General features: G+C 63.0%; 56 protein-coding genes, 1 tRNA gene and 2 pseudogenes (2 of these 59 only partly in view). 30 read left to right on the top strand and 29 right to left on the bottom strand.

Features of this window, described 5'->3' with window-relative positions:
• A protein-coding gene (locus tag ATE70_RS15535; RefSeq protein ID WP_058538792.1) for an NRAMP family divalent metal transporter crosses the window boundary here: on the top strand, window positions 1-1306 show its 3' portion. 14 nt of this gene lie to the left of the window's left edge; only the last 1306 of its 1320 coding nucleotides appear in the window; its start codon lies beyond the left edge, outside the window; it ends in the stop codon at window positions 1304-1306.
• Here the strand turns inward: ATE70_RS15535 and ATE70_RS15530 are convergent.
• The 3 genes from ATE70_RS15530 to ATE70_RS15520 form a co-directional block, all read right to left on the bottom strand.
• Entirely contained in the window at window positions 1303-1626 is a 324-nt protein-coding gene (locus ATE70_RS15530; protein WP_058538791.1) for a response regulator transcription factor, read from the bottom strand. The two genes, ATE70_RS15535 and ATE70_RS15530, sit on opposite strands and share 4 nt — an antisense overlap.
• A 72-nt stretch (window positions 1627-1698) precedes the next feature.
• A complete protein-coding gene (locus ATE70_RS15525) occupies window positions 1699-2313 on the bottom strand; it encodes a response regulator transcription factor (protein WP_054733988.1) in 615 nt (204 codons plus the stop codon).
• Complete coding sequence (locus ATE70_RS15520; protein WP_197411475.1) at window positions 2303-4171, bottom strand: PAS domain-containing sensor histidine kinase; 1869 nt, start codon at window positions 4169-4171, stop codon at window positions 2303-2305. The genes ATE70_RS15525 and ATE70_RS15520 overlap by 11 nt, the downstream gene beginning before the upstream one ends.
• A 335-nt stretch (window positions 4172-4506) precedes the next feature.
• On the opposite strand from ATE70_RS15520, the gene ATE70_RS15515 reads away from it, so the two are divergent.
• The 8 genes from ATE70_RS15515 (at window position 4507) to ATE70_RS15480 (ending at window position 11358) form a co-directional block, all read left to right on the top strand.
• A complete protein-coding gene (locus ATE70_RS15515; RefSeq protein WP_058538790.1) occupies window positions 4507-5091 on the top strand; it encodes an NAD(P)H-dependent oxidoreductase in 585 nt (194 codons plus the stop codon).
• 48 nt (window positions 5092-5139) lie between these two features.
• On the top strand, window positions 5140-6756 hold the full coding sequence (locus ATE70_RS15510; RefSeq protein ID WP_058538789.1) for an MBL fold metallo-hydrolase: 1617 nt from the start codon (window positions 5140-5142) through the stop codon (window positions 6754-6756).
• Between the two features lie 89 nt (window positions 6757-6845).
• Entirely contained in the window at window positions 6846-7913 is a 1068-nt protein-coding gene (locus ATE70_RS15505; RefSeq protein ID WP_058538788.1) for a zinc-dependent alcohol dehydrogenase family protein, read from the top strand.
• Window positions 7910-8563 (top strand): hypothetical protein, encoded by a 654-nt coding sequence (locus ATE70_RS15500; RefSeq protein ID WP_058538787.1) that lies wholly within the window; start codon window positions 7910-7912, stop codon window positions 8561-8563. Before ATE70_RS15505 ends, ATE70_RS15500 begins: the two co-directional genes overlap by 4 nt.
• Window positions 8564-8635: 72 nt before the next feature.
• The gene (locus ATE70_RS15495) at window positions 8636-9193 is read left to right on the top strand and encodes a hypothetical protein (RefSeq protein WP_058538786.1); all 558 of its coding nucleotides are present in this window, start codon (window positions 8636-8638) and stop codon (window positions 9191-9193) included.
• Entirely contained in the window at window positions 9181-9555 is a 375-nt protein-coding gene (locus ATE70_RS15490; RefSeq protein WP_058538785.1) for an STAS/SEC14 domain-containing protein, read from the top strand. Before ATE70_RS15495 ends, ATE70_RS15490 begins: the two co-directional genes overlap by 13 nt.
• Entirely contained in the window at window positions 9552-10283 is a 732-nt protein-coding gene (locus tag ATE70_RS15485) for a VIT1/CCC1 transporter family protein (RefSeq protein WP_058538784.1), read from the top strand. Before ATE70_RS15490 ends, ATE70_RS15485 begins: the two co-directional genes overlap by 4 nt.
• A gap of 190 nt (window positions 10284-10473) precedes the next feature.
• On the top strand, window positions 10474-11358 hold the full coding sequence (locus ATE70_RS15480; RefSeq protein WP_058538783.1) for an ATP-grasp fold amidoligase family protein: 885 nt from the start codon (window positions 10474-10476) through the stop codon (window positions 11356-11358).
• Window positions 11359-11388: 30 nt separating this feature from the next.
• Here ATE70_RS15480 and ATE70_RS15475 read toward each other — a convergent pair whose 3' ends face one another.
• From ATE70_RS15475 to ATE70_RS24890, 4 genes are all read right to left on the bottom strand, one after another.
• Complete coding sequence (locus tag ATE70_RS15475; RefSeq protein WP_058538782.1) at window positions 11389-11844, bottom strand: potassium channel family protein; 456 nt, start codon at window positions 11842-11844, stop codon at window positions 11389-11391.
• Window positions 11845-11917: 73 nt separating this feature from the next.
• The gene (locus ATE70_RS15470; protein WP_058538781.1) at window positions 11918-13471 is read right to left on the bottom strand and encodes a flavin-containing monooxygenase; all 1554 of its coding nucleotides are present in this window, start codon (window positions 13469-13471) and stop codon (window positions 11918-11920) included.
• A gap of 129 nt (window positions 13472-13600) precedes the next feature.
• A complete protein-coding gene (locus tag ATE70_RS25675; protein ID WP_257720439.1) occupies window positions 13601-13729 on the bottom strand; it encodes a hypothetical protein in 129 nt (42 codons plus the stop codon).
• A 2-nt stretch (window positions 13730-13731) separates the two neighbouring features.
• Window positions 13732-13905 (bottom strand): hypothetical protein, encoded by a 174-nt coding sequence (locus tag ATE70_RS24890; RefSeq protein WP_156419645.1) that lies wholly within the window; start codon window positions 13903-13905, stop codon window positions 13732-13734.
• A gap of 206 nt (window positions 13906-14111) precedes the next feature.
• Between ATE70_RS24890 and ATE70_RS15465 the strand changes: the two genes are divergently transcribed.
• A complete protein-coding gene (locus ATE70_RS15465) occupies window positions 14112-14579 on the top strand; it encodes an NUDIX domain-containing protein (RefSeq protein WP_058538780.1) in 468 nt (155 codons plus the stop codon).
• Between the two features lie 61 nt (window positions 14580-14640).
• Here ATE70_RS15465 and ATE70_RS15460 read toward each other — a convergent pair whose 3' ends face one another.
• The 3 genes from ATE70_RS15460 to ATE70_RS15455 form a co-directional block, all read right to left on the bottom strand.
• On the bottom strand, window positions 14641-15300 hold the full coding sequence (locus tag ATE70_RS15460; RefSeq protein ID WP_058538929.1) for a BON domain-containing protein: 660 nt from the start codon (window positions 15298-15300) through the stop codon (window positions 14641-14643).
• A 213-nt stretch (window positions 15301-15513) separates the two neighbouring features.
• On the bottom strand, window positions 15514-15753 hold the full coding sequence (locus ATE70_RS24885; protein WP_156419646.1) for a hypothetical protein: 240 nt from the start codon (window positions 15751-15753) through the stop codon (window positions 15514-15516).
• 330 nt (window positions 15754-16083) lie between these two features.
• Window positions 16084-16629, bottom strand: coding sequence for a cytochrome b (locus ATE70_RS15455; RefSeq protein WP_058538779.1), 546 nt, complete (start codon window positions 16627-16629; stop codon window positions 16084-16086).
• Between the two features lie 371 nt (window positions 16630-17000).
• On the opposite strand from ATE70_RS15455, the gene ATE70_RS15450 reads away from it, so the two are divergent.
• Window positions 17001-17213: a hypothetical protein gene (locus ATE70_RS15450; protein ID WP_058538778.1), complete on the top strand. Its 213-nt coding sequence runs from the start codon at window positions 17001-17003 to the stop codon at window positions 17211-17213.
• 27 nt (window positions 17214-17240) lie between these two features.
• Here ATE70_RS15450 and ATE70_RS15445 read toward each other — a convergent pair whose 3' ends face one another.
• The 4 genes from ATE70_RS15445 to ATE70_RS15420 form a co-directional block, all read right to left on the bottom strand.
• Window positions 17241-18269, bottom strand: a complete 1029-nt coding sequence (locus tag ATE70_RS15445) for a fused MFS/spermidine synthase (RefSeq protein WP_058806197.1) — start codon at window positions 18267-18269, stop codon at window positions 17241-17243.
• A 530-nt stretch (window positions 18270-18799) separates the two neighbouring features.
• Window positions 18800-19105: an alkylphosphonate utilization protein gene (locus tag ATE70_RS15430; RefSeq protein WP_058538774.1), complete on the bottom strand. Its 306-nt coding sequence runs from the start codon at window positions 19103-19105 to the stop codon at window positions 18800-18802.
• 96 nt (window positions 19106-19201) lie between these two features.
• A complete protein-coding gene (locus ATE70_RS15425) occupies window positions 19202-20863 on the bottom strand; it encodes a SulP family inorganic anion transporter (RefSeq protein ID WP_082639594.1) in 1662 nt (553 codons plus the stop codon).
• The gene (locus ATE70_RS15420) at window positions 20860-21180 is read right to left on the bottom strand and encodes a helix-turn-helix domain-containing protein (RefSeq protein WP_058538772.1); all 321 of its coding nucleotides are present in this window, start codon (window positions 21178-21180) and stop codon (window positions 20860-20862) included. The genes ATE70_RS15425 and ATE70_RS15420 overlap by 4 nt, the downstream gene beginning before the upstream one ends.
• A gap of 149 nt (window positions 21181-21329) precedes the next feature.
• Between ATE70_RS15420 and ATE70_RS15415 the strand changes: the two genes are divergently transcribed.
• Complete coding sequence (locus tag ATE70_RS15415; protein ID WP_331458510.1) at window positions 21330-21833, top strand: DUF983 domain-containing protein; 504 nt, start codon at window positions 21330-21332, stop codon at window positions 21831-21833.
• Window positions 21834-22014: 181 nt separating this feature from the next.
• Here the strand turns inward: ATE70_RS15415 and ATE70_RS15410 are convergent, their stop codons facing one another.
• Entirely contained in the window at window positions 22015-22449 is a 435-nt protein-coding gene (locus tag ATE70_RS15410) for a hypothetical protein (protein ID WP_156419647.1), read from the bottom strand.
• A 263-nt stretch (window positions 22450-22712) separates the two neighbouring features.
• Here ATE70_RS15410 and ATE70_RS15405 point away from each other — a divergent pair, with 263 nt between their 5' ends.
• Complete coding sequence (locus tag ATE70_RS15405) at window positions 22713-22994, top strand: DUF1153 domain-containing protein (protein ID WP_058538769.1); 282 nt, start codon at window positions 22713-22715, stop codon at window positions 22992-22994.
• An 89-nt stretch (window positions 22995-23083) separates the two neighbouring features.
• On the opposite strand, the gene ATE70_RS15400 is transcribed toward ATE70_RS15405, so the two are convergent.
• Together ATE70_RS15400 and ATE70_RS25230 are read right to left on the bottom strand one after the other, a co-directional pair.
• Window positions 23084-23458: a glycine zipper 2TM domain-containing protein gene (locus tag ATE70_RS15400; protein WP_058538768.1), complete on the bottom strand. Its 375-nt coding sequence runs from the start codon at window positions 23456-23458 to the stop codon at window positions 23084-23086.
• Window positions 23459-23681: 223 nt separating this feature from the next.
• A complete protein-coding gene (locus tag ATE70_RS25230) occupies window positions 23682-23981 on the bottom strand; it encodes a hypothetical protein (protein WP_197411489.1) in 300 nt (99 codons plus the stop codon).
• Between ATE70_RS25230 and ATE70_RS15395 the strand changes: the two genes are divergently transcribed.
• The 4 genes from ATE70_RS15395 to arsH are packed head-to-tail and all read left to right on the top strand — an operon-like array spanning window position 23898 to window position 26508.
• The gene (locus tag ATE70_RS15395) at window positions 23898-24227 is read left to right on the top strand and encodes an ArsR/SmtB family transcription factor (RefSeq protein WP_058538767.1); all 330 of its coding nucleotides are present in this window, start codon (window positions 23898-23900) and stop codon (window positions 24225-24227) included. The two genes, ATE70_RS25230 and ATE70_RS15395, sit on opposite strands and share 84 nt — an antisense overlap.
• 13 nt (window positions 24228-24240) lie before the next feature.
• On the top strand, window positions 24241-24669 hold the full coding sequence (gene arsC, locus ATE70_RS15390) for an arsenate reductase (glutaredoxin) (RefSeq protein WP_058538766.1): 429 nt from the start codon (window positions 24241-24243) through the stop codon (window positions 24667-24669).
• A gap of 10 nt (window positions 24670-24679) precedes the next feature.
• Window positions 24680-25747 (top strand): ACR3 family arsenite efflux transporter, encoded by a 1068-nt coding sequence (arsB, locus tag ATE70_RS15385; RefSeq protein WP_058538928.1) that lies wholly within the window; start codon window positions 24680-24682, stop codon window positions 25745-25747.
• Window positions 25748-25752: 5 nt separating this feature from the next.
• Window positions 25753-26508, top strand: a complete 756-nt coding sequence (gene arsH, locus ATE70_RS15380; RefSeq protein WP_058538765.1) for an arsenical resistance protein ArsH — start codon at window positions 25753-25755, stop codon at window positions 26506-26508.
• Between the two features lie 87 nt (window positions 26509-26595).
• Here arsH and ATE70_RS15375 read toward each other — a convergent pair whose 3' ends face one another.
• Window positions 26596-27081 (bottom strand): arsinothricin resistance N-acetyltransferase ArsN1 family B, encoded by a 486-nt coding sequence (locus tag ATE70_RS15375; protein WP_058538764.1) that lies wholly within the window; start codon window positions 27079-27081, stop codon window positions 26596-26598.
• Window positions 27082-27307: 226 nt separating this feature from the next.
• Here ATE70_RS15375 and ATE70_RS25775 point away from each other — a divergent pair, with 226 nt between their 5' ends.
• Both ATE70_RS25775 and ATE70_RS15365 read left to right on the top strand, forming a co-directional pair.
• Window positions 27308-27610 (top strand): YdcH family protein, encoded by a 303-nt coding sequence (locus ATE70_RS25775; protein WP_331458509.1) that lies wholly within the window; start codon window positions 27308-27310, stop codon window positions 27608-27610.
• Between the two features lie 229 nt (window positions 27611-27839).
• Window positions 27840-28319 (top strand): Hsp20 family protein, encoded by a 480-nt coding sequence (locus ATE70_RS15365; protein ID WP_054727952.1) that lies wholly within the window; start codon window positions 27840-27842, stop codon window positions 28317-28319.
• Between the two features lie 95 nt (window positions 28320-28414).
• Here the strand turns inward: ATE70_RS15365 and ATE70_RS15360 are convergent, their stop codons facing one another.
• Together ATE70_RS15360 and ATE70_RS15355 are read right to left on the bottom strand one after the other, a co-directional pair.
• On the bottom strand, window positions 28415-28684 hold the full coding sequence (locus ATE70_RS15360; protein ID WP_058538763.1) for an usg protein: 270 nt from the start codon (window positions 28682-28684) through the stop codon (window positions 28415-28417).
• Window positions 28681-28908, bottom strand: coding sequence for a hypothetical protein (locus ATE70_RS15355; RefSeq protein ID WP_058538762.1), 228 nt, complete (start codon window positions 28906-28908; stop codon window positions 28681-28683). Before ATE70_RS15355 ends, ATE70_RS15360 begins: the two co-directional genes overlap by 4 nt.
• 260 nt (window positions 28909-29168) lie before the next feature.
• Here ATE70_RS15355 and groES point away from each other — a divergent pair, with 260 nt between their 5' ends.
• From groES to ATE70_RS15325, 5 genes and pseudogenes are all read left to right on the top strand, one after another.
• Window positions 29169-29483, top strand: coding sequence for a co-chaperone GroES (gene groES / locus ATE70_RS15350; RefSeq protein ID WP_058538761.1), 315 nt, complete (start codon window positions 29169-29171; stop codon window positions 29481-29483).
• Between the two features lie 46 nt (window positions 29484-29529).
• Complete coding sequence (groL, locus tag ATE70_RS15345) at window positions 29530-31149, top strand: chaperonin GroEL (RefSeq protein ID WP_058538760.1); 1620 nt, start codon at window positions 29530-29532, stop codon at window positions 31147-31149.
• Between the two features lie 689 nt (window positions 31150-31838).
• A pseudogene (gene istA, locus ATE70_RS15335) lies at window positions 31839-32981 on the top strand (IS21 family transposase); the annotation flags it as partial.
• Window positions 32982-33195: 214 nt separating this feature from the next.
• A pseudogene (locus tag ATE70_RS15330) lies at window positions 33196-34020 on the top strand (tyrosine-type recombinase/integrase); the annotation flags it as partial.
• 5 nt (window positions 34021-34025) lie between these two features.
• The gene (locus tag ATE70_RS15325) at window positions 34026-35216 is read left to right on the top strand and encodes an IS91 family transposase (RefSeq protein ID WP_058538758.1); all 1191 of its coding nucleotides are present in this window, start codon (window positions 34026-34028) and stop codon (window positions 35214-35216) included.
• Between the two features lie 228 nt (window positions 35217-35444).
• On the opposite strand, the gene ATE70_RS24880 is transcribed toward ATE70_RS15325, so the two are convergent.
• Window positions 35445-36029 (bottom strand): hypothetical protein, encoded by a 585-nt coding sequence (locus ATE70_RS24880; RefSeq protein ID WP_197411473.1) that lies wholly within the window; start codon window positions 36027-36029, stop codon window positions 35445-35447.
• Between the two features lie 417 nt (window positions 36030-36446).
• Window positions 36447-42398 carry an autotransporter domain-containing protein gene (locus ATE70_RS15320; protein WP_058538757.1) on the bottom strand — a complete coding sequence of 1984 codons (5952 nt, stop codon included), beginning with the start codon at window positions 42396-42398 and terminating at the stop codon, window positions 36447-36449.
• 352 nt (window positions 42399-42750) lie between these two features.
• On the opposite strand from ATE70_RS15320, the gene ATE70_RS15315 reads away from it, so the two are divergent.
• Window positions 42751-45000 (top strand): sensor histidine kinase, encoded by a 2250-nt coding sequence (locus ATE70_RS15315; protein WP_058538756.1) that lies wholly within the window; start codon window positions 42751-42753, stop codon window positions 44998-45000.
• Here ATE70_RS15315 and ATE70_RS15310 read toward each other — a convergent pair.
• Complete coding sequence (locus tag ATE70_RS15310; RefSeq protein ID WP_197411472.1) at window positions 44986-45582, bottom strand: response regulator transcription factor; 597 nt, start codon at window positions 45580-45582, stop codon at window positions 44986-44988. The two genes, ATE70_RS15315 and ATE70_RS15310, sit on opposite strands and share 15 nt — an antisense overlap.
• 982 nt (window positions 45583-46564) lie before the next feature.
• Here ATE70_RS15310 and ATE70_RS24325 point away from each other — a divergent pair.
• Complete coding sequence (locus tag ATE70_RS24325; RefSeq protein WP_058801222.1) at window positions 46565-46966, top strand: Hachiman antiphage defense system protein HamA; 402 nt, start codon at window positions 46565-46567, stop codon at window positions 46964-46966.
• Here ATE70_RS24325 and traA read toward each other — a convergent pair.
• Window positions 46902-49304, bottom strand: coding sequence for a Ti-type conjugative transfer relaxase TraA (traA, locus tag ATE70_RS15300; protein ID WP_082639589.1), 2403 nt, complete (start codon window positions 49302-49304; stop codon window positions 46902-46904). The genes ATE70_RS24325 and traA overlap by 65 nt on opposite strands.
• Before the next feature lie 172 nt (window positions 49305-49476).
• On the opposite strand from traA, the gene ATE70_RS15295 reads away from it, so the two are divergent.
• Both ATE70_RS15295 and ATE70_RS15290 read left to right on the top strand, forming a co-directional pair.
• Window positions 49477-49800 (top strand): conjugal transfer protein TraD, encoded by a 324-nt coding sequence (locus ATE70_RS15295; protein ID WP_058538753.1) that lies wholly within the window; start codon window positions 49477-49479, stop codon window positions 49798-49800.
• Window positions 49801-49816: 16 nt separating this feature from the next.
• Window positions 49817-50047 (top strand): conjugal transfer protein TraD, encoded by a 231-nt coding sequence (locus ATE70_RS15290; protein ID WP_058538926.1) that lies wholly within the window; start codon window positions 49817-49819, stop codon window positions 50045-50047.
• Here the strand turns inward: ATE70_RS15290 and ATE70_RS15285 are convergent.
• The 5 genes from ATE70_RS15285 to ATE70_RS15255 form a co-directional block, all read right to left on the bottom strand.
• The gene (locus tag ATE70_RS15285) at window positions 50034-50444 is read right to left on the bottom strand and encodes a lipocalin family protein (protein ID WP_058538752.1); all 411 of its coding nucleotides are present in this window, start codon (window positions 50442-50444) and stop codon (window positions 50034-50036) included. The genes ATE70_RS15290 and ATE70_RS15285 overlap by 14 nt on opposite strands.
• Window positions 50363-51154 (bottom strand): ParB/RepB/Spo0J family partition protein, encoded by a 792-nt coding sequence (locus tag ATE70_RS15280; RefSeq protein WP_058538751.1) that lies wholly within the window; start codon window positions 51152-51154, stop codon window positions 50363-50365. Before ATE70_RS15280 ends, ATE70_RS15285 begins: the two co-directional genes overlap by 82 nt.
• A gap of 481 nt (window positions 51155-51635) precedes the next feature.
• Window positions 51636-51809 (bottom strand): helix-turn-helix domain-containing protein, encoded by a 174-nt coding sequence (locus tag ATE70_RS15275; protein ID WP_058538750.1) that lies wholly within the window; start codon window positions 51807-51809, stop codon window positions 51636-51638.
• Window positions 51810-52778: 969 nt separating this feature from the next.
• A complete protein-coding gene (locus ATE70_RS24320) occupies window positions 52779-54095 on the bottom strand; it encodes a tyrosine-type recombinase/integrase (RefSeq protein ID WP_082639587.1) in 1317 nt (438 codons plus the stop codon).
• Window positions 54096-54258: 163 nt separating this feature from the next.
• Window positions 54259-54332: transfer RNA gene (locus tag ATE70_RS15255), tRNA-Cys, on the bottom strand.
• A gap of 267 nt (window positions 54333-54599) precedes the next feature.
• Here ATE70_RS15255 and ATE70_RS15250 point away from each other — a divergent pair.
• Together ATE70_RS15250 and ATE70_RS15245 are read left to right on the top strand one after the other, a co-directional pair.
• Window positions 54600-55262 carry a protein-L-isoaspartate O-methyltransferase family protein gene (locus tag ATE70_RS15250; RefSeq protein WP_058538746.1) on the top strand — a complete coding sequence of 221 codons (663 nt, stop codon included), beginning with the start codon at window positions 54600-54602 and terminating at the stop codon, window positions 55260-55262.
• A gap of 36 nt (window positions 55263-55298) precedes the next feature.
• A protein-coding gene (locus ATE70_RS15245; RefSeq protein ID WP_058538745.1) for a TolC family outer membrane protein crosses the window boundary here: on the top strand, window positions 55299-55332 show its 5' end (the start). The gene runs 1460 nt beyond the window's last position; only the first 34 of its 1494 coding nucleotides appear in the window; the start codon lies at window positions 55299-55301; its stop codon lies off the right edge, out of view.

Here is a 55332-nt window from a genome sequence, read left to right as displayed (position 1 = left end):
AGACCATAATGAAGAACTGCCGGCGCCGCCGGCGCACGTCTCGTCAAACCCGCGGACATTTCTTCGCGCGCTCGGTCCGGGCCTGATCGCCGGCGCCGCCGACGACGATCCGAGCGGAATCGGAACGCACAGCCAGATCGGCGCGGCATTCGGTTACCGGCTCTCCTGGACCTTCGTGCTGAGCTTCCCGCTGATGGTGGCGATCCAGGAAATCGCCGCCGAGATCGGGCGCGTTACGGGCGCAGGGATCGCGCGCAACCTCCGCCGGCATTATTCGCGTCCCCTGCTCTGGTCGATGGTGTCGCTGCTGCTCGTCGCGAACATCATCAATCTCGGCGCCGATCTCGGCGCGATGGGTGCGGCGCTGGCCCTGCTCGCCGGAGGCAAGGCCGGACTCTATACCTTGTTGTTCGGGATCCTCAGCATCGTCCTCGAAGTCGGCCTTAGCTATTCTCGCTACGCCGCAATCCTCAAATGGACGACGCTCACCCTCTTTACCTATGTCGCGGTGCTGTTCGTGGTGCATGTTCCATGGGGCACGGCCCTCACGGCGCTGCTGCTTCCCGACATCGAACTCAATGCAGCCTATGCCACGGCGTTCGTCGCAATCCTCGGCACGACGATCAGCCCCTATCTCTTCTTCTGGCAGGCGGGGCAGGAGATCGAGGAACAGCATCGCCATCATGCCAAGCCGCTCTGCCTGACGCCCGCGGCAGCCGATGGCGAGTTCAGGCGCATTCGTGTCGACACGCTGACGGGCATGGCGTTCAGCACGCTCATTTCGCTCGCGATCGTCTTCGCGACCGCGGCGACGCTGCATGCCGAGGGCATACGCGATATCGCCACATCGGCGCAGGCCGCCGAAGCGCTGCGTCCGCTCGCCGGGCCGTTTGCTTTCGCGATGTTCGCGCTCGGAATCATCGGCACCGGCCTTCTCGCGGTCCCGGTACTGGCCGGATCGGCCGCCTATGCCGTCACCGAGATGGCGGGAATGGCAGGCAGCCTCGACGCCAAGCCGCTTTCGGCGCGTCTCTTCTACGGATCGATCGCCGCCACTACGCTTGCCGGCGCCTCGCTCTCGGCGATCGGCATCGACCCGGCACGCGCGCTCTACTGGGCAGCGGTGGTCAATGGCGTGCTCGCCGCGCCGCTCATGCTGGTGATGATGCTGATCGCCCGCAATCCGCGCGCGATGGGCCGTCTCGTCATTTCGCGCCGCCAGAGCTGGTCGGGCTGGGCGGCAACCGCGGTAATGACGGCAGCAACCTTGCTGTTTTTCTTCTTCCTCGTGACGGGAGATATCTAGCGCGGGGCGCGGGCGTGCCGCGCGATCAGTGCGTCGATCCGGTCGCGCTGGGGCAGGATGATACCGAGGAGCCCGGCGAGCGTCGCGGCGCCGAGCTTGCGCATCAGGCGCGAGCGATGAATTTCGACGGTGCGGTGACTGATGCCGAGCTCCTGCCCGATCTGCTTGTTGGTGAGACCGCGCACGAGCCCGCCCACGACTTCGAGCTCGCGATGTGTGAGCTGTTCGATGAGAGGGGGCGAATGCCGCGACCGCGCAGCGCGGTCCGGCGCGGGGCGGCGGATCGCGGCCTGTGGGTCTTCGCGGCGGGCTGTCGTCATGCGGTCCATCCTCCGATGGACAGTCGTCTAGCGCTCGGGCATCCTGCGGTCGTTACGTAATGTCCGCAGATTTCAGGCACCGAGTCCTGCGGCGAAGGCGAGCCGCAGCGCGTCGGACAGGCTGCGGACATCGAGCTTCGCCATGAGGTTCGCGCGGTGGACTTCGACGGTACGCGGCGAGATGCCGAGGTCATAGGCGATGGTCTTGTTCGGCAGTCCCTGCGCGAGCCCTTCGAGAACCTCGCGCTCGCGCGGGGTCAGGATGCCAAGAACGACCTCGGCCTCGGCGGCGCGCGCCACCGCTCCATCGGCCGCCGCCATGCGGGCGAAAGCGGCCTCGATCGAGGCAATGAGCACCGCCTTCTCGAAGGGCTTTTCGAGGAAATCGACCGCGCCGGCCTTCATCGCTCGGACTGCGATCGAGACGTCCGCGTGCCCGGTAAGGACGATCACCGGCATGGTAACCCCGCGCTCCAGCATCGCCTGCTGGACCTCGAGCCCGTCCATTTCGGGCATGCGCACGTCGAGCAGGACACAGCCTTCGGGCACGTGCCGGATTTCCTTCAGGAACAGCGCGCCATTGGCCCAGGTCTCGACCGCATAGCCCGAGGTCTTGAGCATGAAACTCGCCGACCGCCGGATCGCCTCCTCATCGTCGACGATATGCACGAGCTTCCTATCCGACATCATTTTCCTCCGCCTTCGCGCTCACCAGTGTGAAGTGAAATTCGGTCCCGCCGCCGGTGCGCGGCTCCATCCAGATACGTCCGCCATTGGCCTCGACGATCGTCCGGCAGATCGAGAGACCGAGTCCCATGCCTTCTGCCTTGGTGCTGACGAACGCCGTAAAGAGCTGCTCGGCGACCTCCGGCGTCACGCCCGGTCCGGTATCGGCGACGATCACGCGGACAAAGCCGCGCTGGTCGGGACGGCTCGTGACGGTCAGCTGCCGCACCGGACTGTCGGCCATCGCTTCGACAGCGTTGCGAATGAGGTTGATCAGCACCTGCTGGATCTGGACCTTGTCGACGAGCACCGGCGAGGCATAGGGATCGAGGTCGAAGCGCGGCTCAACGCTCTTCTCGCGCGCGCCCATCAGTCCGAGCACCGCCGCCTCGTTGATGAGCACCGGCAGTTTCTCGATCGTCTTCTCGACCTCGCCGCGCGCCACGAAGTCGCGCAGGCGGCGAACGATATGCCCTGCGCGCAACGCTTCCTTCGCCGTATCGTCGAGCGCATCGCGGATCATCGGAATATCGTCGGGATCGGGATTGGCGAGCAGGTCGCGCACCGCTTCGACATAATTGGTGACCGCGGTAATCGGCTGGTTGAGCTCATGCGCGAGCGTCGAGGCCATCGTCCCCATCGCGCTGACGCGCGAAACATGGATCAGCTCGGACTGGAGCGATTCGAGCCGCGCCTCGGTCTGCTGGCGTTCGGTGAGGTCGCGGATGAAGCCGGTAAAGAGCGGGTGACTGTCGCTCGACGCCTCGCCGATCGACAATTCCATCGGAAAGGTCGAGCCGTCCCTGCGCTCGGCGAACACCACGCGTCCGATGCCGATGATGCGCTTTTCCCCCGTTTCGAGGAAGCGCCGGATGTAGGCATCGTGGCGCTCGCGATCGGGTGAGGGCATCAGCCGGCTGACATTGACCCCGAGCAGCTCGGCCTCCTGATACCCGAACAGCCGCTCGGCGGCCGCGCTGAAGGACACGATCGAACCTTGATCGTCGATGACGACCATCGCGTCGGGCACCGTCGAGAGGATCGACCGGAGATGGCTTTCCTGCGACCGCAGCGCCTCCTCGGCGGCGCGCCGTCCGGTGATGTCCGAGACGACCTTGGCGAAACCGCGAAGATCGCCGCCCGCGGTGCGAAGCGCCGTGATAGAGACATCGGCGAGGAACTCGGATCCATCCTTGCGGACGCGCCAGTCCTCCATCTCGAGACGTCCCTCGCGCGCCGCAACGGCAAGGTCGCCCCCAGGTTTGCCGGCGGCGACGGCGTCGGGCGGATAGAAGATCGCGGCATCCTTGCCGACAACCTCTTCCTCGCGCCAGCCCTTGAGGCGTTCGGCGCCCTTGTTCCAGATCGTCACGCGGCCTTCGGCATCGAGCAGGTAGATCGCATGCCCCTGCGCGCCGTCGATGAGCAGATTGAGTTCCTCGGCGACCAGCGCCGCCTCGGCATCGCGCCGCGCAGCGCGATGGTCGCTTTCATGCACGCGCCGCCGCATCCGCTCGAAGGCTTGCGAGAGCGCGACGATGCCGGTCGCGGTGACCAGAAACACTATGACCTCGACGAGATTATAGCTGCCGCCGTCCCGGAAGCCGGCGAAATAGAGACCAAGCCCAAGGGCTGGCGCGGTCGCAATCGATGCCGCCATCGGACCGGCATAGAAAGCGGCCGCAAGGATGGCGGGTGCGAAAAGCAGGAAGGATGCACTGCCGCCAAGCCAGGGAGTGAGCGCATAGCGGAGCAGCGCCGCAGCAGCGACAAACAGCAGCGCCAGCGCCAGGCGTATCGCAAAAGGACGTTGTATCATCGACATCGACCGCGCGGCCTCCGCCCGCGCTGCAAAGGCGCCGCCGCCCTCGCGGTGCGCCTTCCCCCGATCACCGTCCATAGCGGCTTTTGGCGGGGCGCGAAACGCCCGGCGCGTTCGCGATCCGTATTGTTCCTTAAGGGACATCCCGCTTCGCTAGGGCGGTGTGCGCCGTGCGCCCATGCGGGAATCTACGGATAGGAGGAACCCGCCCGCGATATCAAAAGCGGCACGCGGATCGTCGCGCCTCGCCCGTCCCGTCCAGCTCGGCCCGGCGCGGCGGTCCATTGCTCCCGCGCTAAAATCCGGCAGCGGCCCTTCGTTCAGGATGTCACATGCAGACCAGACGGATCACGCTCATCGACGGACATCCCGACCCCGATCCGGGACGGTTCGTCCATGCGCTGGCCGATACCTATGCGGCGGCGGCGCTGGCGGCGGGTCATGAGGTCCGCCGCATCGCGGTCGCGGAGCTCTCGTTCGATTTGCTCGAAAGTCGCGCCGAGTGGGAAGAAGGTCCGCTTCCGCCCGCGATCGCCGAGGCGCAGGACGATATTGCATGGGCCGAACATCTGGTGATTTTCTACCCGCTCTGGCTCGGAGACCTGCCCGCTCGCCTCAAGGGCTTCTTCGAACAGGTGATGCGCCCGGGCTTCGCGTTCGCGCCCAAGGCGAACGGCTTGCCCGAACAACGCCTCAAGGGCCGGACGGCCCATATCGTCGTGACGATGGGGATGCCCGCGCTTTTCTACCGCTTCTATTTCCGCGCGCACAGCCTGCGCAGCCTCGAGCGCAACATTCTGCGCTTTGTCGGCATCGCGCCGACCGAACGCAGCATCGTCGGCAATGTCGAGGGCGATCCCAAGCACCGCACCATGTGGCTCGAGACAATGGCCGAACATGGCGCGGCGGGCCGCTGAGCCGATGCAAGGTCGTCGATCCCATCCGCGAAAGAAGGGCAGCTAGTCATGGCCAATACCGAAACGCCGCTGACGATCCAATTCCATGGTGCCGCCGGAACCGTCACCGGCTCGTGCATGGAACTCACGCTCGGGCAGCACAGAATCCTGATCGATTGCGGATTATTCCAGGGATCGCGAAGCCTCGAAACACTGAACCATGGCGCGTTCGCGTTCGAGGTCGGCAAGATCGACGCCGCGCTCCTGACCCATGCCCATATCGATCATTGCGGGCTGTTACCGAAGCTCGCGAAGGAAGGCTATCACGGCTCCGTCTGGTGCACCGCGCCCACCGCAGACCTTCTCGTATATATGCTCGCCGACGCGGGGAGAATTCAGGAGAGCGACACCGCGCGCCGAAACCGCCGCTATGACCGCGCCGGCGAAGCGATGTTCGAGCCGCTCTATACCGAGGCCGATGGCCTTCGCGCCTGGCGACTCGCCGAGCCGGTCGGACTTGGGACATGGTTCGAACCCGCGCCGGGTTTCCGGGCGCGGCTGTGGAACGCCGGCCATATCCTGGGTTCGGCCTCGGTCGAACTGGAAGCCGGCGGGGTGCATCTGCTCTTTTCCGGCGACATCGGCCCCGACAACAAGGCGTTTCACGACGATCCGGCAGCGCCGGAGGGCATCGATTTCCTCATATGCGAAGCTACCTATGGCGACCGCACGCGGCCCAAACTCTCGATCGAACAGCGCCGCGCGCTACTCGAAACCGAAGTCAAAGCGGCTCTCGCGAGGGGCGGAAATCTCGTGATCCCGACCTTTGCGCTCGAACGCACGCAGGAACTGCTGCTCGATCTTGCGCGCCTTGCCGACGCGAACCGCATCCCCAATGTTCCGATCTTCGTGGACTCGCCGCTCGCGAGCCGGGCGACGAAGGTGTTCGCGGCCCATGCTTCCGAGCTCGAAGATGTCGAAGGCGCCGACATCTTCCGCCACCCCTCGATCCGCTATGTCGAGGATGTCGCCGAATCGATCCGCCTCAACAGCGTGTCGGGCGCCATCATTCTCGCTGCCTCGGGCATGTGCGAGGGCGGGCGCATCCGCCACCATCTCGAGCATAATCTTCATCGGCGCCAGTCGACGATCCTGTTCGTCGGGTTTCAGGCGCGCGGATCGCTCGGGCGGGTCATCCTCGACGGAGCCGAGCGCGTACGGATTTCTGGCAAGGACATCAATGTTCGCGCCGCCGTCCGGCGCATCGACAGCTATTCGGCACATGCCGATCGCGACGAGCTCGCGGCATGGATACGCGAACGTCACCCGATCCGTGGCGGACTTTTTCTGGGTCATGGCGAGAGCGAATCGATCGAAGCGCTGCGCACGCTCGTCCAATCCGAAACGCCCCGCCTCGCCGTCGTCGCTCCGGCGATCGGGGAGACTTTCGCGCTCGCCCCCGGCGCACCGCCCAAGCGAATCCGGACCGGACGCGTCGATATCGCCCGGCTCGCGGGTGAAGACTGGCAGAATGACTACGCCGATTTCGCCGCCAATCTGAAGCACAACCTCGCGCACATCCGCAGCGAGGAAGGGCGGCGCAAGGCGCTCGACGAGATGCGGCGGGTGCTCGCCGGCTATGAGGCGGCGCGCTCCCAGCAGAAACGGCGGCGCCGCGCGGCATAGACAAAATCCTCGCACCCGGCGGGTCCCACGCGATCGAGACCGCCAAGGCAAAGGTCCGGACGCCCCGCCACATACAAAGGAGACATCGCATGAAAGCCCTCGTCTATAACGGCCCCGGCCTGAAAGCCGTCGAGGAGCGGCCGGTGCCCCAGGTGCAGGACGCGGGCGACGCGATCGTGCGCATCACCAGGACGACCATTTGCGGCACCGACCTTCATATATTGAAAGGCGATGTCCCCAGCTGCGAACCGGGGCGCATCCTCGGGCACGAGGGCGTCGGTATCGTCGACAGCATCGGGGCGGACGTGACAGCTTTCGCGCCCGGCGATCATGTTCTGATCAGCTGCATCACGGCGTGCGGCCGCTGCGACTATTGCCGTCGGAGCATGCCATCGCATTGCACGACGGGCGGCTGGATCCTCGGCAACATCATCGACGGCACGCAGGCAGAATATGTTCGTATCCCGCATGCCGACACGAGCCTCTATGCCATCCCCGAACAGGCCGGCGCGGATGCGCTGGTCATGCTCAGCGACATCCTGCCGACGGGCTTCGAATGCGGCGTGCTCAACGGCAAGGTCGGGCCGGGATCGACCGTCGCGATCGTCGGCGCGGGTCCGATCGGCCTTGCCGCGCTGCTCACGGCGCAGCTGTTCTCGCCCGCCCGGATCATCATGATCGATCTGGACGAGGCGCGCCTCGCCATGGCGCGCCGGTTCGGCGCCACCGACACGATCAACAGCGGCACGCGCGACGCCGCGGCGGCGCTGATGGAGATGACGGATGCGCGCGGCGCCGACACGGTGATCGAGGCGGTCGGCGTTGCCGCCACCTTCGAACTCTGTCAGCTGCTTGTCGCAGCCGGGGGAACGATTGCGAATGTCGGCGTGCATGGCGCCAAGGCCGACCTGCACCTCGAACACCTCTGGTCCCGCAATATCACGATCACGACGCGATTGGTCGATACCGTCTCGACGCCGCAGCTCTTGCGGATGGTCGAGGCGAAACAATTGGATCCCGGAGAGCTTGTCACCCATCATTTTGCGATGGCCGACATGATGGACGCATATGAGGTCTTCTCGCGGGCGGCCGAGACCAAGGCACTGAAGGTCATCATCGAAGCCGACGGTCCGCGCACGGCGAGGCCCGCAGCGTGACGCAGCGCATGAAAGAGATCGCGCGGACCATCGTCGAACTGCAGGTCGAACTCGATCGCGAGATCGAATTTAGGCGAAGGGCGCTGGGCGTGCGGGTCCATGACCGGCTTGTGGAGTTCGAACGCGGCATCGTGATCGAACAGAGGAAACTCAAGACGAGCGTGCGGGCGTTTCTCGCCCGCTCCTCCTTCGGGGTCATCATCACCGCGCCCGTCATCTACTCGATGCTGCTTCCGCTGGTCCTGCTCGATATCTGGATCAGCGTCTACCAGGCCATCTGTTTTCGCGCCTACGGGATCGCCCGCGCCCAGCGACGCGACTATATCGCGTTCGACCGGGGTCGCCTCGCCTATCTCAACTGGGTCGAAGCGCTGAATTGTGCCTATTGCGCCTATGCCAATGGCGTGATCGCCTACGCCCGCGAGATCGGAAGCCGGACCGAGCAATATTGGTGCCCGATCAAGCATGCGCTCAGGATCAGCGATCCGCACCAGCGCTATTATGAGTTTCTCGAATTCGGCGATGCCGAGGGGTATCGGACGCGTCTCGCCGCGTTCCGCGAGCTGCTGGCCGCGGACGGCGACGATATCGCCGCCGGGACCCGCGCCGCGTCACCGCGACCGGAAGCGGAGGAACAGACGAGTCCGTAGAATCCCGCAATGCGGCGCTTGCGGCACGGCGTTATGCCTGCTCCCGACGCAATTTCCGCAAGGGAGACGAAAATGATTGCGACCGATGCGCCCGGCCGACCCGTGCAGAGCGGCCTCTGGAAGGAAATCTCGGTGCTCGAGATCGGGGTGGCGGTGTGCCTCCTCATCCTGTTCGTCCTCTCGCGCACCTTCCTCGAGACGATCGCCGCCATCTACATGCTGGTCGCCGCGATGCTGTTCGCCGCGCTCGTCCAAGGCCGCATGGCGGCGACCTGCAATGACCGGCTGGACCGGCGGCTATGGCTCGCAAGCGCGCTCGCCTGCCTCGTCCAGGCGATCATCCTGTTCGTCGATCCGCTGCTCGGCGGTTATCATACCGCCATGGCGATGGCGGGTATTCTCGCCGCTGGCGCGGCGGCGCGGCTGACGCTTGCCCTCGTGCGGGGCCATGCGGGCCGCGGCTGGCTCTATCTCTCGGGCGCGGTCAGCATGATGGTATCGCTCGGGATCGGATTCGCCTGGCCGTTCGCCTCGATCGTCCCCGCGGCGCAAAGTCTCGCGCTCGACCTGCTCGCCGTCGCGGCGATGCTGGCGAGCGTCACCGGAAAGGCCCCGGCATGTTCGAGATGATCAAAACGAACGACGACGTGCTCGCCGTCCGTATAGAGGGCAAGATCACCGGGGCAGAACTGGCCTCGATCATGGACCGGCTCGACGCCACGATGGCGGCGAACGAGACGGTGCATGTCTATGCAGAGACGCGGTCGATCGACGGTATCGAGATCAGCGGGCTGGGCGCTCATATCGCGCGCGCCGCGCCCCTTTTCGCAAAGCTCGACCGGTTCGGACGCGTCGCGGTCGTCGCCGACCAGTTATGGATCCGGGCCCTCACGCGGATCGAAAGCGCCCTTCTGCCGCATATCAGCTATAGGGTGTTCAAGCCCGAGGATCGCGGCGCGGCGCTGATGTGGGTCGAAGGGCGCGACGGATGACGGGCACCCTTCTGCCCGGTCCCTGGCCGTCCGCGCGCGGCGATCACCGCGAAGCCCATCTCGTATCGCGGACGGGGTGGCTGCGCGCAGCCGTGCTCGGCGCGAACGACGGGATCGTTTCGACCGCAAGTCTCATTATTGGCGTCGCGGCGTCGGGCGCCACCCGTCAATCGATCCTGGTTTCAGGGGTTGCCGGCCTCGTTGCCGGTGCCATGTCGATGGCGGCCGGCGAATATGTGTCGGTCAGTTCGCAGGCCGATACCGAGCGGGCGGACCTTGCCCGCGAAAAGAGAGAGCTGGCGAGCGACCCCGCGGCCGAACGCGACGAGCTGGCCGGCATTTATGAACGACGCGGCCTCGATCCGGAAACCGCGCGCATCGTGGTCAACCAGATGACCGCGTTCGACGCGCTCACGACGCATGCGCGCGACGAACTCCATATCACCGACATGACGGCCGCGCGCCCGGTCACCGCGGCGCTGGCGTCTGCCGCCACCTTTACCGCCGGCGCGTCGCTGCCGCTCCTCGTCGCCGCGCTGACGCCGACGACAGGGATCGTTGCACTCGAAGCCATCGGGTCGCTGCTGTTCCTCGCCGCGCTGGGATGGCTCGGCGCATTTGCAGGTGGCGCCGCGCCCGCCCGTCCGGTTGCACGCGTCATATTCTGGGGGGCGCTTGCGATGGCCATCACGGCCGGAATCGGCCGACTGGTCGGCACGGCTGTCTGACGGACATGGGCGGACCCCGCCCCGATCTTAGAACAAATGATCGGGCGAGGCAGCCTTTTCGCACCTGCGCGGTTACCTGTTTCATGATGGCCGCGGACAAACCATCGAAGCATTTGCGGCTCCGGGCCGCTTGGGCCGCTCTGCAGGCAAATGAAAATCCGGGCGCCGGTCGTTGTGGAACGGGAGCGGCATGACCGCGGCAGTCGCTACCGCGCCGACCCAACCCGGTGTCGATCGGAGGCTTCTGCCCGCCGCGCAGCGCGTCGGTCTTCTCTATGGCTGGCGCCATGGCCGCCGCATCGACTGGAACCATCCCACCCGCTTCACCGAACTTGTGCAGCTTAGAAAGCTGACCGATCGGTCGCCGCTCCAGACCCAGATGATGGACAAGATCGCGGTGAAGCGCTTGGCGGGGACGCGGCTGGGCGAGGAGTGGATCGTGCCGACGCTCTGGCAAGGCACGGACCTGCCCTGGCTGATCCCGTTCCCGGCCCCCGCGATCATCAAGTCGCGCCACGGCTGCAATCAATATAGGGTCATCACGGCCGTGCCCGACTGCGCGCGATGGCAGCAACTGCGCAGAACAGTCCGCCGCTGGCAGCGCAGACCCTACGGGCGCTGGCTCGACGAATGGGCCTATCGCGACGTTCCGCGCGGCATCCTCACCGAGCCGCTTCTTGGCGGCGCGCTCCCACTCCCGATCGACTATAAGATCTATGTGTTCGGCGGCACCGCAACGCATGTCCAGGTCCATCTCGGGCGGGGCCGCCGGCATCGATGGATCCTTCACGACCGTAGCTGGCGACAGCTCGTCAGGGCCGCGGACGAACCGCCCCCGCCACCGTCACTGCCTGCGATGCTGGAGGCGGCCGAAACGCTGGCCGGCGACATGAATTTTCTTCGCATCGACTTCTACGACATCGGGGGTCGACCCTATTTCGGGGAATATTGTCTCTATCCGGGTTCCGGTCTCGACGCCTTTGCCGCGGACTGGATAGACCTTGAACTGGGCGCGCTCTGGCTCGCGGCCATGGCTGAAAATCCGGTGTCATCCGCACCGATTGGTTATGCTTAGCAGCCACACCGCGTCAGCATCACCGCTAGGTCATCCGCCACCATGATCGGTATCCAAACTGCGTTCGAGGAGTTTCATGCGATCGACGATCGAGAAAAAGAAGGCCGTGGACCAGCCGATCAGGATGATACCGCTCGCGCCCTCGATCGCGCCGAGGATGCGGAGCCCCGGGGGCAGGACGACATCGCCATAGCCTATGGTGACATAGGTCGAGGTCGAGAAATAGAGGGCATGCTCGAAGTCTGTGAAGGCGCCCAAGAGCTGGTAGATTCCCGCCCAGATCCAGATTTCGGCCGAGTGCAGCGCGAACAGCCCGAACGTGGCGACGAGAATCGCGCCGCCGTTGAGTAGAATGACGAGATAGCGCCGCGACGCACGCCGGTAGCGGCGCAGGATCGCAAGCAATAGCGCCAGGCCGACGAGGTGCACCACGACCGTGACCCCGACGACGAGGGTTGCGAGACCGAGCTGATGGGCGAGCGTCAAGATCCGCTCCGGACGGCCGCAGTTAGGATGGCGGGCCTGTGCCCCCGGCCGGCCTTGCGGCGCGGCCGCGCCATCAGGCTGTTACTTCGGTACCGGCGCGCGCCGACATTCCCGAGCGCTCAACGTCGTAGACGAACTCCGCTCCGCGCAGGTCGATGCGCGGGAAAGCGTCCTTCTCCGCCCAATAATCCTGATTGTGGCGCCATTCGGGTTTGTCACCGCGGCGCGGCATCGCGCCCAGCCCGCGCATCAGATAGCCCGGATTGAAATTATCCTCCTCGATCCACGGCAGGATCTGCATGCCCTCATCCTCGGGCCTGAGCGCGACCTCGACCCTCCTCGCACCGATGTCGTCCATATGGTTGAGGAGGTTGCAGACAAAGTCTCCCATCATGTCGACCCTGAGGGTCCAGCTGGCGCGAAAATAGCCCATGACCCAGGCAAGGTTGGGCACGCCGGTCATCATCATCCCGCGATAGGTGATCGTCTTCGCCCAATCGACGGGTGCGCCGTCGATATCGAACGGGATCCCGCCCATCACCGACAGATTGAATCCGGTCGCGGCCACGATGATGTCGGCCTCGATCTCCTCGCCGCCGACCGTGCGGACACCCGTCGCAGTAAAATGGTCGATCGTATCGGTGACGACCGTCAGCTTTCCCTGGGTCGCCGCCTTGAAGATGTCGCCTTCGGGACAGAAGGCGAGCCGCTGCTGCCACGGGCGGTATTTCGGCGTGAAATGCGGCTCGAATTTGAAGTCGGGATCGCCCGAATAACCCCGGATCAGCGCTTTCAGATCCTCGAACACCGCGTCGGGCTCGGATTGGCACCGCCGTGTCATCAGATCCTGGTCGTGCATGATCTGTGCCCGCACGACGCGGTGGACCGTGGGCTCGTCGATTCCGACCTCGCGAAGCCGATCGGCAAGTTCGTTCCTGTTCTCGCTGCAGTAGAAATAGGTCGGCGAACGCTGGAGCATCGTCACATGCGCCGCCTTTTCGGCGAAGGCCGGCACGATGGTCGCAGCCGTCGCACCCGACCCGATGACGAGTATGCGCTTGCCCGCATAATCGATCGCCGAATCCCAGAGCTGGGCATGGATGAACTGCCCCTCATAATCCGAAAGTCCCGGCCAATCGGGGATATAGGGCTTCTCATGATCATAATAGCCCTGGCACATCCACAGGAAGCCGGCCGTGAAGGTAACCGGCGCGCCATCCGACGCGCGCACCGCCTCTATCGTCCAGTGATTGGTGGCGCTCGACCAGTGGCAGGCGGTAATGCGATGACCATAGTGGATATGGACCCCGATCTCGTTCTCCTCGATCACCTCGCCCATATATTTGAGGATTTCGGCGCCGCTGGCGATCGGCGCGCCGACCCAGGGCTTGAAGCGATAGCCGAAGGTGTAGAGGTCCGAGTCCGATCGCACGCCGGGATATCTGTGCGTGTCCCATGTCCCGCCGAACGTCGGTTTCGCCTCGAGGATCGCGTAACTCTTCCCCGGGCACCCCTGCTGGAGATGATAGGCCGAGCCGATGCCCGAGATGCCGGCACCAACGATCAACACGTCGACATGGACTGGACGGGGCTGGCTCGCGCCCCCTCGACGACTAGTTTCCGCCATCGACAGCTCCCTTCACTTCTATCTTTGGAAAGGCATGAACACCGCATCGGCAAAGGTCATTGACCTTGGTCAACCAGGCCGTCGCCTCATCTGCTCTGGGATTTGCCGCACCCGCGTGGGCGGCGCCGGTCAGAGCCGGAAGAGAAAGAACCAGACCGAACCCAGAATGACGAAAGCGAAATAGACGAGCCACAGTCCGAGCGAAGCCGCGTGCTCGCGGTCACGCTCAATCGGATCCTCGGGGTTCGATGGCGCCACTTTCAGGACCCCTTGCGTGCAAATCTGCGCGCCGCGAGGAGGCCAGCGGTAAGAATGGGGACCAGCGCCGCCGCCGCGCGAAGCTTGGGCGATCGCGAAACGCGGCCGATCTTCTTGCGCATCCGGCGCGGCACGCCGAGTTTCGCAAGCGACTTGTCGACATCGGGCATATCCATATTGGCCTCCTTCACCTTAAGCGTGGTCAGAGATTGAGCGAAAGCGTGAGACCGCGAAATACGTAGATTCCGCACGTGGCCCGGCCGCGAAGGCGCGTTACATTTCAGCCGCACCATCGCGGCGGAATCAGAAGCCTCGCGGGCCGAACCGCTCGCTGCGATGATCGGGAGACACGACCGATGCCGACGAACAGCTGCGGCTGCCAATGATGGCGCGAAGCGCCGGGATACTGCTTTATCGTCTGAAGGGCGGGAGCGCGGAAGTCTTGCTCGTCCATCCCGGCGGACCCTATTGGCGTGGGCGCGACCGCGCCGCCTGGCAGATACCGAAGGGAGAAATTGCGGCGGGTGAAAACGCAGAGGCTGCCGCCTTGCGCGAAGCTCAGGAAGAGCTTGGCATACCGCTGCAAGCTACGCTTGTTCCGCTGGGCCAGCTCCGGCAGGCTGGCGGAAAGATCGTCGAAGGCTTCGCACTCGAGCAGGATCTCGATGCTACCGCGGTCGTGAGCAATCGCTTCGAGATCGAGTGGCCACCGCGCAGCGGCCTGTACCAATCGTTTCCCGAAATCGACGCGGCACGATGGTTCTCGGTTGCGGAGGCAGAAGCCATGATGCTTCCAAGCCAGCAGCCGTTCCTTGACCGGCTCGCCGATTATCTGGCCCTTCGACACTGACGCAAAAGCGGCCGCCCGGCTTCGAGGGCGGCCGCAAAGCGTATTTTCGGGATCGCTCCGCTCAAAGGACGATCGTGATATTATCCTCGACCCGGGTGACCCCCGGCGCCGACCATGCGGCCCTCTCGGCGACCCCGCGCTCGGCCCATGCCCTGACCTTGCCGCCGAGCTTCACAATTCCCCCTTCGGTGGTCACGGTCACCGCGGCGGCGTCGAGATCGGCCTGACGTTTGAAGGCCGAAACGATCCGCTCCTTCACGTCGGCGGGCGCCGGGTGCTGCTTGACCTCGATCAGGTTGCTCACGCCCGCGACGCCGGTAACGCGGCTGGCGGCCCGGAAGGCTTCCTTGCGTTGATAGTCCCAGTCGACCATGCCGCCGAGCGTCACCCAGCCCCGCTCGACCTTGACCTGAACCCTGTCGTTCGGGATCGACACCGTCCAGGCCATCATATCGAGCAGGCGCCTGGCGATTTCATGATCGGCCATCTTGGGCTCGGATGCGAAATGAACCTTGATCTCTTCGGCGATCGCCCGGACGCCGGCAACGCGCCGCGTCGCCTTCTCGGCGGCAATCTTCTCGGGATAGGTTTTCACATAGCCCGAGAGAGTGACGACGCCATCGGTTACGGCGACGCCGATGTCGGCATGATCGATGCTGGGCTCCCATTCGAGCTCGTCCATCACGTCGCGCTGCAACTGCCCGTCTGTCTTCTTCAACATCATCTGTCTCCTCTTCGTCCGAAGGTCGCAACCCGCCAAAGGCCGGCAGGACCCGATGGTTCGGTTCGGAAATCTTCGCCTACCTCGCGCACCGCCCCAATTCGGAAACATCCGTAAGGGTAACGCCTGCCCGATGGCGACGGACGTCGGCTAAATGTGGGTCGGCCTATAGGCTCCGGTCAGAGAAGCGGACTCTTGCTCCCGCTTTCGATCTCAGCCCCTGACCGAAAGCGTGATGGCCGCTCGCGCCGAACAATGGCGTAGAGACATCGCCGGCACGGCGATGCTATCGAAGACTCCATGATCCGGTACGATAGAAGCTTTCGAAGAGTGGCATTCTGCCTCGCCGGGCCGGCGGGATTTGTCGATGCCATCGGGTTTCTCGGGTCGGGCGGGCGCCTCGATCACGATCTTCCACCGCGACGGAGAGGTCCGTATCAGCGTCACCTTCATGACCGGCATCTTGGCCAAACTCGGCCATAGGTTTGCGGTGCGGCATTGGGCGGTAGCCCGACTGCCTGGAATCCATACCTGCTGCTTTGGCTAGCCCTCGTCGGCGGAGGCATTTTCGGCTCGGCCAGCCATGCTTGGTCTCCCGACGCAAGATCGGGTTCGCCGCCGCCTTCGCTCTCGCCCTCGTTCCCGTAAGGCAAGGATTGACCGCCACCTTGTCGCCCTGAGCTGACCGGCTGCGGTCAGTCCGCTTTTTGGCACGGATCGCAAAAAGCGGACGTACGCCGCTGACCCAGATGGGATGGCAGGAAACGACCGGGTCGCGGACATTCAAATCCGAGCATAGCGCATCCGAAAGAGAAGACTGTCTTTTAGAACATAGTGGCGAAACAATGCTGCTGCTGCGTGGAAACCGATTAGCCAATATCCGATTGTGCCGCCTAGGCCGTGGAGGTCTTCGACCTCTTCCGCCAGTGCATGGTTTGGGGCCGCCAAGGGCGGCAGCTCCAAACCGAAGAAGGGAATGGGTTTGCCCTCAGCGCTGAGGATGAGCCAGCCGGCGATCGGCATTCCGATCATCAGAAGATATAGAGCAAAGTGAGTGGCGTTTGCGATCAGTTTCCGCCAGCCCGGCCCTTCCAAAGGCGCTGGTGCCGGCCATATGAGCCGCGCCATGATCCTGAGCCAGACGAGTCCGAAGACGGATAGTCCAAGCATGAAGTGCCAGTTCTTGAGCGCTTCACGGGACACACTGCCTTTTGGCCAGAATTCCCGTAGCTCGATAGCGGCGTAGACCGCAGCGATGACCAGCACCGTAAGCCAGTGGAGGATTATCGATGGCCGACTGTAAGAATCGGATTTTTTCTCAATCGTCATGGCGGCGCTCCTGCGATCACATTGCCCTGTATGAATTCTCGCTACATTGATCTGCATCAATCCGCGCGGATCGCTATGCGGCAAGCTTTTTACCCCGTTTGGGCCAACCCCTGACCTGACACCGGTCAAGGCCCCGCTACAATATGACCTGGCCGCAAAGGGACCGTCCGCTCTTGAACCGCTTTGCGGCCAGGCGGCTTTTGGAACACTGTGCACAGAAGCAGCCCTGACGGCCCGATCAAGGTTTCTCCGCCACCCCGTGAGGAAGCGCTGGCCAACTTCTGTGGGTCCACGCAACGACCACCGCCGTCCATAGGCTGCCACTTTCTTCGTGCTGTCTCCGCTACTATGACGGACCCATGCCACGCCGAATGACGATAGCCGGACAGATCGAACAATTGATAGGGAACCTCGGTGGCTCGCCCATCTGCGACGACTGCGTCACCGATCGGCTGAACCTGTCGGTTCGAAGCCAGGCCAATGTCGTAACCCGCGAACTCGGCCAGCGCGAGGAATATACCCGCGCCAAGACCTTATGCGGGCAATGCGGCGTGCTCAAGACGGCCATTCAGATCAGAATATAGGGGTCGATTGTCGGCAGATGCTCAATTTCAGCCGGCCGACCATAGCGAGGCGATCGACAGCGACTGCGCTTCCTGAAAGTCGCTATCGAAACTGTCGCCAAGCCTTTCATCGCGCGATTTGATGCTGTTCGATATTTCGTTCGCCAAAAGCAAAAAGGATATCGGATGGATGTGATCGAGATCGCCGGCGGTCTGCAATAGCGCGGCAGGATCCGAAGGGAGTCGCCCATCCCTGAATGCGAAGATGATCCGGTTCATCCCTATCTTCATGGGAAGATCGATCGTACATTCGAAATGCTCTCTTATGCGAGCCAGGATAGAACCGTGCTTCCAGTAATCATCGCACAGGTTGACGACGAGAATGCCGCCAGGCTTCAACCGCGAATGGCAATCACGATAGAAACTTGAAGAACAGAGCTGCGCAGGCTGTCCGTCCTTGTCGAAGCCATCGACAAGCAAGACATCGCAGCTTCGTGTATCCCGCCTCACGAATTCCGCGCCATCATCCCAGACGATCTCAAAACGCTCGCTCTCGGGCGGCATGAAGAATTGCTCCCGGACCGCGATGACGTCGGGGTCGATCTCGACCGCGACGATCGAGGTGTCCGGAAGATATCGGTGGCAGTATTTTGCCAGCGATCCGCCGCCGAGCCCGATGATCTCGATGGTCACCGGAGAGGGATGGAACAGGAGGAACCCCATCATCCGGCGCGTATAATCGAGGATCAACATGTCCGGATCCTCGATACTCATCGCGCTTTGTACGAAAGCCCAGTTTGCGAGGAGGCTCCTTATATTGCCCAGCTCGAAGACGAGCGGGGCGGCCAGTTCGACCGGCTCCATCGGAGACGCGTGGTAATGTTCGGTCCCGTATCGTTCAAAATAACGCTGTTCGCGGTCGATATCGTCGAGATGATCGAGAAAGCGATCGAGTTCGGATTCCGCTTGATCGATGCTCCGGCAATCCGCCCCTGTTTCGAGTTCGCAAGCGAACTCGACCTTGAAATCTTCCGCGGACCTATCTGTCATGGTCGCGGCGCTCGTTCTGCCGATCATGCGACCGTCCGCCCGCAATGGTGACGCCGATAAACAGGGCGAGAAGCAAGACGGAGACGAGAATGATCAGGAATATCGTCATGCGCACTTCCCGCAAGGATGTGTCGATTGTTCGAAGGGCAGGCTGCTGGCGACTTCGGAGCGCCAAACGAACCCCGTCCGGGTCATGATCGCCGTGGCCGGGATCATTGGCTTTGCCGCTGCTCGAACTGCAGTGCCTTCTGGTACATCTCGCGCCATGCAACGGCCGCACGAAGGGCCCGGTCCCGTACATTCGGAAGCGACGCCTCGTTTGCTTCCGTCTGACACGCCTGCATGCGAGCCAGATAGAAGCGGCTGTTCCGTGCGGTCGGTTTGGGGCTTTGGGGAATCATGTCGCAAGTTCCGCTTCTCGGGATTGTGGTGGAACGTCATCGCGAAGCCCGGTCGATCCGCCCCGGCAGGGCGGCGGAACGTTGCGGCTCCACCGATCGGTCCGGCGACGAGCCACGCGCCGCTGCCGCCACGACAAGGCTTCGCAAGCCGGAAACCTAGCGCTTGCGCACGAACTCGGCGCGCAGGACGAGCCCCCTGATGCTCTCGTGACGGCAATCGATCTCCTGCGGATCGCCCGTCAGGCGGATCGACTTGATGACGGTCCCCACCTTGAGCGCCTTGCCGGCGCCCTTGACCTCGAGATCCTTGATCAGTGCGACGCTGTCGCCATCCTCGAGCAGGTTCCCGACCGCGTCGCGAACCTCGACCTGCGAGGCTGCGGCCTTGCGTTCCGCAAGCTCCGACGCCGGCATCCACTCGCCGCTTTCCTCGTCATAGACATAGTCGTCACTGTCACTCATTTCATTCTCCAGACTTGGTCAGAATTGGGTTTTCCCGGCCGCCGGCCGATCGAGAAACGGCGCGTGCGAATGGCCTGCCGCTCACAGGGGCAGTTGTCATTTCGCACCCGCGAGATCGATCGCGAGCGCCTGCGCGCCCGCATAATCGGCCGCATAGGCGATGCGACCCGCCGCTTCGCCAAGACCGATCCGCCCGAGCATTGCCCGCGGCTGGGGCTGCACCCCCGAGACGATCACCTGCGCGCCCGCCAGCCGGGCCTGTTGGACAAATTCCTCAAGCGCCTGCGCGCCGCTCGCATCAAGGAGCGGCACGAGCCGCATCCGCAAGATGATGACGCGCGGCGACTGCCCGACGCGGCGCAGAGTGTCGAGCAGCTCGCCCGCGACGCCGAAAAAGAAGGGACCGGCAATCCGGAACACCTCGACCCCGGGCGGCAGGTCATCGCGCTGGTCGAGATCTTCGGCATCGAGTTCAGCGTCGCGGCGGCCGCTCCGGTCGACCTCGACGGCTTCGGCCATGCGCGCCATGAACAGCAGCGACGCGAGCGTCACCCCGACCGCGATCGCCACCGTCAGATCGACGAGGACCGTCAGTCCGAAGGTGATGAGCAGCACCGCCCGGTCGCTGTTCGGCATCCGCAGCAGCGCGAGAAAGCGTTGATACTCGCTCATGCCCCAGGCGACCATGAACAGGATCGCGGCGAGCGCCGCCATCGGCACATAGGCCATGAGGTCCGTGCCGAAGAGGATGAACACGAGCAGGAAAGCCGCGTGCATCATGCCCGCGACGGGCGTCTTCGCACCCGACCGGATATTGGTCGCGGTACGGGCGATCGCTCCGGTGGCCGGGAGGCCGCCGAACAGCGCCGAACCGAGGTTGGCGACGCCCTGCCCGATCAGCTCCTGGTTCGAGCGATGCCGCGTCCCCGCCATGCCGTCGGCGACGACTGCGGACAGCAGCGCCTCGATCCCGGCAAGAAAGGCGATCGTGAAGGCCGACGGCAGAACGGCATTGATCTTGACGAGCGAGATGTCGGGAAACGACGGTACCGGGAGCCCTGCCGGTATATCGGGAAAGCGCGATCCGATCGTGTCGACCGGCAGATTCAAAAGTGCCACCGCGAGCGAACTCACCACCACCGCGATCAGGAAGCCCGGCAGGCGCGGCGCGAATTTGCGAAGCGCGACGATGATCGCCAGCGCGCCCGCGCCGACGCCGATCGCGGCCCAGTTCGCGCTGGACAGCGCCCCCAGATAAGCCTGCCACTTGGGGAGGAAATCGGCGGGCACCTCGTCGATGGCGAGGCCGAAGAAATCCTTGACCTGACTCGAGGCGATGATGACCGCGATCCCGGCGGTGAAGCCGGTCACCACCGGATGCGGGATATATTTGATCATCTGGCCGAAACGGAGCAGGCCCGCCGCGATGAGGATGAGCCCGGCGAGCAAGGTCGCGATCAACAGGCCGTCATAGCCGTGGCTCGCGATGACGTTGAAGATCACGACGACGAAGGCGCCCGTCGGCCCGCCCACCTGCACGCGCGATCCGCCGAGCGCCGAGATCAGGAAACCCGCGACGACGGCTGTGATCAGCCCCTTGTCGGGCGACGCCCCGCTCGCGATGCCGAGTGCCATCGCGAGCGGCAACGCAACGATGGCAACAGTCAGGCCCGCGATCGCATCGGCGCGAAATGCGGCAACGGAATAACCCTCGCGAAAGACCGTGAGGAGTTTCGGCGTATAGGCCTCGGCCTTCACCGGATTGCGGGCCGGCTCGGAAATTTAGCGGACAGAAGCGCGCGGCCGGGCGCCCTGGGATCGGCGTCCGCGGGCTCGCGAAGCCGCACGCCGCGCCCGGATCCGACACTCGATGAATATTCGCCGAGCAGTTCGATGCCGGCGCTTTCCAGCGCCGTAATCACCTTCACCAGCGTATCGACGACACCGCGGACCTGGCCGTTCGACGCCTCCATGCGCTGGATCGTCGGAAGCGAGAGACCCGCGAGTTCGGCAAGCTCGCGCTGGTCGATCCCGAGGAGCGCGCGCGCCGCGCGCATCTGCTGCGATGTGATCATATCGACTCCAATGATGTTTCATACATCATTTATCAATCTTAACATTATGGATCGATGCTGTATATATACATCATGCTCGCTGCTATATCGAATATGCTTGCTTTGGCGGGAGCCGCTCGCTGCGCCCACCTTCGCGCAGGAGGCGGCTGATGCCCGATTTCATGCAAACGCCTCTGGATCGCTCTTATCGTGCGGACAACGCCCGAAAATTACCGATCTCCGCCAATCACGGGAATCCTAAGACGGAAAGCGCGGAGCTTCCTGCCTCGGCCTGGAAAGCGATGCTCCGCGGCGCGCGCGGTCGCTGTCCCCGCTGCAACGAAGCGAAGCTATTTCATCGCTTTCTCAAACCCGTCCTTATTTGCTCCGCGTGCGCGCAAGACTGGACGCATCAGCAAGCCGACGATTTCCCGGCTTATATCGCGATCCTCCTGACGGGGCATATTATGGCGCCGATCATCATTGCACTCGTTCAGGACACGAAGCTGTCGCTCATCGCATTGGCCGCGATAATCGTGACCGCCATGCTCGTTTTGATGATCGGGTTCCTTCAACCCGCCAAGGGCGCGATAATCGCATTGCAGTGGTGGTTCGGCATGCACGGATTCACCAAGGAACGACGCGCTCCGGAAAATACCGGTCGCGACAAATGAAGGTTATCGGTGGGCCTGCCCCGATCATGGCCCATCAAGCGGGATTTGGAACCCCTGCGCGGCCTCCGAACCGCGACAGCGCGGCTAGTGGCTGATAGCGGACGGGCTGCTATCACATCGTATTTGGCCCAAGCGGTCCCTGATTTTGTTGCTGGAAATTATCGCTCCGCTCGTTGGTCGGTCACTTTCGATATTGCCATTGATACTCGGGAATATTGCCCTTGCGAAGAAAAGCGGCGGTCCAGAAATTGATCTTCAATCCGGGCTTGCCGTCGTAGGCCGCCGACTGCATGAAAGCGTGACCAGGGCACGCCATCGTGTCTGACCGCGAGGTGTCGATCAATTCTAGGCATTGGCCGACGAACCGCGCCGACTTGGGTCCGGTCGATTCCACGCCCGTGATGCGAGCGATGACGGTTCCAACGGGAGCCGCGATCTTCTTGAGGTAGGGATCGGCGGTGTCGTTCTCCACGATCGTTACCACGCCATTTGCCACGGACAACTTGATCTTGTGGTCGACGCCATACCATTCGCCGTCGATCGCCTTCAGCGGATTGGCGGGCAGGTCCGGCACCGTCTGAGCCTGAGCCGGCGATGCCACCAGCGCCATCGCCATAAAAATATTCGCATTTCGCATAAGTTTCCCCCTCTTAATGGAAAAATGCTGCAGCATTCCGCCCGGCCTGGCAATAGCGGCAATCGTTGAGAGGACCGCAGGCGGCTCGCCCTCCCGCACATAAATTGGCCCGTCGCGTCCCATAAGCGACGAACGGTTGGGCGCATCCCATGCCCCTCCGCAACCTTTTGTTAACCTCGAAACCGCATCTTTGCCGCGGGGGGCACTCATACGGCAGCAGCCGAGCGAATGGAGAGTTCGCAGTGCTCGAATTTACGACGAGGCCGACATCGGTCGCCGGGCCGGTGGGGCCGCTGACAATCGACGATCTGCCTTCATCGACGGCAGGCTATTGGGTGGCGCGCCGCAAGGCGGAGTTGCTTGCCGCGATCGATGGCGGACTGATCGGGCTTGCCGACGCCTGTGCAAGATACCGCCTCAGCGGCGAAGAACTGGAATCGTGGCGCCGCACCATCGACCGGGCGGGCATAGCCGGGCTGCGCGCGACAAAGTTGGGGCGCCTGCGCGATCAGACTGTCGAATAGATTTTTCGTCACCGCCCGCACCCCCACTGCGTGCGGTGTCCAAGGGGACGGCGCGAGCAGACTGGTCCCTCTCGCGCCGTCCTTTCACATCAGCGGCATTTCAGTTCACCGCGATCGATAGCCCGCCCGAGCAGCCCGCCGCCGGCCGCGCCGATGATCGTGCCGACCGTACGGTCACGCCCTCCATCGAGTTCGCGCCCGACGAGCGCACCGACGGCGGCGCCAATGATCAATCCGGTCGTGCCATTCTCGCGGCGGCAGTGGTAGCGGCCGTCCTTGCTCCGCCAAATACGGTCGTTGTGCGAAATGCGGCGAGGCTCGTAATAGCGCCCATATCCGTCATAAAGACCACGATCCTTGGCGCGCTTGCCGTGCGCCGGCGCCCAGGGCGGCGGATCCGCGAGCGCCGGGCCGGCGGGAACGGCGAGTGCAGCGAGGACCGCAGCAGCGATATATTTTTTCATGACCCGTCTCCTTCAATCATGGACCGGACGTAGCGGCGCGCAGCCGAACCCCCGCTGAACAACCCGCCATGGCTCGGCCGATTGCATACCGAACGGGTCCTATTTGAACCAACCTGCGGTCGACGTCCTATGCGCTCCAGGGCAGCCTTTTTGGCGCAGCGGTACAATTATTACCCGGCCCGCGACATTATCTGCGCCGTGCGACCCAGGAGACCTCGTCCTTTCAGGAAACCGAGATCTTCATCTGACGCCCGCACGGTTTCGGTCGCGCGGGCGTCTTTTTTGGCGCCCAAAGATTGGCGATTTGAAGATCAAAGTGGCCGGTTGGATACTGTCCGCTATTAGCCAACGAGTGGGGTAATAGCGGACACTCGGCTAAATTCATCGGATATTTCCGATAGGAATTGACGAGCGTCAACGCATCGGATAATTCCGATGTATGAATATCGATTCCGCGCTTCCCGCTCTCGCCGCTCTCGCCCATCCGACACGTCTCGAAGCCTTCCGCTTTCTTGTCCGGCATGAGCCGGAGGGTCTATCGACCGGTGAACTTGTTGACGCGTCGGGTCTCACGCAGAGCACCTTCTCGACGCATCTCGCTGTGCTCGCGAAAGCCGGTCTCGTAAAATCCGAGAAACTCGGGCGGCAGCAGATCCAGCGAGCCGATATCGATACGCTCCGAGAACTGATGCTCTTCCTTGCGAAGGACTGTTGCCAAAGCCGCCCCGAGCTGTGCGAACCGCTTCTGGCCGAACTCACCTGCTGCTGAAGGAACCGGCGTAGTGACCGACATCATCATCTACCACAATCCCGACTGCGGCACGTCGCGCAACACGCTCGCGCTGATCCGGAATTCCGGGATCGAGCCGCATGTCGTCGAATATCTGAAAACGCCGCCGGCTCGTGCACTGCTCGAACAACTGATCGACCGGGCGGGAATCAAGCCACGCGAATTGCTCCGCGAGAAGGGCACGCCTTATGCAGACCTCGGCCTCGGAAACGAAAGCCTGAGCGATGACATCCTGTTCGATGCGATGATGGAGCATCCCGTCCTCATCAACCGCCCGCTCGTCGTGTCGCCGCTCGGGGTCAGGCTCTGCCGCCCGTCTGAAGCCGTGCTCGACATCCTGCCCGCACAGCAGCTCGGCGCCTTCGCCAAGGAAGATGGCGAACGGGTCGTCGATGCCGCTGGCAATCGCGTCCAGGGATGAGGCCGGCATCATGACGACTGCCGCCAACCGCGAACGCCTGTCGTTCCTCGACCGCTATCTGACGCTCTGGATTTTTCTTGCCATGGGCCTCGGCGTGTTGCTCGGGTCGGCCTTCAAGGGGCTGCCCACCGCGATCGGTGCCATGTCCGTCGGGACGACGAACATCCCGATCGCAATCGGCCTCATTCTGGTGATGTATCCGCCTCTGGCGCGCGTGCGCTACGATGAGCTGCCGCGGGTATTCGAGGACAAGCGGGTCCTCGCGATTTCGCTGATCCAGAACTGGATCATCGGCCCGGCGTTGATGTTCGCGCTCGCGGTCATCTTCCTCTCGGACAAGCCCGAATATATGACAGGCCTGATCCTGATCGGCCTCGCGCGCTGCATCGCAATGGTGATCGTCTGGAACCAGCTCGCGAAGGGCGACAATCAATATGTCGCAGCGCTCGTCGCGTTCAACTCGATCTTCCAGATCCTTTTCTTCAGCGTCTACGCCTGGTTCTTCCTCACTGTCCTGCCGCCGCTCTTCGGCATCGAGGGCAGCGTGATCGATGTGAGCTTCTGGACTATCGCCGAAGCGGTCCTCATCTATCTCGGCATTCCCTGCATTGCCGGCTACCTCACCCGCAAGTTTCTCACCAGCGCCAAGGGCGAGGACTGGTACGAGACGCGTTTCCTACCGAAGATCGCGCCACTCACACTCATTGCCTTACTTTTCACCATCGTCGCGATGTTCAGTCTCAAGGGCGGTGAGATTCTGACTATCCCCGGCGACGCCGTGCGGATCGCGATCCCGCTCACTATCTACTTCGTCGTCCAATTCCTCATCAGCTTCTGGATAGGCAAGCTCATCGAGGCGGACTATCCGCGCACCACCGCGGTCGCCTTCACCGCCGCAGGCAATAATTTCGAGCTCGCCATCGCGGTGGCCATCGCGGCCTTCGGGCTCGCTTCGCCGGTCGCCTTCGCCGCCGTGATCGGGCCGCTCGTCGAGGTTCCCGTCCTCATTCTCCTTGTCGGCGTCGCTTTCCGCCTCGGACGCCGCTGGTTTCCCTCGACCGTTCCTTCACAAGCCTGAGTATCATGACAGAACAGACCCATAATCGCCTGCGCACGCTTACCGATCCCGACCATCTGCCGGCGCTCAGCCCCGAATATCTCCGCGCGCAACCCGCCCTCGGCCTCGGCCCGCTCGATCCGGCGCCGCGCATCCTCCTCCTCTACGGGTCTTTACGCGAACGCTCCTATTCGCGCCTCGTCGTGGAAGAGACGGCGCGCCTGCTTCAGCTTTTCGGCTGCGAGACGCGCATCTTCGACCCGTCCGATCTCCCGCTTCCCGATCAGATCGCCGACGACGACCACCCCGCGGTCGAGGAACTCAGACAGCATTCGATCTGGTCCGAAGGCCAGGTCTGGTGCAGCCCCGAACGCCATGGCCAGATCACCGGCATCATGAAGGCGCAGGTCGACCATCTCCCCCTCGCCTACAAGGGCCTTCGCCCGACGCAGGGCCGCACGCTGGCCGTGATGCAGGTGTCGGCAGGATCGCAATCGTTCAACAGCGTCAACACGCTGCGCGTCCTTGGCCGCTGGATGCGGATGATCACCATTCCCAACCAGTCGAGCGTCGCGAAGGCCTATCAGGAGTTCGACGAGGCCGGCCGGATGCTGCCCTCGAGCTACTACGACCGTATCGTCGACGTCGCAGAGGAGTTGGTGCGCTTCACCGTCCTGACACGCGGTCATGCGGACCAGCTCGTCGACCGCTATTCCGAGCGCAAGGACCGCAAGAAACCGACTGCCACGCCGGCTGAACTAGCCCGGTTGCCGGGGCGCTGAAGAGCCATCGGGACCAGTTTCCGCCCATTGCCCACACTTCGATATGAGTAAAATCGCTTCAGCGATGCCTTGGCACTTCTACATCGCTCACAGCAGTCGTTGCCACCAACCGACGTCGTGCCAAGCATCGAATTTTCGCCCGACCTCACGGTAAATGCCCACCGGCTCGAAGCCCATGGTTTCGTGCAGCCCGACGCTTGCTTCGTTTGGGAGTGCGATGCCAGCAAAAGCCGCGTGATAGCCCAAGCTTGCCGCGTCAGCCAGCAGGCGCGAGTATAGACTTCGCGCTACACCGCGCCGTTGCGCGCCAGGCGCCACATAGACTGCTACATCGACAGATGTCCGGTAGGCCGCGCGCGCCCTATGTTCGCTGGCGTAGGCATAACCGACGACCCGCCCATCCACTTCGGCTACCAGATAGGGATAGCGCGGCAGAATAGCGGCGATGCGCCTTTCAATCTCCATAATATCAGGCGGGACTTCCTCGAACGAGATGGTGGTGGCAGTTACATAGGGTGCGTAAATTACCTGAACCGCTGGCGCGTCCCCCATCGTTATTTGACGCACATGCATGTTTGCACCACCTCCGAAGCAGAATTTAATCAGACTGGCCCGCCACGTCCCGGCAATCAAGGCACTGCGTCCACTTAAGCCTGTGAGGAGCGCGGAGGCTGCCTGTACGGAAGCCGCCCACTCCGGCCATTCGCCGCAGATCTGGGTCCCATGCAGGATTGGACGATAGCGGCCATTGCCTATCCGATACCGGACAAAAGCCCGTCGTTCTCATTACAGGCGGCGTATGCGCCGATTTGAGCGAACGACCTATTCCAACCCATTGAAATCAGGGATGGCCCTTTCTTATATCCCCGCCGCAGCGGACCGGCTGCAACATCCTCAACTTGGCATGGAGAAGAAGATGTCCAGCAAACATATCGAATACTTCCGGCGCGAGCATGCCCGCCTCGAAGCCGAAATCGATCGGGAAGCGCGGCAGCGCGGACCCGACGAGGTCCTGATCGCGCGGCTCAAGAAGCTGAAGCTGGCGGTCAAGGACCAGATCGCCACCTGGAGCAACGACATCGGCGGGAGCCGCGTTGCCTGACCACCCGCGGAGCCGCACACTGCGGCTCCGCACCTTCCGGTGCGATGGCGCTCTTGCACCTCTGCGACGAACTGCAATCCGCCGTCGGCGACATGTCTTGAAACAGCAAATTCGCTTCCTAATTTCCTTCCAGATGCCGGATTGACCGGGTCTGCAGGACATGGAGAGCGCCGGCTCTGTGTACCGGCGCATCTCATGCCCGAATTGCTTCAATCAGGAGGATTTGGAAATGAGAACCGATTTTGACTTCACCCCTTACCGCCGCTCGACGGTGGGTTTCGATCATCTTTTCGACCTGCTCGAGAAGGGGCAGCGCAGCGAGACGTCCGACGGCTATCCGGCCTTCGACATCGTGCGCGAGGCCGACGACCGCTTCCGCATCACGCTCGCTGTCCCGGGCTTCAAGCCCGACGAGATCGAGATCGTGGCGCAGCAGAACCAGCTGGCCGTTACGGGCAAACCCGCGGAAGAAGATGCGAAGAGCACCTATCTTCATCGCGGCATCGCGCGCCGGGCGTTCGAACGGCGCTTCCAGCTCGCCGACTATATCGAGGTCGGTAGCGCGAGCTTTACCGACGGCCTGCTCACGATCGAACTCAACCGGGTCATTCCCGAGGCGATGAAGCCGCGCAAGATCGAGATCGGCAGCGGCGATGCCGAACCGCGCCGGATCGGATCGTCGAAAGAAAAGGCGCTTGAGAGCGCCTGATGTCTTGCGGGGCCGCTGTACAGCAGCGGCCCCGCTTTCCTGAAGAATAGCAGTGGAAATACAGCTAACCAGCCGGAGACGCTCAAGTCGCTCCGTCAATCAAGCGAGCGAATGATGTCCGCCACGCGCCACTCGGCGGGCCCGACCAGCGCATCATGCGCGATCCGCACCGAGTGGAGCGCGGCTTCGATCTGGCGCCTCCACATGGCAAGAAAATCGAACAGCACCGGGAAGTCCGGCGGCAGATCATAGTCCTGCCAGACGAAGAGCTGGAGCAGCGAGGGATGATCGGGCCGGTAATAATGGATCTCGGCGGTTGTCAGCCCATAGCCGTCCAGCTGCGCGATCAGCGCCCGGTCGGTCATGGCGCGCGCGCCTCGCCGCCGTCGAGCGACCGGAGCGCCGCGAGCACATCGTCGACCGGCACCGCGCGGCGCGCGCCGGGCGGCTTTCGGAGCGCGGGCTTGTTGCGGACCGCCGAGTGGTCCGATGCCCAGGATGCCAGAAGTGCGCGCTTGACCTCGGGCTCGAGGCTCGGGTGACGCGCCACGTCGAAGGGGTGAAGAAAACGGGAAAATGGCTCGGACATGATCGTGCCTCCTTCCTTGTAGCCTTTCCTTTCCTGTCGTGCGGCAGGCTGCCGCGACCAGAGATTTTGGAAAGGAAGCGAGTCGAGTCAAGAGGTGTCAGCCCCTTGATAAGGGGGATTTGTTTTGCGCTGGCGCGAATGCGAAAAAATTTTCGTCGACCCTCTTGAAGCAAAAAATTCCGCTTCCTAGCTCATCGGCGCCGCGCGTCCCGGACAGGCGCGCCGGCTTATCATATCGCTATGCAACATGGAGGTTATGCATGCATTTCCGTCCCTTGCACGACCGTGTGGTCGTCCGCCGCATCGAAGCCGAGGAGAAGACCTCGGGCGGCATCATCATCCCCGACACCGCCAAGGAAAAGCCGCAGGAAGGCGAAGTCGTCGCCGTCGGTCCGGGCGCCCGCGCCGAGGACGGCACCATCGCCGCGCTCGACGTTAAGGCCGGCGACCGGATCCTGTTCGGCAAATGGTCGGGAACCGAGGTCCGCATCGACGGCGAGGAACTGCTCATCATGAAGGAGAGCGACATCCTCGGCGTGATCGAGCAGGCCGAGGCGCTCAAGCAGGCGGCCTGATGCCGCACTCATCACCAACTGAAAGGACAGCAAGAAGGAGGTCAAAATGGCTGCCAAGGAAGTGAAATTTGCGTCGGACGCGCGTGATCGCATGCTGCGCGGCGTGGATACGCTTGCGAATGCAGTGAAGGTCACGCTGGGCCCGAAGGGCCGCAACGTCGTGATCGACAAAAGCTTTGGCGCACCGCGCATCACCAAGGACGGCGTCACCGTCGCCAAGGAAATCGAGCTTGCCGACAAGTTCGAGAATATGGGCGCGCAGATGCTGCGCGAGGTCGCGTCGAAGCAGAACGACAAGGCCGGCGACGGCACCACCACCGCGACCGTGCTCGCACAGGCGATTGTCCGCGAAGGCTCGAAGGCGGTCGCCGCCGGCATGAACCCGATGGACGTCAAGCGCGGCATCGATCTTGCCGTGAACACGGTCGTCGAGGATCTCAAGGCGCACGCCAAGTCGGTCGAGGCGAACAGCGAGATCGCGCAGGTCGCGACCATCTCGGCCAACGGCGACGAAGAGGTCGGCCGAATCCTCGCCGAGGCGATGGAGAAGGTCGGCAATGAGGGCGTGATCACCGTCGAGGAAGCGAAGAGCCTCGCGACCGAGCTCGAAACGGTCGAAGGCATGCAGTTCGACCGCGGCTACCTCAGCCCCTATTTCATCACCAACGCCGAGAAGTTGAAGGTCGAACTCGACGATCCGTACATTCTCATCCACGAGAAGAAGCTCTCGAACCTGCAGGCGATGCTGCCGCTCCTCGAGAGCGTCGTCCAGTCGGGTCGGCCGCTGCTCATCATCGCCGAGGATGTGGAGGGCGACGCGCTCGCGACGCTCGTCGTCAATCGCCTGCGCGGCGGACTCAAGGTCGCGGCCGTCAAGGCACCGGGCTTCGGCGACCGCCGCAAGGCGATGCTCGAGGATATCGCGGTGCTCACCGGCGGCAATGTCGTCAGCGAGGAGCTGGGCATCAAGCTCGAGAGCGTCACGATCAACATGCTCGGACGCGCCAAGAAGGTCGTCATCGACAAGGATAATACGACGATCGTCGACGGCGTCGGTTCTAAGTCCGACATCGACGGCCGTATCGCGCAGATCCGGCAGCAGATCGAGACGACGACCAGCGATTATGACCGCGAGAAGCTGCAGGAGCGGCTCGCCAAGCTCGCGGGCGGCGTCGCGGTGATCCGTGTCGGCGGCGCGACCGAGGTCGAGGTCAAGGAGAAGAAGGACCGCGTCGACGACGCGCTCCACGCGACACGCGCGGCGGTCGAGGAAGGCATCCTGCCCGGCGGCGGCATCGCGCTGCTGCGCTCGCTGAAGGCGCTCGAAGGCCTTAAGGCCGCAAACGACGACCAGCAGTCGGGCATCGACATCGTCCGCCGCGCACTCCGCGCCCCGGCGCGCCAGATCGCCGACAATGCCGGCGAGGACGGCGCCTGGATCGTCGGCAAGCTCCTCGAAAGCGAAGAGTATAGCTGGGGCTTCAACGCCGCCACCGGCGAGTATCAGGACCTCGTCAAGGCCGGCGTGATCGATCCCGCCAAGGTCGTACGCACCGCGCTGCAGGATGCCGCGTCGGTCGCCTCGCTCCTGATCACCACCGAAGCGCTCGTCGCCGAGCTGCCGAAGGAAGAGAAGGCCGCGCCGATGCCGGCGATGGACTTCTGACGAGATAGGGCGGCGGGCGACCGCCGCCCTATCCCCTTCATGTTCGCAACCAAGGAGAATGCGGAGGGAACTGTCATGCCCTTTTACGGCAGTCAAAACGTTCGCGGCTGCTCAGCCCAACTGAAGCTACGACACGGAAACGAGGCCAAGCAGCTCGTGGCAAGGCAACTCGAGTGGGCTCGTGAACGCGGCAACGGTCAGGAAATCGCTTATTGGGCCGCGGTCCTTGAAGACCTTGCGAGCATGCCGTCTTAGCGTTCCATAGGCACGACGGATGATAAAGTTATCACCGCCGCGCCACGGCGCAGAACCCGTCTTGGCCGATGCACGAACCGCTCCGCGGATTGGTGCTAGCTTCGATGTAAAGCGGCCCAGCGATCGCCGCACCTGATTGAACGCGGGCTGCCGCAGGCAGACCCTTTCGGCTCCTTTACCTGAGGAGTCGAACGATGAACGAGCTTATCCAGATTGGCCCGATCAGCCCGCCGCGCCAGCGCCTGATCGACGACATGACCATGCGCCGCTTCTCGAAGGAGACGCTGTCAGTGGGCGTGTAATTCTCCGCAAAAGTGGGCTTTGAAAATTCCCCGATTGTTGGACCTGGTTCCCCAATGAGCCGGGGTTAACCCCGGCTCATTGGGGAACGCCAAAATCGGCGCGAGAAGGTCTCCTGATGGGAGGCGGCGCCGATGATCCGACTTGGAGAAGCGATGATGATATTGGAGTTGCATCGGCAGGGGCTGTCGGTGACGGCGATTGCCCGCCGGACGGGCCGCGATCCCAAGACCGTTCGCAAATATATCGAGCGCGGCGTGGAAGCGCCGGCCTATGGTCCGCGAAAGATCGGACGGCCGTGCAAGATCGCGCCTTACATGGAGTTCCTGCGCGAGCGCATCATGACGTTCCCGGACCTGACGGCGTCGCGCCTGACCCGCGAGATCAGGGAAATGGGCTACTCGGGCGCCTACACGGCGGTGAAGCGTTACCTGGCGGCGATCCGTCCCGATCACGATCCCAAGCCTTACGAGGTCCGCTTTGAAACCAGGGCGGGCGTACAGGGCCAGGTCGACTTCGCGCGCTTCGTCGTCGAATTTACCGATGATCCTGGCATGGCGCGCATTGTCTGGCTGTTCAGCATGGTGCTGGGCTACTCGCGCTTCCTCTTCGCTCGCTTTGTGCTGCACCAGGATCTCCAGACGCTGCTGCGTTGCCATATGCAGGCGTTCGAGGCGATGGACGGCGTACCGATCGAAATCCTCTACGACCGGATGAAGACGGCGGTCACGGGTGAGGACGATCAGGGCCACATCGTTTACAACAGCTCGCTGCTGGCGCTGGCGAAGCACTATCGCTTCCAGCCGAGGGCGTGTCGACCCTATCGTGCGAAGACGAAAGGGAAAGTCGAGCGGCCGTTCCGTTATATCCGCGAGGACTTCTTCCTGGGACGCTCCTTCCGCAACATGGAGGACCTCAATGCCCAGCTTATCGTCTGGCTCGACACGGTCGCCAACGTGCGGGTCCATGGCACGACCCAGCGCGTGGTCACCGAAGCCTTTGCCGAAGAGCAGGGCGAGCTGCAGCGCCTGCCTGAGCACCGCTTCAATGCGGTCCTGAAGCTCGAGAGGCGGGTGACCCATGACGGCTTCGTATCGGTTGGCGGCAACTTCTATAGCGTGCCCGACCGGGCGCGCCGGATCGTCGAGATCGAGCAACTGCCGGACCTGATCCGTATCATCGACCGGGGCATCGTTGTTGCCGAGCACTCCGTGCTCGAAGGGCGCCGGCAATATCGTATCGATCGGCGCCATCGCACCGGACGGCCGCATCCAGATCGAGGGATCCAGCTATCGCATGCGAGAGCACGCCGCTCTCGTGCCCGAAAACCTGCGCAGCGCCGCCTCGTTCAATCCGCCAGCGCCGAAGCGCCGCGGCCGACCACCAATGAAAGGAAATCAAGATCCCGAGCACGGCTGATCACCGCCCCCCCAACCACCGACATCGGGAATTTTAACTGCCCACATCTGCGGAAACTTCAGGGCCCATTGACAGACGCAGCGTAATTATCTGCGCGACGTCGGGCGGTTCGCGACCTGGCTCGGGCGCTCGCCGCACACCGCGAGCGCCGAGGATGTCCGGCAGTTCCAGATCGAGCAGCAACAAGCGGGCGTCCCGGCGCCGACCATGAACAGCATCGTGGGTGCTCTGAGGTTCTTCTTCACGCACACGCTCGACCGCCCCGACCTCGCGCGCAAGCTCGTCCGCACCAGGCAGGTGCGCAAGATCCCAGTCGTGCTGACGATGGCCGAGGTGAAGCGCCTGCTCGATGCGACCCGCACCCTCAAGCACCAGGCGGCGCTGTCGGTCGCCTATGGCGCAGGCTTGCGCGTCGCCGAGGTATCGGCGCTGAAGGTCACCGATATCGACAGCAAGCGGATGCTGCTGCGGATCGAGCGCGGCAAAGGCGGCCGCTACCGCAACGCCATGCTGCCCGAAGGCCTACTCCTGCTGCTGCGCGACTGGTGGCGCGCGGGGCGGCAACAGGGCATCCTCGTTCCCGACGGATGGCTCTTCCCCGGACAGAGCGCCGCAGTGCCGATCAGCACCCGCCAGCTCTACCGCGTCGTCGTCGAAGCCGCTGAAGCAGCAGACATCGACAAGCGCGTCGGACCGCACACCCTGCGCCACAGCTTTGCCACCCACCTGCTCGAGGACGGCGTCGATATCCGCGTCATCCAGGCGCTGCTCGGTCACGCCAAGCTAAACACCACCGCCTTCTATACCCAGGTTGCCACCAAGACTGTCCGCTCGATCGTCAGTCCGCTCGACAGGCTCGCGCTCGCATCGCCGAGTGAGGAGGCACCCGACGGCTGAGGCCGATGCGCGCCTCACTCGAGGTCGCCGACATCTTCCGTGCCGCTGGGCCAACCTACCGCGCCGCCCAAGCCGGGCATCTGAGCCTGCATCAGCTCAAGGTCATGTCGGCGATCGAGCATTGCCGCACCGCCGCGCTCGGCGGTCATATCGAGGCCTGCGCCGACTGCGGGCACTGGCGGATCGCCTATAACAGCTGCCGCAACCGGCACTGCCCAAGGTGCCAGGGCGCCGCTGCGCGCAGCTGGCTCGAAGCGCGCGAGGCCGACCTGCTCCCGGTCGGCTATTTCCACGTCGTGTTCACCCTGCCTGCCGAGGTCGCCGCGATCGCCTTCCACAACAAGGCGATGGTCTATGATCTGCTGTTCAAGGCCGCGGCCGATACGATGCTGACCATCGCCGCCGACCCCAGGCACCTCGGCGCCCGGATCGGCATCACCGCCGTCCTCCACACCTGGGGCTCGGCGCTCACCCATCATCCGCACATCCACATGATCGTGCCCGGCGGCGGCATCTCCCGCGATGGAACGCGCTGGATATCGGCGCGCGCCGCCTTCCTGCTCCCGGTCCGCGTACTCGGCGCGCTCTTCCGCCGCCTGTTCCTCACCCGGCTGCGCGCGCTGCACGATGCCGGCAAGCTCGCCTTCTTTGGCAGCCTCGCGCCTCTCGCCGAACGACACGCGTTCCTGCGGCACCTCTCACCCGTCAGGAAGAAGCGCTGGGTGGTCTATGCCAAGCCGCCGTTCGCTGGTCCCGAGGCGGTGCTCGCTTACCTCGCGCGCTACACCCACCGGGTCGCCATATCGCACAGCCGCCTCCTCCGGTTCGACGAGGAAGGCGTCACCTTCCGCTACAAGGACTACCGCAAGGCCGGCCCCGGACGGCAGCAGGTCATGACCCTCGCCGCTGACGAGTTCATCCGCCGCTTCCTCCTCCACGCCCTGCCGCGCGGGTTCCACCGCATCCGCCACTATGGCCTCCTCGCCAGCGCAAGGCGCAAGGACCATCTCGAACACGCCCGCCGCCTGCTCGATGTCGCACCTCCGCCGACCGTCGAGCCAGCCGACGATGCAGGGCCCCAGCCGACCTGCCCGTGCTGCGGCGGTACCATGATCATCATCGAAGTGTTCGAGCGCCGCTACCAGTCCCGCGCGCCGCCACCGCCATCCCTCGCACCCGGGACACCTGCGCCGTGACCCGGCACGGCCCGTCGCCTTCCTCGTCCAGGGCAGACCCGCGCCTGGAAGCGGACCCGCTCGCGACGGCGCTGCCCAAAAGCAGACGTCGCACCACCAAAATCGGTCCGTCCGCTTTTTGGCGTCCGCTTTTGCGATCTAAATCCAGACGGTCCGCTATCGCGCACGTCCGCTTTTGGGTAACACGGGGCTATCCCACCATCGCCGCAAAACAGCTTTCCCCATAGCTCACACCATATGACCACCGCGGTTCGGGCACCGAAGACTTTCTGACGCCTGGCGGCGTCCGAAACTCTCAACGTTAGGAGACTGACCGCTTCTGGGCGCCAAATGGGAATAGCGGACTTTCGCGACGTGACGAATATCGATGACGGGGATCCGCGCCATCACGCGGTCGATGTCCTTCGTCGCTTTCCGAACATGCGGACGATATGCCGCGTGGCGATCGGCGATGTGATTGACTGCTGCAAACGCAGTTTCTTCCGTTCCGAACCGGAGATGCCAATCAATCAGGTCGACGGCACGCAAAGGCCCTCCGCAAGCTTGGGCGCCTTCCTTAAAACTGAGAGGGACTGGTGTCGCTTTGATGGCTTTGATTTCGGCTGGCGTGCCGTTCCAAACGCGAAGAACAGGAAGGCATACGCAAATCCGCCGAAGCATCAGCGCTGGTTCGGACGCGTTCAGGCGCAGCCCCGCTCGCGCCAAGGCCGGCCCGATCGTAGAGACAGACACGAGCGTGTTCGGCAACCTTGGCTGCAATCCCTCGCCAGCCCGGATCTTCGGCAGGCGCTGTTCCCATCCCGGCATCGACAACGACGGTGGGCGCGCCGGACCCGAGGCATGTCAGTTGGATAGAGCGCCCACCTATGTCGAAGCGGCCGTCTGCTGAGCTGCCGCCCGATCCTTCTGCGTTGGCGATGGTAGCAGTCGTCAGAACGAACGACAGGACAAGCAAAGAGCGCATCAAAATCTCCAAATCGGCGAGGCGACCAAACGCGGCGGCAACTTACAGACGGTCGCTGGACGTCATTTGGATGCGAAACGCAGCGGAGTGCAATCGCCTTTTGGCCGATTGGAGACTGACCGCTTTCAGGAGAGAATTTGCGAAAGAAGCCGTTCGCAAATTGCTCCCAGCGGCACGACCATATGATGCAGAAAGAAATGAGGCCGAGGTGACCAAAGTCGCCTCGACCTCATACCGAGCGTTTCGCCCTTCCGACGGGTCGCTAATCAGAAGGCGATGCGCGCAGTTACCCTTGCACCATGGGAGTTGCGGTCCGATGCCAGCGTGCCGGTGTAAGCAGCGCCGAGATGAAACGAGCCCGTGGTATATTCAAATCCGGCTTCGACTTCGGCTGAGTTCTTCGGGATAGCCGTGCCAAGGATGCCGAACGTAGGTCCTCCGGCCGTGAACCGAGATGCAATCGGTGCGGCGCGGTCGTTGAACGCTCGGTTCCAGGCAGCCGACACATAAGGCTGGAAGCCTGGCTGACCGGCGTTTAATTGCGCACGCCCGCCAAGACTGACGAAGGTGGTCTTCTGATCGCCCTTCGCGACGGTCAGTGCCGCGTCGCCGCCGGTTTCAGCGAAAGCATCGCTGCCGGTATCGACATGCGCCAGTCGGGCAAAGGGTGTGATCGCCGTATTGCCCGTGACAATGTCGTAACCGATCTCGCCAAAGATCTGCAGCGTGTCAGCGTCCCGCTTCGACGAAAGCGTTTGAGCCAGCGGCGCGCCGTTGATCGCGCGGGTCGTATCGATGTCGTGCCAGGCATAGCTGACACCGATGGTGCCGCGCAGACCGCCTTCCGCGCCATAAGTGGCATGGGCCGCGATATATTTGCTTTCCACGTTTGCATGGTCATTGCGCCCGCCGAAGCGGAAGTCCGACCCGCCGATACCTGCCGAAAGCGCTGCAGCGAAGCCGCTACCGCCAAAACCGACGCCCGCGACCAGACCCTTGTGATCGGTGTCCATCGCGAAATTCCCGCGCGCCGCGTCAAATTCTCCCCAGCCGCCAAAGGCCGAGCCCCAAACGAACGCACCGCCCTCTTCGGGAGCCTTCATGCCAATCAAGGCATTACGCAGATGACGACTGTCGTCGGTCAGGCCGCTGATCGTGCTAGCCAGAATTTCGCCCGACAGGTCGCCGAAGCTCGCCTGTGCGGTCGCCGCATTCTGGACCAGCACCGCTTCGTACAGCGGATTGTCGACGCCAAGTGCCTGAACCGCGGCCGCCACGCTCGCTTGGTTAAAGCCCACCGCGATATCGGCGAAATCGATATCGTTGCGATAGAGCGACAGCGTCACCGAGTTGGTGCTGTAGCGCAGAAGCGGATCGAGGAAGGCGAGGTCGGTCGTCACCGAACCGAACGTCCCTGTGATTCCCGCACCGCCTGTCAGAATTACATAGTCGGTGCGCGGGTTATAGTTGCCGTCCTCGGCCAAGACCGCCACGCTCGCCGTGCTGGCGATCGTCACAGCACCCGTCGCATCGAGGCGATCTGCGGCGCCCGCTGCGTTAACCTCGACTTCGTAGACCGAGCCTGCAGCGAAGGCGAGGTCGCCATTCACGGTCAGCTGGCCGATCGAGTTGCCCGGCGCAATCGTCCCGCCGCTGGCGACTGTCGTCGATCCCACGGCGCCATTGCCGCCGAGCGTTCCGCCGCTGTTGACGGTCACCGGCGAGGCGATCGAACCGTTTACCGCGAGCGTGCCGCCGTTGACCGATGTCGGGCCCGTATAGCTGCTGTTTCCGGTGAGGTTGAGCGTGCCGGCGCCCTCTTTCACCAGGCTGCCCGTGCCCGAGATATCGCCGCCGAAAGCAGTATTGCCAGATTGATCGACGGTGAGCTGGCTGTCGCCGATCACGACGCTCGACCCCGCATCGCCTTCGAGACCGCCGATCGTCTGGTCCTTGCCCGTGATGTCGAGCGTGCCGCCTTCGCCTAGGTCGAATTCGGTACCCGGATCGATCGTGCCACCGATCCGCACCGAGCCGCCAAGGATGTTCGTCACCCCCTGGAAGGCATAGTCACCCATGAAGGTCAGCGCGCCGTCACCCATCTTGTCGAGGGTGCCGCTGCCCGAGAAGGCGCCGAGAAAATCATAATTGTCGGAACGATTGAAAACGAAGCGCCCGTCGTTGACGATATTGCCCGCGAAGCTGCCCTCGGTTCCGCCGGCGCCCAGCTCGAAGAAGCCGGTCCCTTCCGTCTTCACGTCACCCTGAAGCAGCCCGGTCAGGACGAGGCCGCCATTGGAAATGACCGTTCCGCCAGTGTGCGCGATGTTGGCGGTGTCTACGGTAAACACGGCGTCGCCGATGAGCTGCAACTGCCCCGTCCCGTCGATGGTCAGGTCGGCCAGATCGGACACGACATCGTCGGTACCGAAGTTCAAGACGAGCAGGCCGTCAGTCCGAACCGAAGGGGTCAGGATCGGCGACGAAGTATCGCCCGCGCCCAGATCAATTTCATTGACCTGCAGCGACGCACCGCTGGCGATCGAAACGCTATCGAATGCGCCGACCACGCCTGTGGTCGACCAATAGCCTGCCGCAACGTCGAGTGTCTCAAACCCGGTCGCTTCGGTAAGCTGCTGCGCCTCGGTCAGTTCAAGGACGTCCCCATCGAGCGTCAGGCTGTCGTTGCCGCCCCCTGCGTCAACGGCGCCGGACATTACGCTACCGGTTCGCAAAGTGACACGATCGTCGAAACTGCCGAGCTGGACAGCGATCCCGCCTGAACCGGTGATCGTCCCTGCGTTGTCGAGGATGATCGCACCGCTGTCATCGCCCCATACGCCCCGACCGCCGCCCGTGATTGCGCCGGTGTTAACGAGCATTGCGGTCCCGAAATTACCGAGGATGACGCCGTCGGTTGCACCAGAGATCGAGCCGCTATTGTTTACTTCGGCACTATCGAGCAAGCCCGCGACCGCAGCGCCAAAGGTCCCGCTTCCGGTGATCGTGCCGCTATTGCTGATCGTGCCGGTCTGCGCGATATCTTGCGAGACCTGCAGCCCTTCGACGACAGCGCCCGATGTTGCGCCAGTGATCGTTCCGCTATTGGTGATCGTTGCGGTATCGGTGACGAGGACGACCGCGCCATAGCCGTTGGAGCCCGTGATCGTCCCCGTATTGGTGAGCATGCCGTCAAAGCCCGTTTCCTGGACAAGCCCTGCCCCGCGCTGGATAAGAACGCCGCCCGGCCCCTCACCGGTGACCTTGCCGGCGTTGTCGACCGCGCCGCCGGCCGACAGGATGATCCCGAACCGCGTACCGCTGATGTCGCCGGTGGAACTGTTCGCAACGGTTCCGACATAGTTCGCCAGCGCCTGACCGTCATAGGGATAGATCGAGATGCCATCGGCCAGCGCGCTGCCCTCGCCGCGGATAATGCCGCTGTTGCTCACGCTGCCGCCGCCAATCAGACGCACGCCATCGTTCGATTCGCCTCGGATCGTGCCGCTGTTCGTCACCTGCGTGCCGACCGCGATGCCGACGATATCGCCGATCGCCTCGTCGAACTGATAGGCGGTCGTGATGCCGGCGCCCGCACCTGTGATCGTCCCGCTGTTGGTCACGCTCGACGACGCGGTGGTGATCGTGATGCCGGCGTCGGGCGCGGCGTCGAACCCGTCGTAACTGCCCTCGCCGCGGATCACACCGGCGTTGTTCACGGCAAGTGTGCCCGTCGCGAAGGAATAGATGCCCGACGTGCCGCCGGTGATCGTGCCCCCCTCGGCATTGGTGATCGTTACGTCCGCACGCGATCCCTGCGAGACGCCGGCGCCAAAATCGCTGCCGATCGTGCCGCTGTTCTCGAGCGTCGCGCTGGACATGTCGCTGCCGAAGCCAACCCCATAGCCGTCGCCGCCACTGCCGCCGAGATTGCCAGTGCCGCGAATGTCGCCTGTGTTCACGACCTTGGCGGTCAATCCACTGCGATCCTCGCTTGGATCTGTATTGAGGGCAGTCCCCTGGACATAGACGCCGGCATTAACGCCCTCGATTTCCCCGGCGTTCACGACCTCGCCACCGCCCGACAGGATGATTGCGAACCGCTGGCCCTCGATGCGGCCATTCTCATCGTTGGTGACGTGGGCCGAATAATCTTCGTTCGACTGGTCGACATGCGCAAACATCGAGATGCCATCCGTGCCCTGCGCACCTGCATTGACACCCACGATAAAGCCGCTGTTGATCACGCTCCCGCCGCCGGCGAGGCGAATGCCGTCGTTATTGAGACCGATGATCTCGCCATTGTTGGTAATCGAGGTATTGATTGCGCGGCCCGTCCCATCCGCCATCGGCGTGGTGACGATCCCATATTGGCCGCCGATGATCCGACCGCTGTTGACGATCACCGCGTCCGCCGTCGTAATGACAATCGCATCCTGGGCGGCAGCGCTTATCAACCCCGCATTATTGAGAGCCAGCGAGCCTTCGTTGGAACGGATCGCGGTCCCATTGGCGACGATCTCGCCGTCGTCATGGTTGTTGATGGTGAGGGCGCCCGTCGACTGACCGATGATGGCGGCCGCTTGGCCGCTGATCAGACCCTCGTTTTCGATCACGGCACTGCTGAGCGCGCCTCCGGCAAGGACTCCCAGGAAACCCTGAACGGTGCCGCTGTTGTTGAGCGTGCCGATGCGACCAGTCTGGTCTGCGGTCGCGCCAAGGATGACGCCGAACGGGCTGACATTGGGATTGGCGGGATTGAAGGTCCCGGTGCTGCGAATGGTCCCTTCATTATCGATGGTCCCGCCACCCTGGACGACCACGCCGAACATTTGGCCTTCGATCAAGCCGCCCGGAGCATTGGTCACCGAGCCGATACCGGTGACATCAGTCGCGACAGACTGGGCGAATTCGGAAATGGCGACACCGGTGCCCGACCCGTTATTGCCGTTCAGTCCGCGGATCACGCCGCTGTTGACCACCGATCCGCCGCCCGCGAGCGAAACGCCGCTGCCTGCGCGGCCTTCGATCGTGCCCGAATTCGTGACCGCAGTGTTGCGCGCGCGCGCCTGCGTCCCCTCGGCATTCTGAAACACGGTGGTCGTAATGCCCGACAGAGCGCCGACAATGCCCTGGCTATTGTTGATCACGGCGTCGGCGGTCGTGATGTTGATCGCATTCTGACCGGCGCTGAAGATGAAGCCCTTATTATCGACGGTCAGCGTGCCGCCGTTCGACGCGATCGCCGTCGCATTTGCAAGGATTTCGCCATTCTCTAAATTATTGACGGTCAGGTTGCCGGTGGACTGGCCGATGATGGCGATTGCGGTCGCACTGATCATTCCATCGTTGTTGATCGTCGCGCTTTCCAGCGCACCGCCAGCCAGAACCCCGAGAAACCCCGAGATGTTGCCGGTGTTCACCACCGTCGCGGCGCGGCCGGTCTGTTCGGTGGTTGCACCGAGAATGAGCCCGAACGGGCTGACGTTCGGGGTCGCAGGGTTCGGATTACCGGTGCTGCGGATCGTGCCCATATTGGTAACAGTGCCGCCGCCCTGCAGCACCGCGCCGAACATTTGGCCCTCGATCACGCCGCCGTCATTGTTCGTGATCGATCCCACGCCGGTGATATTGCTGGCAGCCGCGCCGGGGAATTCCGAGATCGATACGCCGGTGCCGTTGATCATGCTCCCGGGCGCCCCGCTGGTCCCCGAGATCGTGCCACCGTTGGTGACGGTACCGCCGCCGACAAGGGCGACGCCCGATCCTCCCTCGCCGCGGATCACACCGCTGTTCGAAACCTGCGTGTTCGCAGCGAGCGGCTGCGGGGGCAGATCATCGCCATTTGCGTCTTCGCTGAAAAAATAGGAGGTGACGACGCCGTTCGCTGCGCCGCTGATCTGGCCCGCGTTGGTGACGATCGAATTCGGCTGCGCAATCACGATGCCGCCGCTCGGCCGACTGTCGATGCCGCCGACGTCGATGCCGTTGCCGCGAATGACACCGGCGTTGCCGACAGTGACCGGACCATTGTCGGCGTAAATGCCGATGAGATCCCCCTCGACGGTCTCGCCATCATCAACCTCGATTTCGAGCCGCTCGGGCTGGTCGTTATGAACGCCGAACGCATTTTGGGCGGCGGCGGGCGCCAGATGGCCGATTGCAAGGCCGACAATCGCACTGGTGGCGAGCAGGCGAGATTTCGAGATTCGTGACATATTCCGGAGTCCCCCATTGACGTTGCAGGCGAGGCAAGGGACTTGCCGGAGAACGTTTTGCGCTCTCCGGCTCATCCGCCCCGCCTCGAAATTTTGCGCCCCCAGCCGCTCGGGCAAAAACACCCATCGGCTTTGCGTGCGATGACTAGTGGCGGGGACGGCGGCGCGTCTACCCAATGTTATTTAGGGTGAATTTGCGACGGACCGTTGCCGCGGTGCTTGCACCGAGGTGTCTGGCCGTTACGGGTGACAGATCACCGGGGGGTGGGTTGAACTTGTCTTGGGCGAACCTGTGCGTGCGCCCGTTGGACGCAGATAAGCGTTCGGTCCCCGCCCGGCGGCGGGGGTGATAATGAAGATCTTATACGCGATCCTTGGGTTCTTTTGCCTGCTGGCCGCTCAACCGGCGCGCGCAAACTCCGACAAATTGCCGCTGCTCGATCTCAGGGCTGGAGAAGATGCACCCGCACTCGCCTCGTTTGTTCGGTTCGCGAAGCGCCCCGGCGTCGCAAGGACGCCGCAACTGGAAGCGATTCTCGGCGGTCCGCTGCAGCATATAAAGGGATCGACGATCCACTTCGGCCCACCGGGCACCCGGACCGTCGTTCTCCTGAAAGTTCGCAATGCAAGCGACGCGCAGGGAAGCTGGATTCTGACCACCGGCCGCGGCTCGCTCAAACATTTCCGGCTTTATGAAGCTGAAGGTCGCGCGCTCGCGCTGGTCGTCGATGCTACCGATCCGCAGGTCGCCCGCGAAAATCTCGGGACCTACCAGGCGTTCAGCTCCGAGCTTGTGCTTGCACCGCGGCAGGAAAAGCTGGTCGTCATCGAATTTGTTTCCGAAAATTCGACCTATATGCCGCTCCGCATCGAAACCTATGGGACCTTCTTCAAGGATCGGCGAGCCAATATTTCAATGGTGTCGGGCGTTGTCGTCGGCGCGCTGACGCTGCTGCTCCTCAATTTCCTGTTCTTCTCGATCACGGGCTTCAAGGAATTTCTCTGGCTGGCCGTCGCGGAAGCTTTTTTTGCGCTCAACACGGTCCATTCCGAGGGCTACATCACCATATTCTTCCTGTACGACAAGCCGCTGACCGGTGTCGCCATCGAAGATTTCTTCAAATGCGGATTTGCGGCCGCGATGGCCCAGTTTTGCCGAAGTTTCGTGAAGACTGCGGACAACTTCCCCAAGAGCGACCTCACCCTAAAGGCGCTCATCCTGTTCGCCGTCGCCGTCATGCTGGTCCAGCCCGGCCTATCCCTCTACCCCGCCGACGTTCGCTTTTTTCTCCACCTGTCCGGATGGATCGTCGCGGTCGGGGTGGCGTTATTCCTGCCTTTCGTGGGCTATGCGGCCATGAAGCAGCTTGGCTCCCAGCTCTGGCCCCTCTTCGTAGGCTGGGCCAGCCTCGCGCTGTTCATTTTCTATGCCGCGATCGCGTCGATGGGCTTCTTCACCTGGCTACCGATCAACTGGCACCTCTCCGGGCCTGTCGGGCTCTTTGAATCAGTCATGGTAACATTGGCGCTCGGACTGAACCTCAAGAAGATCCAACGGGAAAAGCTCGTCGCCGACGCCAATTATGCCCAGTCGCTTGGTGAACGCCTCGAGATCAGCGAACGGGCAAAGCGGCTTGCTGAAGAAAAGGCCTATGCGCTCGAAACCGTGCACAGCCAGAACGCGCTGCTTCACGCGTCCGGCCACGACAGCCGGCAGGTCATCCTTGCACTCAATAGTGCGGTTGCGGTTCTGAAGCGTCGGGGAAAGCCGGGCGACGATCCGGCGCTGATCGGGATGCTCCAAAGCTCCGCCAACTATCTGAACGAAATCGTGACGACCACCATTTCCGGCGCCAACATCGCCGCGGGCGATGCTCAATTCGTCGCACTCGGGGCCTTTCGCGGCCAGGCGTTGATCGAGCCGCTGACGATGATGTTCAAGACGCCCTTCGCAAACAAAAAGCTGACACTGAAGGTCAGCGTCGCGGACGACGTCATGATCATTTCGGACAAACCGCTCCTGATGCGCGCGCTCGCAAATCTGCTGAGCAATTGCTATCAATATACGCAGACTGGCGGCGCCCACATCGCCCTCGTGCTCGACGAGGGCCGTGCCATGATAAGCATCACCGACACCGGAAGCGGAATGCCTGCAGACATCATGGCCGCCTTGAACAGCGGAGGCAGGGCGCGCGTTCGAGGAAATGAAACGACAGAGGGAACCGGCTCCGGTTTCGGATCGGCGAAACGCATCGTCGAAATGCTTCGGGGAACCCTCAAAATCTTTTCGTCGACCAGCCACGGCACGGAGATCCGGATAACCCTCCCCGCAGCTTCCGTTGTCGTTACGCCGATCTCAACGGACGAATTGCAAGCGGGCTTGCCCGAATGGACGGTTCTCGACTTCGATCAACGCAGGGATTTCGAGTTGGAATTGGCTTCATCCGGCAGCGAACCAAAACCTGTCCTCGCCGTGACCTATGATGACAGCACAGTCACGCGCGGGCGGCTCGGCCAGCTTGTCACGATGGTGGCGATCAAACCCGTTTGCCGCGAACTGACGCACCATCCCCTTCTGTTGGCTGCGTCAAAGAAGGTTTAGCTCATTCGCGCGCTCGACGATCCTGCGGTTATGCGGGACGTCGAGTTTACGCCGCAGTTCGGCAATATGGAAAGATACGGTCGGGGGCGCGATCGCAAGACGATAAGCGATCTCCTTGTTTGTCTCACCCTGTGCCAGATAGTGGAGGATGGCCATCTGCCGCGAGGACAGCGCAACGGGGGATTGCTGAAACTTGCCGAGCGCTTCTTCGATATGCGGCGAAATATAGACCTCGCCCGCCAGCGCTGCGTCGCAGGCGGCGACAATGTGATCGAGCGGGTCCGATTTGCTCACGACAGCACGCGCGCCCAGTTTGAGCGCCGAATGAATCTCGGCAAGGTTCGTTTCACCAGTCAGGATGATAACCGTCATGTCGCGCGACCCGACGATCTCGGCGAGAACATTTATACCCCGCACGTCGGGCAAGTTGAGATCGAGGATAACCAAGTCGATCGGTTGCGACTGTACGAAAGCATTGACCATCGCGCCGCAATCGAGCGCGTCGACAACGACGAAGCGATCGAGCGAACCAAAAAGGAACCGCAGACCGCTTTGGGTGATACGGTGATCGTCGACGATCAAGACATTATGCTGCACCGTCATGCCCCACTCTCTCCTCCCCAGATGCTTCTCCGCAGATTATTCACCTGCCGCAACCCGAAATAATGCGGGGTGGTTGGGGGTCGGACTCCGGGCGCGAAAAAGGGTCGCGCTTCACATTACGGCCAAGCGCTCTTTCTGGGCGATACCGGAACCGGTACTGGCCGATTTCGGACTGACCGGTTTCACTCAGAAGTCTGCAAGAGCGGACTTTCGCAATTATGCTCTGGCTTCCTCTAACGAAATTTGTGCGCGCTAATTGAAGCGCGTGGGACGATCGTCCGATGTCCACCTGTAATCATTTCTCACCGGCTGCTATGATTGCTAGCCGGCTGGGAAAGGCATTCAGCCTTGACTTCATTGTTAAATCGTGTGGATTATTACGTAATACCTCCGCGCGCTAAAGCATAGGCAAAAGTTGCGCGTAGGGTTGGTGTTAAACAAGAAAAGGAGAGCACTCATGGCACTTAAGCCAGGACCCAAGCCGATAGCAAAATCAACAGGGAAACCCGATCAGCGTCGCCGTGACAACAAAACCACACCAGGTAACACACCGTCCCTCAAACCCAGCAAATCTAGCAAGCCCCCAAAAAAGAAATGAAAGAGCCACCGATCGCCGTGCATGGGGTTGACCGGTTTCGCTGAAACTGGTCATTCTTGGTCAGCGAATACGGGGCCGACGATGACCGCGGATGGGCCGAAGGCGGACTTGCGGCTCTTAGGTAAATCTTACGAAGGGCTGCCATCTGTGCGGGCTCTCTAGTATCCGCAATTTGAGAGCCAACGGTTGGCCAGAGCAGCCTGTAGGCCTAAACAGCTATTCTGCGCTCGACGATCTGTTTTACGCGCTGGTGGCGATATTGCGGTGACACAATAGTTTGCCTGATACGCGTTTCTGTAATTCGACCACAGTGGCGCGACAAGGCGGTTGGCATTGCGTACACAGGTAATCCCGGGGGGCTTTGTGGCACTTTTTGAGAAATGGTGCGACCGGACGGTCGACGCAAACGGACGGCGGTCTTACTGGACGCTCGTCGAGAAGGCAGATGGTCGCGACAAGGTTCGCGACAGCCTGATCGAAACTGTTCGCTCCCATTATGATCGGCTCGAACATATCGCCGCCGATGTGGAGCGGCTGGGATACAAGGCTGCCGCCAAGATCCTGAATGCCGAACTGCCCCAGGGCAAGAAGGGACGTTCGGGCGATCTGGGCGAAATCGTCGCAACCGAGCTGGTTGAAGAGATGGTTGATCTTCGCGTTCCCGTGCGGCGCCTGCGCTACAAGGACGGCCGCGAAATGGCTAGCGCTCGACAGCCCTGTCGAGAGAGCCCCGCTCCGATCCCGCATCGAGCGCCCGGGCACTGACGCGAAGCTTGCGCGGTGCCGCATCGCGCTTCTGTTCGGGACCTTTGCCCAGAGCCTCGGCGGACACGCTGCGTTTGAGCTTGAGCCCGGCGAACATCGAGCGTTTCGGCTCAGCGGCCTTCGCCGATTCCTGCCCCCGATAATCGCTCGCCATATCCTTGCCGCGCTCGCGGGACGCGGCGCGCACAAGCTGATTCTGGTTCGCAAAATCGTCGCGACCATAATATAGATCGACCTGCTCGCGATGCCTGGACAGCGCGACGTAAGTCGAATGGCTGTCTACCCCCTGCGTCGCGAGTACCTGCACCCGGTCGACGGTCATACCCTGCGCCTTATGGATCGTCGCCGCGTAGCCATGATCGATATGAGCATAGTCCTTGACGTCGAACGCAACGCTGCGGCCATCATCGAGCATTACCGCCATGCGCATCGGACTCGCGCTCTGCACGGTACCGAGCGAACCGTTCTTGACCCCAAGGTCGTGCTCGTTCTTCAGGAACATGATGCGGTCACCCGCCGCAAAGCTCCGCTCGCCCCGCTCGACCGCGAGCGCGACGTCATTGCCAAGCGCTCCGCCGGCCTTCAGCCGCACGCGAACCGCCTCGTTGAGCTCTCGCACCTCGTCATTCGTGTGGGTGAGAATGATGCGGCTCGCATCCTGATGCGCCTGCCGGTCACGATCCCAAGCCTCGACGAGCTTACTACGCGCCGCTTCGCGGGTATCGGCAGTATGGACGAAGCCGGCGTCCGCGTAGCGCCCGATCGCTTCGCCCGTCCGCCCTGTAGCGAGCTCGCGGGTCGCCTCGCGCTGCCAGTCTTCCTGCTGGCGGCGGATGTCCATGATCTCGATGGCGCCATGACGCTCGGCCGTTGCGCGGAACGCCGCGCCAGCTTCGATCGCCTGCAACTGCTGTGGATCGCCGACGAGCACGACCTTCGCACCTTGGCGCTCGGCTTCCGACACGACGCGTTCGAGCTGGCGTGTGCCGACCATCCCCGCCTCGTCGATCACAAGGATGTGTTTGTCGGTCAGCCGCTCGCGATCGTTCGCCCATTGATGTTCAAGGCTCGCCAAGGTTCGCGAGCCGATCCCCGAGCCATGTTCGAGGTTTTCCGCAGCGATACCCGACAGCGCCGCGCCCTGCACTTGGTAGCCCGCTGCTTCCCATGCCTCTCGGGCCACGCCAAGCATCGCGCTCTTGCCGGTTCCGGCATAACCGATGACATTGCTGATCCCGCGTGCAACGGTGACATGGTCCAGCGCGCCGCGCTGCTCGGCGGACAGGTCGAGGCCACGCTCGGCCGCAAGCGTCAGCGCCCGTTCGCGATGGCGCTCGACAACAGCATGATTGCGGCGCGCGTCGAGGGTGGCGGTCGCGCGTTCGAGCCGCTGCTCGGTCTCGATCATCGACCGCGACGTGAAACGGCTTTCGCCGCGCCCGTCCTCACCCAGCGCGACCAGATCGGGCGACGATTTGACCGCCGCCATCACCGCATCGAACTGATCCTTGCCGTCGCTGTGGCGATGCACGAACATCGCGAGGTCGCGGTTGGTGAAAGTTGCCTGTCGGTGCGTGATCGCGTCGAGCGCTATGCCCGGATCCGCGATGATCTTGTCGCCGTTCGACCGGGCGATCTCGATATGCTCGACGAGCCTGTCGGCCTCAAGTCCGTCGGCCGCCATGCGCGAGGCTGCGGGACCGATCTTGTGCTGCGGCTCGAGTTCGATCCCCTGCGCTTCCAAGGTGCGGTGATCGACGCGCGCGTCGATGTCGAGCGCGGCCAGACGCTCGTTCACATGATCCGCCCACGCCTCGCGCCAGTGGGTCAGCAGTTCGGTGCGATTCCAGTCGCGGACCTTGCCGCCGAACTCGGCGATGCCATCCTCGTCGATCCGGATCTCGCGCATCGTCAACATGACATGCGCGTGAGGCCGCGCCAGCCCATCGGCGCCGATATCCCAATGGACATTGAGGTCGGCGATCATGCCGCGGTCGACGAACTCGCGTTGGACAAAGTCGCGGGCAAGCTCGATCCCCTGTCCTTCGGTCATCTCGCGCGGGATCGCAAACTCGATTTCGCGAGCGAGCTGCGCATCCTTGCGAAGCTCGGCCGCCTCGACATCGTTCCAGAGCCGTTCCCGCTCGCGCCACTGCTCGTCAGCGCCCTCGGGCAGCAGCACCTCGCTGTGGACGACACCCGCTTTGTTCGAGAAATCATGGCTGCGACCGAGCCGCTCGTCGTGCAGCCGGTCGGCCGAACGATAGGCCGCGGCAGCGACAGCACTGCTGCCGGCGGCGCGGGAAATGACTTTTGCCGAGAAATGATAGATCGCCATGAAGGCTATCCATTTAGGGCAAAACGAGCACGTCGGCACGACGTATAAGCGCGCCCTCACACGATTTCATCGCGCTCGGGATCACAGCTTCTCACAAGATTTCAGCTACTTGAATGACGTTGAGACACGGCATAGCTGGTTCGTCCGCCCCACTTAAACGGAAGGACAGACGATGCGTAAACCGCGTGATTTCGACGCCGAACTCCAGGCGCTCACCGACAAGGCAAGGGCGCTCAAGACGAAGAAGCAAGGCCAGCTCGGCGAACTGGTTATAGCAACGGGCGCCGACGCGCTATCGATCGAGCAGCTGGCCGGTGCGCTGATTGATGCCGTCGGCGCGGACGCTGCGCGGAAGGAGGCGTGGCGCAAGAGCGGCGCCGCCTTCTTTCGCGGCGACGGCGCCCGCGCTCGCAAGGGCGTTGGCCGCGACGCGAATGGCGCATCGCCGGACGGTGCAGGCCCGCAACCGCCTTCAGGCGAAGCGGGCGCGGCATGATACGCGCGAGTGGCAGGTGAAGCGCCGCGAGCGCACGCGCCAACTGATCGAGCTGGGCGGCCTCGTCGCCAAGGCCGATCTTGTCGAGCTTACCGGTGACGATCGCGCCGTGATCCTCGGGTTGCTTGTCGAAGCCGCCGCAACGCTTCGCGGCGAAGCGCGCGAACAGCAATTGCTGCTATGGCGCCGCCGGGGGCGGCGCGCGTTCGCGGCGGCTTCCCTCGACAAGGCGATCAGTGCCGGGTGAAGTGGATCATCGACCAATTATAGCCAAGCGCGCGAACGCGCGCTTCGAGCTCGATCAGAAGCGCCGCGCCAGGCTTGGCGTTGCGCGTGAGAACCCAAAGGTAGCGCCCCGACGGCTCGCCGACGATCGACCACTCATAATCGTCGCCATGGTCGAGAACCCAGTAGTTGCCGTAGAAAGGACCAAAGAAGGACACCTTCAGCTTGGCGCTCGTCGCCTTGTCCTCGATCCTCGCCTTGCCGACCGATTTGCGCAATTTGCCATTAGGGCCACGCTTGCGGCCCTGGTTGACGACACGAACACTGCCGTCCCGGTTCAGCGAATAATCCGCGGTGACCGCCTCGAGGCCCTGCTCGAACGACGCGTCGTAGCGATATTGCTCATACCAGCGCCCCATATAGCGATTGAGGTCGACCGCCTTCGCGGGGTCGGGGACCGAGTAGCCGCCTTCGCTTCCCCAGTATCGAACAACGCGTGTTTCACCGCGATGGCGGTGCCGCCGAACAGCCATGCTTTGAGCTGATGACCAGTCGGGCAATAAGCGCCCTCGTCGTCGAACAGCGCCAACCATGATTTCTGCTGGCTCTTTGAAGCGAGGGTCAGATGCCGAACGGTGCCCGCATCGATCTCGCCGCCGCGATAGAGATTGCGGATGCGTGGCAGGAGATTTCCGAGCGCGAGGATGCGCTTCACCGCGCGCGGCTCGAACCCGAAGCTGTCCGCGACCTCCTCGACCGAACGCCCCGCCTTGACCAGCGCGACGAACGCTTCCCACTGGCTGACCTCGTCGGGCTGCACGCGTGCGAGATTTTCGAGCATCGACGCTTCCAGCGCATCGGCATCGTCGCCTTCGTCGAGAATGGCACAAGGAATGGGCCGAACCGCCCCGCCCTCACGCGCGACCGCGCCGACGGCGGTAAAGCGCCGACGCCCCGCGACGATCTCGAAATGGCCTTTCGAACAATTGGGCCGAACGAGCAGCGGAACCAGCACCCCGCGCGCGCGGATGCTCGGCATAAGATCTGCGACGTCGGGGTCTTTCCCCTTCCCGCGCATGTTGGCGGCGGCGATGGACAGGTTACCCAGATCGATGAAATCAAGCTTCATGACTATCTTCCTTCTCTTCAACCACACCCGGCCCCGGACGGCGGGGCGGGCGGCGAGAAAAGGCGACGGGACCGCGCCAAAGGACGGCGCGCACCCGAAGGGCCGTAACGAAGTGGAGGAGCCGGGCATTGCCCGACTTGCGCGACGGCCGAGCGGTCCTATAGCCGTGCGCCGCACGACAAGCTGTCCGTGGCCGGCCCCACGACAGAGCCGCCGTGCGGTCAGCGCGGCGTCCTCATCGGACAACAAACGCGCCCTTGGCGAAGCCGCAGGCGGGGCGGCGTGCGCGCGGGCCTGGGCTTAGCCGCCGCCCCGCCAAGGGCAGCGAGCCAAGAGCGCCGCGCGGCCAACCGTGCAAACGCGCGACCTCTGGCGGCGTCTGCCGCCGTCAGTGTGCGCTCATTTGAGGCCGCGCTCATTTGAAGTTCGCCGTGATGCTTCGAAGATGCTGCGAATTCGTATCGCTGCCGCTGTCGGCAGGTCAGTTGGCCGTTCCGGATTGGGTGAGGCGACGGATCGACTCCGTGGTCAGCAAAGTTCGGGTACCGATCTTGATCGCGTCGAGCGATCCCGATTTGATAAGAGCGTAGACAGACGACCGGCCAATGCCGAGCGCCTTGGCAGTTTCGTTGATCGAAAGGACGAGGGGTTCCATGAGGGTCTCCGTGTGTGACAATTGTTGGCGGGAGACAGCTCAGGTTGCACATGATTGTTCATGGGTCGTCCGGTAACCCGAACCCCGCACAAATCTGCGAGCGGCGGGAAATTTCGGCAACCGCACTACGCCGATTTTGGGGCTTTTCGGCGAGTTTTCGGTATCTCCCGAAGCTTCCCGTTTAGCCGGCGCCCCGATTTATTTTTACTGCCGCGACGATGTCCTTCGCAAATTCCCGCAGGCGGGTATTCTCCGGAAAGCGAATATTGTTGTCATGGTCGTCACTCGGTTCGCAGCGATCTCTGACAAGGTCCATGACCGCGCTTTCAGCACGATATTCGTCCGGATCAATTGCGCGGAGCGCGGGGTGCTCGATCAAAGCCAGCAGCATCGCCTCATAATCATACTCTTTCGGGCGCCCTCCGCTGTTGGGCCGGACTTTGAGCGCGCGGATGATCTCCTCCGGTTCGGCATCGACGAAGATCTGAGCGCTGAACCAGAAGCCGCGTGGCGGAAGCACGATCGCCCGGTCGCTGGCGACTTCGGACAGCAACAAGCCTCGCAGCCGCCCGTAAAAGTGGCGGCGATGGACCGGACGACGTATGCCTTTCCGGTCGTAAAAATAGGCAGCCGGCGCGGTTCGGCGACCTAGATAGTCGAAGAGCTTCTCGAGTGTTTCGACGGTCGAACGACGGCTGCTGCCATAGACGGGCGTTCGCTTGCTCTCGGCAATCCCCAATCCATATTGAAAATGCCGCCAGGACGCCGCCACGCAGGCAGCCATCGCGAGCAGAGCGATCACCGAAACAGACGCCGGCTGATCGATGTTCTCCCCGTCCCATGCCGCCGCGCCCCAAACGATCAGGACGAGCAATAAAAGCAGAATGCAGAGAAGAAACGACGTACCGAGGATCAGGAACCGGCGCCTGACCGCGCGCTCGATGGCGACCGCGACGCGGTCGACCTCGTCTAACCCCAGCTCCTCCTTGTCCTTGGCGTATAGGAGGCGAGCGGCAATCCGCGGGAGACTCCGATGTGCATCGGCCGACCGATGCCATATCCCGGTCGGGGTTGAGGTCTCGGTGATGGGCATCGGTTTCCTCCTTCACGCAGATCGTCCAGATAATCGCTCCACCACTGAGCCATTTCGACGCGTTCCATCCAATAGGCAGACTGATTGTAAATGCGGCGGACCGTGCCGCCGACTGCGTGCGCCAGCGCCCGTTCGATTGCGTCGGGATTCCAGTAACCCGATTCGTTGAGGAGCGATGATGCCGACGTGCGAAAACCGTGCGCAGTCATCTGGTCCTTAGGGATACCCATGCGCCGCAGCGACGCGTTCAGCGTGTTGTCGCTGATCGGGCGAGACCGCGTACGAACCGATGGGAAGACATATTGGCCCGAACCCGACAAGATTCGCATGTCGGCAAGGATGGCCAAGGCCTGCCGCGAAAGCGGCACAGCATGGGGCTGGCGCATCTTCATCTTCGCTTCCGGAATCGTCCAGACCGCCTTGTCAAAATCGATCTCGCTCCATTCCATCTGGCGCATCTCGCCGGGGCGCTGGAACAGATGGGGGATGAGTCTCAAAGCCGTCATAACGGCCGGGTCACCTTGATAATCGTCGATTGCGCGCAGTACCCCGCCAAATGCGACCGGATCGGTGATCGCCGCAAAATGCTTTACCTTTGGGATAGTCAGCGCACCGATCAACAGGTGCGCGGGGTCGCGGTCCGCGCGCGCGGTGGCTACGGCATAACGGAATACACGACTAACGAACGACCGCAGCAGATTTGCTGTTTCCAGCCGACCCCGACGCTCATGCTTGCGCAATTCATGCAAAATCTCATGCGGCGTGATGTCGGTGATGGGTCGCCTGCCGAATTCAGGACCGAGCAGCTTCACGAACCAGTGCATTTTTTTGAGCGTCGGCGCGGCAAGACCTTCGCGGGTTTTCTTCTGAATCAGATCGTCGGCTACATGCGCGAAACTGTTGCGAGCGCGTACGCCCGCCTCAATTCTCGCCTCCCGCTTGGCGAAGTTTGGATCGATCGAATGCGCTACCTGCTTGCGGGCGGCGTCACGTGCCTCCCTGGCCTCGGCCAAACTGATTTCGGGATAAGATCCGACCGCCAGTTTTCGCTCCACACCGTTGATTCGATATTTCACCCGCCACAGCTTGCTACCGCTCGGATTGACCTGCAGGTAAAGACCTTTTGAATCCGCAACCTTGTACGGCTTTTCTCTTGGCTTGGCGTGTCGGATCGCCGCGTCGGTCAGAGCCATTTGGGGGCCTCGCAGATTTGGGGCCTCGGCTGCCCCAAAAAAGGCCCCCAACAGCCACAATTACGGGCAATCAGAGACCATCACCGACAATCAGTGAATGCTCCATAACTAGCAGAAAACCGGGAGTTTTTCAACCATCAGCAGCCTTCCGCTGACAGGATTCTGGAGGCCCGAGCCGGAATCGAACCGGCGTGCACGGATTTGCAATCCGCTGCGTCACCACTCCGCCATCGGGCCTCATGCCAAATTACCGCATCCTGAGAGGGACGGGCCGGGTGCTGGACGGCGCCGCTAGTGAGGGGCTTTGGCGGCCTTGTCAAGGATTCGCCGGACCGGCACCGCCCGGGCCGCGGCGCAGCGCGCGATGAGGCTTGGCGACACCCCCATTGACAGCTATGCGCGGCGACAATGCGGCTGCGGGGCTGTATTACTATTGCAATACAGCATTGCTTCGGCTAAAGCTGCCCCGCAAAGGTTCAAGTTCCAGGGAATTGGAAAAGGCTGATGGCGACGAAGTTTAGCGAAATCACTGCGGCAGAGATGCGCGCTGCCATGATCGACAGCCAGCTGAGGACCAACGACGTCATCGACCCCGCGGTGATCGGCGCGATGGCCGCGGCACCGCGCGAGGCGCATGTGCCCGCCGCGCTCGCCGGCGTCGCTTATATGGACCGTCCGATCGCACTGGGCCATGGCCGCGCATTGAACGCGCCGCTGGTCACCGGCCGGATGCTGGTCGCGGCGGCGATCCGCCCCGGCCAGCGCGTGCTGCTGGTCGGCAGCGCGACGGGCTATACCGCCGGACTGCTCGCGCTGCTCGGCGCCGAAGTGCATGCCGTCGAGGAACAGGGTGAATTGATGGCGGTGGCAGAGGGCGCGGTCGCCAACGCCAATATCCGCTGGACCCGGGGACCGCTCGCCGCCGGTGCGCCCGATGCGGCACCGTTCGACCGCATCATCATCGAGGGCGCGATCGAAACGCTGCCCGATGCGCTGGTCGCACAGCTCGCCGACGGCGGCCGGCTGATCGCGGCGCGGCGCGAAGGCGCGGTGACGCGGCTGGTCGAGGGCGTGAAGGCCGGCGGCGCGATCGCGCTGCGCAGCTTCGCCGACATGGACGTCGCGCCGCTGCCGGGCTTTGCGGCACCGGTCGCTTTTCAGTTTTAAGGCCACTTCCTTCCTTGTTGCGGGGCTGACATCTTTATGAACGATAATAATAAGAAACAGCCCCTTCGCC

Origin of the sequence: Sphingopyxis sp. H053 (assembly GCF_001468225.1) — a bacterium.
Lineage (GTDB): Bacteria > Pseudomonadota > Alphaproteobacteria > Sphingomonadales > Sphingomonadaceae > Sphingopyxis.
The sequence above is the reverse complement of the archived record's forward strand: the minus strand, read 5'-3'. Positions and strand labels throughout refer to the sequence as shown.

Excerpts from the sequence above, each read along its gene's own strand:
- groES (WP_058538761.1), top strand. The coding sequence starts at position 29,169 with ATGCATTTCCGTCCCTTGCACGACCGTGTGGTCGTCCGCCGCATCGAA.
- arsB (WP_058538928.1), top strand. The coding sequence starts at position 24,680 with ATGACGACTGCCGCCAACCGCGAACGCCTGTCGTTCCTCGACCGCTAT.
- ATE70_RS15515 (WP_058538790.1), top strand. The coding sequence starts at position 4,507 with ATGCAGACCAGACGGATCACGCTCATCGACGGACATCCCGACCCCGAT.
- ATE70_RS15285 (WP_058538752.1), bottom strand. The coding sequence starts at position 50,444 with ATGGGGCGCTGGTATGAGCAATATCGCTACGACGCGTCGTTCGAGCAG.
- ATE70_RS15315 (WP_058538756.1), top strand. The coding sequence starts at position 42,751 with ATGAAGATCTTATACGCGATCCTTGGGTTCTTTTGCCTGCTGGCCGCT.
- ATE70_RS15490 (WP_058538785.1), top strand. The coding sequence starts at position 9,181 with ATGTTCGAGATGATCAAAACGAACGACGACGTGCTCGCCGTCCGTATA.
- ATE70_RS15295 (WP_058538753.1), top strand. The coding sequence starts at position 49,477 with ATGCGTAAACCGCGTGATTTCGACGCCGAACTCCAGGCGCTCACCGAC.
- ATE70_RS15320 (WP_058538757.1), bottom strand. The coding sequence starts at position 42,398 with ATGTCACGAATCTCGAAATCTCGCCTGCTCGCCACCAGTGCGATTGTC.
- arsH (WP_058538765.1), top strand. The coding sequence starts at position 25,753 with ATGACAGAACAGACCCATAATCGCCTGCGCACGCTTACCGATCCCGAC.
- ATE70_RS15375 (WP_058538764.1), bottom strand. The coding sequence starts at position 27,081 with ATGCATGTGCGTCAAATAACGATGGGGGACGCGCCAGCGGTTCAGGTA.
- ATE70_RS15325 (WP_058538758.1), top strand. The coding sequence starts at position 34,026 with ATGCGCGCCTCACTCGAGGTCGCCGACATCTTCCGTGCCGCTGGGCCA.
- ATE70_RS15450 (WP_058538778.1), top strand. The coding sequence starts at position 17,001 with ATGACGATAGCCGGACAGATCGAACAATTGATAGGGAACCTCGGTGGC.
- ATE70_RS15415 (WP_331458510.1), top strand. The coding sequence starts at position 21,330 with ATGCCCGATTTCATGCAAACGCCTCTGGATCGCTCTTATCGTGCGGAC.
- ATE70_RS15480 (WP_058538783.1), top strand. The coding sequence starts at position 10,474 with ATGACCGCGGCAGTCGCTACCGCGCCGACCCAACCCGGTGTCGATCGG.
- ATE70_RS15250 (WP_058538746.1), top strand. The coding sequence starts at position 54,600 with ATGGCGACGAAGTTTAGCGAAATCACTGCGGCAGAGATGCGCGCTGCC.
- ATE70_RS15510 (WP_058538789.1), top strand. The coding sequence starts at position 5,140 with ATGGCCAATACCGAAACGCCGCTGACGATCCAATTCCATGGTGCCGCC.
- ATE70_RS25230 (WP_197411489.1), bottom strand. The coding sequence starts at position 23,981 with ATGCCGGACAAGAAAGCGGAAGGCTTCGAGACGTGTCGGATGGGCGAG.
- ATE70_RS15280 (WP_058538751.1), bottom strand. The coding sequence starts at position 51,154 with ATGAAGCTTGATTTCATCGATCTGGGTAACCTGTCCATCGCCGCCGCC.
- ATE70_RS15505 (WP_058538788.1), top strand. The coding sequence starts at position 6,846 with ATGAAAGCCCTCGTCTATAACGGCCCCGGCCTGAAAGCCGTCGAGGAG.
- ATE70_RS15430 (WP_058538774.1), bottom strand. The coding sequence starts at position 19,105 with ATGAGTGACAGTGACGACTATGTCTATGACGAGGAAAGCGGCGAGTGG.
- ATE70_RS15485 (WP_058538784.1), top strand. The coding sequence starts at position 9,552 with ATGACGGGCACCCTTCTGCCCGGTCCCTGGCCGTCCGCGCGCGGCGAT.
- ATE70_RS15420 (WP_058538772.1), bottom strand. The coding sequence starts at position 21,180 with ATGATCACATCGCAGCAGATGCGCGCGGCGCGCGCGCTCCTCGGGATC.
- ATE70_RS15395 (WP_058538767.1), top strand. The coding sequence starts at position 23,898 with ATGAATATCGATTCCGCGCTTCCCGCTCTCGCCGCTCTCGCCCATCCG.
- ATE70_RS15355 (WP_058538762.1), bottom strand. The coding sequence starts at position 28,908 with ATGTCCGAGCCATTTTCCCGTTTTCTTCACCCCTTCGACGTGGCGCGT.
- ATE70_RS15520 (WP_197411475.1), bottom strand. The coding sequence starts at position 4,171 with ATGATACAACGTCCTTTTGCGATACGCCTGGCGCTGGCGCTGCTGTTT.
- ATE70_RS15275 (WP_058538750.1), bottom strand. The coding sequence starts at position 51,809 with ATGGAACCCCTCGTCCTTTCGATCAACGAAACTGCCAAGGCGCTCGGC.
- ATE70_RS24885 (WP_156419646.1), bottom strand. The coding sequence starts at position 15,753 with ATGAAGGTGACGCTGATACGGACCTCTCCGTCGCGGTGGAAGATCGTG.
- ATE70_RS15495 (WP_058538786.1), top strand. The coding sequence starts at position 8,636 with ATGATTGCGACCGATGCGCCCGGCCGACCCGTGCAGAGCGGCCTCTGG.
- traA (WP_082639589.1), bottom strand. The coding sequence starts at position 49,304 with ATGGCGATCTATCATTTCTCGGCAAAAGTCATTTCCCGCGCCGCCGGC.
- groL (WP_058538760.1), top strand. The coding sequence starts at position 29,530 with ATGGCTGCCAAGGAAGTGAAATTTGCGTCGGACGCGCGTGATCGCATG.
- ATE70_RS15465 (WP_058538780.1), top strand. The coding sequence starts at position 14,112 with ATGATGGCGCGAAGCGCCGGGATACTGCTTTATCGTCTGAAGGGCGGG.
- ATE70_RS15470 (WP_058538781.1), bottom strand. The coding sequence starts at position 13,471 with ATGGCGGAAACTAGTCGTCGAGGGGGCGCGAGCCAGCCCCGTCCAGTC.
- ATE70_RS15365 (WP_054727952.1), top strand. The coding sequence starts at position 27,840 with ATGAGAACCGATTTTGACTTCACCCCTTACCGCCGCTCGACGGTGGGT.
- ATE70_RS15530 (WP_058538791.1), bottom strand. The coding sequence starts at position 1,626 with ATGACGACAGCCCGCCGCGAAGACCCACAGGCCGCGATCCGCCGCCCC.
- ATE70_RS15400 (WP_058538768.1), bottom strand. The coding sequence starts at position 23,458 with ATGAAAAAATATATCGCTGCTGCGGTCCTCGCTGCACTCGCCGTTCCC.
- ATE70_RS25775 (WP_331458509.1), top strand. The coding sequence starts at position 27,308 with ATGCGCCGATTTGAGCGAACGACCTATTCCAACCCATTGAAATCAGGG.
- ATE70_RS15360 (WP_058538763.1), bottom strand. The coding sequence starts at position 28,684 with ATGACCGACCGGGCGCTGATCGCGCAGCTGGACGGCTATGGGCTGACA.
- ATE70_RS24320 (WP_082639587.1), bottom strand. The coding sequence starts at position 54,095 with ATGGCTCTGACCGACGCGGCGATCCGACACGCCAAGCCAAGAGAAAAG.
- ATE70_RS15525 (WP_054733988.1), bottom strand. The coding sequence starts at position 2,313 with ATGTCGGATAGGAAGCTCGTGCATATCGTCGACGATGAGGAGGCGATC.
- ATE70_RS15455 (WP_058538779.1), bottom strand. The coding sequence starts at position 16,629 with ATGACGATTGAGAAAAAATCCGATTCTTACAGTCGGCCATCGATAATC.
- ATE70_RS15410 (WP_156419647.1), bottom strand. The coding sequence starts at position 22,449 with ATGGCGATGGCGCTGGTGGCATCGCCGGCTCAGGCTCAGACGGTGCCG.
- ATE70_RS15460 (WP_058538929.1), bottom strand. The coding sequence starts at position 15,300 with ATGTTGAAGAAGACAGACGGGCAGTTGCAGCGCGACGTGATGGACGAG.
- ATE70_RS24890 (WP_156419645.1), bottom strand. The coding sequence starts at position 13,905 with ATGGATATGCCCGATGTCGACAAGTCGCTTGCGAAACTCGGCGTGCCG.
- ATE70_RS15445 (WP_058806197.1), bottom strand. The coding sequence starts at position 18,269 with ATGATCGGCAGAACGAGCGCCGCGACCATGACAGATAGGTCCGCGGAA.